The organism is Amycolatopsis sp. NPDC004169 (genome assembly GCF_040610315.1).
Taxonomy (GTDB): Bacteria; Actinomycetota; Actinomycetes; order Mycobacteriales; family Pseudonocardiaceae; genus Amycolatopsis.
Genome location: NZ_JBEXMD010000038.1, coordinates 55,640 through 100,930, shown reverse-complemented (window position 1 = coordinate 100,930; position 45,291 = coordinate 55,640). Strand labels below are relative to the sequence as shown.

Below are 45,291 nucleotides of genomic sequence, written 5' to 3'. Positions count from 1 at the left end.
ACGGCGGACGCACCATCGAGGGTGTCGGCGTCCGCGTCGCCCAACGCCTCCTCGCGTTGACCGCCGCCATCTGGCACAACCGCGCCACCGGCCAAGCCATCACCCGATCCCTGACCGCCTACGACCACTGACCGAGTTACGCATTACTCGTCTAGCCGTCAGGCGGGCGCGGCGACCGTGGCGTCCTGCTTCGCGCGGCGCAGGGCCTCGGCGACGAAGCCCGTGGCCTTCAGCTCTTCGACCAGGTCGTGCAGGAACGCGACCGTCTCCGGCCGGCGGTCGGGGGTGGTGCACACGGCCTGGCGGATCTCCATGAACCGCCCCGGGAGCACCCGGGTGCCGGGGTGAGCGGTGACGTAGGCGGTCAGCGGCTGGCGGATCCCGGCGGCGACCTCCAGGCCGCCGTCCTCGAACGCGGTGAGGCCGTCCTCGCCGCGCACGATCGTCGCGTGCTGCAAGGTCCTGGTCAGGTACAGGTCGTACGCGGACCCCTGCTTGACGCCGATCCGGACGTCCGGCCGGTCGACGTCGTCCGGCGAAGCGAACGGCGAGCCGTCGGGGACGACGTACACGCCTTCGATGAGGACGTACGGTGCCGTGAACGTCACCTGGGCCGCGCGGGCGGGTTCGATCGCCAGGAAACCCAGGTCGGCCGCGCCGGAGGTCAGCGCCTCGAACGACTTGCGGGCCGCGTCGAAGCAGGCGAACGCCACCGGCACGGCCAGCCGGGCAGCCACCTCGCGCGCGAGGTCGACCGTGATCCCGCCCGGCTCCGCCGGCGTGCCGTGCGCGAGCACGGGGTTGCCGAGGTTGATCGAGGCGCGCAGCGTGCCGGTGGGCGCGAGGTCCGCGGCGACGGCGGAAAGATCTCCCATGACCGGCGAGGCTAGCGGCGGGACTCCGCGTGCGCCCCGCGATTGTCGTTCACGCCACCGGCGGCTCGTCCGCGGTGGTCAGGGCGAACACCGTCTCCTGGTGGTAGACCTCGCCCGGGCGCAGCACCGTGCTGGGGAAGTCCGGCCGGTTGGGGGAGTCCGGGAAGTGCTGCGCCTCCAGCGCGAAGCCCGCGCCGCGGTGGTAGGGCCGGCCGCTCGTGCCGGTCAGGTCCGCGGTGAGGTAGTTGCCCGAGTAGAACTGCAGGCCCGGCTCGGTCGTCCACATGGTGAGCAGCCGCCCGGACGCCGGATCCCACGCGCGGGCGGCGAACGGGGCGCCGTCGTCGAGCACCCAGTTGTGGTCGTAGCCCCGGCCGATCACCAGCTGGGGGTCCGGCTCGCCGACCCGGGCGCCGATCGGCGCCCACGCGCGGAAGTCGAACGGCGTCCCGGCGACCGGGACCGGGTCGCCCGCCGGGATCAGGTCCTCGCCGGTCGGGCAGTACCGGCTCGCGGCGAGCTGCAGCCGGTGCTCGTGGACGTCGCCCGTCCCTTCGCCGGCCAGGTTCCAGTAGGTGTGGTTGGTCAGGTTGACCACGGTCGGCGCGTCGGTGGTCGCGCGGTAGGTGATGCGCAGCCGGCCGCGCGCGTCGAGGCGGTAGGTGACCTCGGTGGTGAGCCGGCCGGGGTAGCCCTGGTCGCCGTCCGGGCTGATCAGCGTGAGCCGCACGGCGACGCCGTCGTCGTCCCGGACCTCGGCCGCCGACCAGACCCGCGTGTCGAATCCGGCGGGGCCGCCGTGGAGGCTGTTCTTGCCGTTGTTGAGGGGCACCCGGTACTGGACGCCGTCGAGGGTGAACGTGCCGCCGGCGATCCGGTTGGCGAACCGGCCGATCACCGCGCCGAGGAACACCCGGTCCGCCTCGGGGCCGTTGTTGGCGACGTAGGAGTCCAGGTCCGCGAAGCCGAGGACGACGTTGGCGAGGCGGCCGTCGCGGTCCGGCGCCTCCAGTGACTGCAGCACGCCGCCGTAGTCGAGCACGCGCACGACCGGCCCGCCGGGGTGCCGGAGCGTGTACCGGTGGACGTCGGTGCCGCCGGCCTTGCCGAACAGCTCCCGGGTGAGTTCGGGTGCGGTCATCGTCGATCCTCCCGGACTGTTAGCGCTAACAGCCTGGATCGACCTTAGATTCGCGGCTGCACGCGGTCAAGGACACTCGCCGGAACAGCCGCCCGAGGCCCCGCCAGAGCCGTGGCGGGGGCCTCAGCGGTCGCCGGCCGGCGGACGGGTGCCCAGCAGCCGGTGGGCGCTCAGGGCCATCTGGATCTCCAGGCGCTTCGCCGGATCCGCCAGCCGGTCGCCGAACAGCTCGGCCAGCTGGCTCACGCGGTAGCGGACCGTCTGCGGGTGGATCCGCAGGGCCCGGGCGATGTCCGGGGTGTTGCCGCTGTGCTCCAGCCAGCTCAGCAGCGTCTCGGCCAGCCGCGTCTGCTGCTTGGGCGTCAGGCCCGCGAACGGGGCGAGCGCCTTCGCCGACAGCTCGTCCAGCAGGAAGCGGTCGAGCAGCAGCCAGTGCGTGGCCAGGTGGTCGGCCGTGTGCGTCACCGAAGCGTCGCCGGCCAGGCCGCCCCGGAGCAGGTCGAGGGTGCGGCGGGCCCACTGCAGTGACGTCGCCGCGTCGGCCGGGCGGACCCGGGGGCCGACCGCCGCGCGCCAGCCCGGCAACCGGCCCTCCAGGCCCCGCAGGTCGCGGTCCGGCCTCGGGGTGAGCAGGCACGGCTCGGGGCCTTCGAGGTCCAGCAGCACGTCGCCGGCCAGCTGCGGGGTCGGCGGCGGGTGCGGGCCGGTCCGGGGGTCGAGCGCGACCACCGTGACCCACTCCGGGATCACCCACTGCGCGGCCTTGGCCATCGTCGCCAGCGTGGCCGGGGACGTCGGCGGGGTGGCCAGCAGCAGTTCGAGGAGCCGGCGCCGCCGTCGTTCGAGCGTGCCGGTCGCCATCGCCTGGGCGAGGGTGTAGCCCTCGACCGAGTAGGAGGAAATCTCTTCCACGTAGGCGAAGATGGCCTCGGCGCCGACGCACAGCACGGCCGCGGAGAACCGGTGGGCCTGCCCCAGCTCGGCGACGTAGCGCCACGCCGCCCGCCCGCCGGCGCGGTAGGCGGCCTGCAGCGAGTTGAGGCTGCCGCCGTCGTGGTGGACGCGCCTGCCGACCTCCACGAACAACTCGGCCCATTCGTCCGTTGTGGACGGTAGCTCCTCGATGCTGTCGATGCAGCTGAGCACCGCCTGCTCGATGGCGAGCACGATCATCTTGCCGAATTCGCCTTCGAGGGGCTTGGCGTACTCCGGGACGGCGGTCTGGACCTCCTCGAGGATCCGCCGCGCGAGCGGGTCGGCGTGCGGGCGGAAGCGCCCGGCGAGTTCGGTGGGCAGCGAGCACCACAGCTGCCGCGCGCGGCCGGTGCCCCGCGGCTGCGGGATCGCCGCCTGCGTGATCGTCCCGGTCATGCTTCACACCCCTCGCCGCGCCGCGTGCAGTGTTCGCGCCGTCGTCGGCGCGGACGTCATGTACTCACACGGGATCGGAGTTGGCAACCGGCATCCCTGCGTCCGAGACGGGTTCTGTCACGCCGGGACCAACGCCCGCACCGGAGTTTGTCACCTGCCCGACAAACCCGGATCACTAACCGCGGCAAAGGTTTCCGGGATTCGATTTGTGAACCGGGACGGTATCTTCGCGCCCCGCATGGTTGTTAGCGTGATCAACCGGGCCGCGGGAGGAGGAGAACCGATGACGGCGCTCGTTTCCTGGTGTTTCCGCCGGGCCGGCGTCGTGCTCGTGCTGTGGCTGGCGGCTCTCGGCGGGCTGCTTCCCGCCGCGCTGCACACCGGCGCGGCCTTCCGCGACACGGTGGTGCTCCCCGCCGCCGACAGCACGCTGGCGGCGAACCTGCTGCGCAGCACCGGTTCCGGCGGCGCCGGCGAACGCGTGGTCGCTTCCTCCCCGGACGGCCCGATCGACCGTGGTCCGGGCCGGTTGCGGCTCGACGCGCTGGCCGCTCGCCTCGCGGCGTTGCCGCACGTGGTGTCCGTCGACCCGGCGCCGGGACAGGTGTCCGCCGACCGGCGGACGGCGGTGCTCACCGTGCGCTTCGACGCGCCGGCCGCCGACCTCGGCCAGGGGACGGCCGACGCGCTGGCCGCCACCGTCCGGAACGCCGACGGCCTGACCGCCGGGGCGTCCGGCGAGCTCGCCGCGACGACGGCCGCCGCGCCCGACCTGGGCAACGCCGGGATCGGCCTGCTCGCCGCGGCCGTGGTGCTGCTGGTGGCCTTCGGCTCGGTGACCTGCGTGCTGCTCCCGGTCCTGACCGCGGCGGTCTCGGTGGGCTGCGCGCTGGCCGCCGCGACGCTGTTGTCGCACGTCATGACCATGCCGAAGATCAGCACCGAGATCGCCGCCCTGCTGGGGCTCGGCATCGGCGTCGACTACGCGCTGTTCGTGCTCACCCGCTACCGCCAGGGCCGCCGGGACGGCGCCGAACCGGCGGCGGCGCTGGCGGTGGCGGCCGCGACCTCGGGCCGCAGCGTGGTCTTCGCCGGGGTCACCGTGTGCGTCTCGCTGGCCGGGATGCTCACCGTCGGCCTGCCGTTCCTGACCGGGATCGCGGTCGCCGCCGCGGTCTCGGTGCTGCTGGCCGCCCTGGCCGCGCTGACCCTGCTGCCCGCGTTGCTGCGTCCGGTCGCCCGGCGGATGAAGGTGCGCCCGGACGCGCGGGCCGTCGGGTGGGCCCGGCTCGCCCGGTCGGTGACCGCGCGCCCCGGCCCGTACACGCTGGCCGCCCTGCTGGTCGTGGCCGTGCTCGCACTCCCGGTGGCCGGGCTGCGGCTCGGCGTGCCGGACGCCGCGCTCGACCCGCCCGGCAGCATCACGCGGACGGCCGCCGAACTGCTGCAGGAGGGTTTCGGGCCGGGTGCGGACGCACCCCTGCTGGTGGTCGGCACCGGCGGCGATTCGGTGGGCGAACTGCGGGAAGCGCTGCGGGCCGGCGCCGACGTCGGCCCGCCTGCCGCGCTGCCCGGCGGGGTCTGGCTGCTCACGGTGGTCCCGCGGACCGCACCCGGTGATCCGGCGACCGGCGAGCTGCTCGCCTCCACGCGGGTGCTGGCCAGGATCCTCGGCAGCCCGGACGCGAGCGTCGGCGGGGTGGTCGCGGCCCGGGCCGACTTCGCCGAAGCGATCACCGCCCGGCTGCCGCTGTTCTTCGCCGCCGTCATCGGGATTTCGGTGCTGCTGCTGGCCTGGGTGTTCCGCAGCGTGCTGATCCCGCTCACCGCGGCGGTGATGAACCTGCTGACCGCGGCCGCGACGGCCGGCGTGGTGGTGTTCGCCTTCGGCGCCCCGACCGAGCCGTACCTGCCGGTGTTCCTGTTCGCCGGGCTGTTCGGGCTGTCGATGGACTACGAGGTCTTCCTCATCGCCCGCATCCAGGAGGCGTGGCGCCGCCACGGCGACACCCGCGCGGCCGTCGTCGACGGGGTCGCGGCGACCGGCCGGACCATCACCGCGGCCGCGCTGATCATGGCGCTGGTGTTCGTGTCGTTCGCCTTCGTCGACGCCAGGGTGGTGCGGGAGGCCGGTGCCGGCCTGACCGTCGCCGTGCTGCTGGACGCCGTCGTCGTCCGGTGCGTGCTCGTCCCCGCCGTGATGGCCCGGCTCGGCGCGGCCAACTGGTGGTTCCCGCACCGGAACGCGGTCGTCGCCGCCGAGCTGGCGGGGAGCACGCGATGACCCGGCGGACGCTGGTCGTGCTCGCGCTCGGCGCGTTCGTCACGACGCTGGACAACACGATCGTCGTCGCGGGTGCGCCGTCGATCGCCCGCGACCTCGGCCTGGACGTCCGGGCGCTGCAGTGGATCGCGCTCGGGTACATGCTGCCGTTCGCCGGGCTCCTGCCGGCCGCGGGCGCGCTCGTCGACCGCTGGGGACGGCGCCCGGCGCTGGCCGGTGCGCTGCTCGCGTTCGGTGGCGGCGCGGCGGTGGGCGGGCTGGCGGGCTCGGCGTGGCTGCTGGTCGCCGCGCGGGTGCTGCAGGGCGTGGCGGCCGCGTTCCTGGTGCCCGGCCTGCTGAGCCTGCTGCGGACCAACCTCGACGCGCGCGGCCGGACGTTCGGGGCGGCGGTGTGGACGGCCTGCCTGGCCGCGGCACTGGCCGGCGGGCCGGCGCTCGGCGGGGTCTTGAGCGAATACTGCGGCTGGGCCTGGATCTTCTTCGTCAACCTGCCGTTCGTGGCCGCGATGCTGGTGCTGCTGCCGGGGACCGTGCCGCCCGGCCGCGACGCCGGGGCCCGCACGCCACCGGCATCGGCGATGGTCCTGGTGACGGCGAGCCTGGTGCTGCTCACCACGGCGCTGGCCGAACCCGCGCTCCGGATCCCGCTGCTCGCCGCGGGGATCGCCGCCGGGGTGGTGTTCTTCGTCCGGGAGCGGCGGGCGCGGGAGCGGCTGGTCCCGCGCGCCCTGACCGGGAACCGGGTGTTCGTGGGCTCGCTCGGCCTGCAGCTGCTGTGGGGACTGGGCATTTCCGGGATCTTCTTCTTCACGCCGTTGCTGCACCAGGAGTTCCTCGGGCTCGGCCCGGCCGCCGCCGGGCTGCCCCTGGTGCTGGTCGCGGTGGCGGTGGTGGCCGCGACCCCGCTGGTGCCGGCCGCGGCCGCCCGGCACGGTCCACTGCGGACGGTGGCGGCGGGGCTGGCGGTGGTGGGCGCGGGCCTGCTGGCCGTGGCCGCGGTGAACCACCTCCCGTCGCTGTGGCCGCGTGTGCCGGGCCTGGTCCTGGTCGGTGCGGGCTCGGCGTTCACCGTCCCGATGACCTCGCACGCGCTCGACGTGGTGGCACCACACCACTCCGGCACGGCGTCGGGCTGGCTCACCGCGGCGCGGGAACTGTCGAGCGCGCTCGGGGTGGCGCTGATCGGCGCGGTGCTGACGGCGGTGCGCGCGGCGCGGCTCGAAGCGGGTGCCGCCGCCGGGCCGGCCCTGGCCGGCGGGTACACCGCGGGCCTGCTCACCGCGGCCGCGCTGACCTTCGCGGGCGCGCTGCTGGCCGTGCGCGTGCCCGGGCCCCGCCTGGCCGAGACCTCGTCGCCGCGTGACAAACGTGCTGTCCCGTAACCCGTTTCGCCATGAGTATCCGCGATCGAATCGTTGACAACCGCACCGGCGCGGTTATTCACTGCGCCGGGTAAACGCTCTCTGCGAGGATGCATGGAAACCATTTCCCGGCCGGTTCCCGGCACCGGTACGCCCGTCGCCGCCGGCGAATCCTTCGCCACCTTGCTGGGGCAGTGGGCGCACCGCCTCGGCGACCGGATCGCCGTGACCCACCTCGACCACCACCACGGCGAACGGGCGGTTTCGCTCACCTGGCGCGAGCTCGACGAGCGGGTCGAGGCGGTCGCGGTCCGGCTGTCCGAAGTGGCCGGTCCGGGGGAGCGGGCGGCGGTGCTGGCCGGGCAGTCCACCGGGTACGTCGTCGCGTTCCTCGGTGCGCTGCGGGCCGGGCTGGTCGCCGTGCCGCTGTTCGCGCCCGGCCTGCCCGGGCACGCGGGCCGGCTGGCCGCGGCGCTCGCCGACTGCGGCCCGCGCGTCGTGCTGACCACGGACGGCGACCGCGAGCCGGTCACCCGGTTCCTCGCCGGTGGCCCGGTCGACGCGGTGGTGGTCGACGTCGACGCCGTGCCGCCCGCCGGGCCGCGCGGGTGGCCCGAGCCCGATCCGGACGCCCCGGCGTACCTGCAGTACACGTCCGGGTCGACGCGCTCGCCGGCCGGGGTCGTGCTGACCCACCGCAACGTGCTGGCCAACGCCCGCCAGGCGTGCACCGCCTACGGCGCGGAAAGCGGGACCACGTCGACGGTCAGCTGGCTGCCGCTGTTCCACGACATGGGGCTGATCCTCGGCATCGGCGCGCCGATGACCGGCGGGCTGGAATCGGTCCTGATGGACCCCCTGGCGTTCCTCGAGCAGCCCGCGCGCTGGCTGCGCGCGCTCTCGGCGAGCCCGGGCGCGATCAGCGCGGCCCCGAACTTCGCCTACGCCTACTGCGCCTCCCGCGTCACCGAGGCCGAGAAGCTCCACCTCGAGCTGAGCCGGGTGGTCTCGCTGATCAACGGCAGCGAGCCGGTGCTGCCGGCCACGATCGCGAAGTTCCACGACGCCTTCGCCGGCTGCGGGCTGCGGCCCGAGGTGCACCGGTCCTCCTACGGCCTGGCCGAGGCCACCGTGCTGGTTTCGGTGACCGACGCCGGAAAACCGCCGCGGCAGGTCACCTTCGACCGGGCCCGGCTCGCCGCCGGCTACGCCGTGCCCGTCGTCCCGGGCACGACCGCCACCACGCTCGTCTCGTGCGGCCGCCCGGCCGGCCAGCGGGTGCGGATCGCCGACCCGGTGAACGGCCGGCCCGCCGAACCGGGCGAGGTCGGCGAAATCCGGGTCAGTGGCCCGAACGTCGGCCGCGGTTACTGGGGCCGGCCCGACGCGTCGGCGGCCGCCTTCGGCCTGCCGCCACTCGATCCGGACACCGGCGAGGGCTGGCTGGCGACCGGTGACCTCGGCGTGGTCTTCGACGGCGAGCTGTTCGTGACCGGCCGGCTGAAGGACCTGGTCGTCGTCGACGGCCGCAACCACTACCCGCAGGACATCGAGCAGACCGTGGAGGAACACCCGGCCGTCCGGCCGCACTCGGCCGCGGCCTTCGCGATCGACGGCGACGACGGCGAAGCCGCGGTCGTCGTGCTGGAACGCGCGAAGGACACCGAAGCCGACATCGCCGCGGCGACCGCCGCGGTGACGGCGGCGGTCTCGGCCGGGCACGGGCTGCGCCTGCACGACGTCGTCTTCCTGGCCCCGGGCGAAGTGCCCCGCACCTCCAGCGGCAAGATCAGCAGGGCGCGGTGCCGGGTGTCCTACCTGGACGGTGCGCTGACCGCGCGGCGGCTCGGATGAGCGCGCCGGACGCCGCGGCGATCCGCGCCTGGCTGATCGCGCGGCTCGGTGCCGTCGACCCCGGCCGGCCGTTGCACGAAACCGGACTGTCCTCACGGGACGCGACGACCCTGGCGGCCGACCTCGGCGCGTTCGCCGGCCGCCCGCTCGCCCCGACCCTGGTGTGGCAGTACCCGACGATCGACGCGCTCGCCGCCCACCTGTCCACTGTGGAGCCGGTGCCGGCGCACGTTCCCCTGCCGGAGGACGGCGAGCCGATCGCGGTCGTCGGCCTCGGCTGCCGGCTGCCCGGCGGCATCGAATCCCCGGAGGCGTTCTGGCGCTTCCTCGACGACGGCGGCGACGGCATCGGTACCGTCCCGGACGGCCGCTGGGAGACCTTCGCCCCGGCGGAGGAGCTCGCCGGCGTGCCCGCCCGCGGCGGGTTCCTCGACGACGTCGCCGGGTTCGACGCGGAGTTCTTCGGCATCACCCCGCGGGAAGCCGAGGCGATGGACCCGCAGCAGCGGATCCTGCTGGAGGTCGCCTGGGCGGCGCTGGAGCACGCGGGCATCCCGCCCGCCGGCCTGCGCGGCAGCCGGACCGGGGTGTTCGTCGGGCTGTCGGCCACCGAGTACGGCTCGCTGACGATGACCGACGTCGGCGCGGTCGACGTCTGGTCCGGCACCGGCGCGGCGGCGAGCATCGCGGCGAACCGGCTGTCGTACCTGCTCGACCTGCGCGGGCCCAGCCTCACCCTGGACACCGCGTGCTCGTCGTCGCTGGTCGCGGTGCACCAGGCGGTGCAGAGCCTGCGCCGCGGCGAGAGCGAAACCGCGCTGGCCGCCGGGGTGAACGTGCTGCTCTCGCCGGGGATCACGGCCGGCTTCCACCGGGCCGGCGTGCTGGCCGCGGACGGCCGCTGCAAACCCTTCGACGCCGGCGCCGACGGGATCGTCCGGGGCGAAGGCTGCGGCGTCGTCGTGCTCAGGACCCTGCGGGCGGCCCGGCGGGCGGGTGACCGGGTGCTGGCGCTGATCCGCGGCAGCGCGGTCAACTCCGACGGCCGCTCCAACGGGCTGACCGCACCCAACCCCGCCGCGCAGGCGGCATTGCTGCGTGACGCGTACGCCACGGCGGGTGTCGATCCGTCCTCTGTGGACTACGTGGAGGCGCACGGCACCGGGACACCGCTGGGCGACCCGCTGGAGGCGGGGGCACTGGCGGCGGTGCTCGGGCCGGGCCGCCCGGCCGCCCGTCCGCTGCTGCTGGGGTCGGTGAAGAGCAACCTGGGCCACCTCGAAGGCGCGGCCGGGATCACCGGGCTGCTGAAGGTGGTGCTGGCGATGACGCACCGGCGGCTGCCGCCCAGCCTGCACTTCCGCGAACCGAACCCGCGCATCGACTTCACCGGGCTGCGGGTGGTGGCGTCGGGAACGGACTGGCCGCGCTACCCGGGAACCGCGCGGGCCGGGGTTTCGGCGTTCGGGTTCGGCGGGACGAACGCGCACGTCGTGGTCGAGGAGTGGCCGTCCGCGGCGTTCCCGCCCCGGGCCGGTGCCGCCGGCCCGCAGGTGTTCGCCCTCTCGGCGCGGTCCGCCGAGGTGCTGCACGCGCGGGCGGAACAGCTGGCGGACTGGCTGGCGGAGAGTGACGTGCCCCTGGACGCCGTGGCGTCGACGCTCGCGCACCGGCGGGAGCACCTGCCGGTGCGCGGGGCGGTGGTCGGGGAGAGCCGCGGTGAGGTGGTCGAAGCCTTGCGCAACCTGGCCGCCGGTGACCAGGCGGCGGACACCGGTGTCGTTTTCGTCTTCTCCGGGTACGGCTCGCAGTGGTCCGGGATGGGCCGCCTGCTGCTCCGCTCGGAGCCCGCCTTCCGGGCGGAGATCGACGCGCTCGATCCCGTCTTCCGCGCCGAAGCCGGGTTTTCCCTGCGTGAGGCGCTGGAGCGGCCCGGCCTCGCCGGGACCCAGCTCGCCCTCTTCGGGATCCAGCTCGCCTTGGCCGCACTCTGGCGTTCGCACGGTGTCGTTCCCGCGGCCGTGCTCGGGCACTCGATGGGCGAGGTGGCGGCAGCCGTCGTGGCCGGGGCGCTGGAAGTCGCCGACGGCCTGCGGGTCATGGCCGCCCGGGCGCGGCTGCTCGCGGACCTCGACGAACGCGGCGACGGGGCGATGGCGGTCGTCGAGCTGACACCGGCCGAGCTCGCGCAGTTCCCGGACGTCGCCATCGCGGTCTACGCCTCGCCGACCCAGTGCACCATCAGCGGAGCCGCCGACGACGTCGACGCCGTGGTCGCGCACGCCGAAGGCCTCGGCAGGCTGGCCCGGCGGCTGCCGGTCGGCGGGGCCGGGCATTCCGCGGCCGTCGAACCGCTGCTCGGCCCGTTCCGCGCCGCGGTGGCCGGGCTGACCCCCGGTGTGCCCCCAATCCGGTGCTACAGCAGCGTCCACGACGAACCGCCGTCCTTCGACGTCGAATACTGGGCGGCGAACCTGCGCCGTCCCGTGCGGTTCAGCCAGGCACTCGCCGCGGCGGCCGCGGACGGGCACACCGTGTTCGTCGAAATCTCGCCGCACCCGGTGGCACTGGCCGCCATCGAACAGTGCGGCGTCCTCGGACTGCCCTCGGCGAGCCGCCGGATCGACGAGCGGACGGCGTTCCTCACCAGCCTCGCCCGGCTCCACGTCCGTGGCCGGCCCGGCGTGCTGGCCGCCCGGCCGCAGACGCCGCCGGTCGAGCTGCCCGGCCCGGTGTGGCGGCACACCCGCTTCTGGCCGCGCCGGACCGTCCGCACCGGCGGGGCGCACCCGCTGCTCGGCGTGCACGTCGAAGACCCCGGTGGCGGCCACCTGTGGCGCGGTGACGTCGGCACCGCGGCGTGGGCGTGGCTGGCCGACCACCCGGTCCGGGGCGTCCCGGTGTTCCCGGCCACCGGCTTCCTCGAACTGGCGCTCGCCGCGGCCGGCCCGGGCGGCCGCGTCCACGACCTCGAACTGCGGGAGGTGCTCCCGCTCGGCGAGCACACCGAGGTCACCACGACGCTGCGCGGGGCCGAGCTGAGCGTCCACACGCGGGCCGGGCAGTGGATCCGGCACGCCACCGCGCGGATCGGCACCGGCGGCACGCCGTCGGCGCCGTTCGGGGAGACCGCCGGGGAACCGGTCGACGTCTACCGCGCGCTGGCCGAGCTGGGACAGTCCTACGGGCCGGCCTTCCGCGGCCTGCGCCGGGTGACCGCGGCGCCCGGGCGCGCGTCGGCGTCGATCGCGCAGCCGGACGCCGACCACCCCGCGTACGTGCTGCACCCCGCCCTCGCCGACGCCTGCCTGCACACGCTGGCCGCGGCCGTCGGCGCGGCGGACGCTCTGTACCTGCCGCTCAGCATCGGCGAGGTGATCGTCGCGGGCGATCCCCGCCGCGGGGTGCGGGTCGACGCCGTGCTGAAGGAGTCCGGCGAGGGCGTGCTCGGCAGCGTGCAGCTGGTCGACTCCGACGACGTCGTCTTGGTCGAGTTCCGCGACGTCTACTGCCGTCCTTACCGCGACGCGGCGGTGACGCGCCTGCTGTTCGAGGCATCGTGGCAGCCGTCGCCACTGCCTGAGGCGCCGGAATTGTCGGTGCCGGTCGGTAGAGTGGAAAACGGGGGGCGCCCCCGCGGGCACCGGTGGATCGTGCTGTCGGGCGATGGCTCGACCCTGGCCGGCGAAGACGTCCGGACCGCCCGCCTCGGCGACCGGGCCGAGTTGGCGAAGCTGCTGCGTGACGGGGAGCCGGCCGCCGTCGTCGCCCTGCTCGGCGCCGCGGACGAGCCCGATCCGGCCCGGGGCGCCCGGCTGGCCGGGACCGTGGCCGGGGTCGTCGCCGAGCTCGCCGAGCTGCCGGTGGCGCCGCGGTTGTGGCTGGTGACGTCCGGGGCGCACAGCGTCGAGGCGGGGGAGCGGGGTGACCCGGGAGCCGCCGCGCTGCGCGGGCTCGTGCGCGTGCTGGCCTTCGAACACCCCGAGCTGCGCGTGACCCAGGTCGACGGCGCCGCCGACCGGCTGCCCGGCGAGATCCGCGCGGACGCCCCGGACGACGAGATCGCCTGGCGCGGCGGCGTGCGGTACACGCGGCGGCTGAGCCGTCCGTCGCCGGGGGAACCGGTGCGCGAGCCCGTCCGCGACGGCGCGTACATCATCACCGGCGGCCTCGGCGGCCTGGGCCGGGCGGCGGCGAAGTGGCTGGCCGCGCGGGGCGCGACGCGGCTGGTGCTCAACAGCAGGCACGCCGCCGACCCCGGGCCGTCCGAGATCGACGTCCGGGTGGTGCCCGGCGACATCGCCGCCCCCGGCACGGCCGAAGCCCTGGTCGCGGCAGCCGTCGAAGGGGGCGTGCCGCTGCGCGGGGTGCTGCACGCCGCCGGCGTCCTGGCCGACGGCGCCGCGATCAGCCTGGACGCCGACGCGCTCGAAGCGGTCTGGCGGCCGAAGGCGCTGGGCGCGTGGCGGCTGCACGAGGCGACGGCCGGGCACGACCTCGACTGGTGGCTGGTGTACTCGTCGGCGGCCGCGCTGTTCGGATCACCGGGCCAGGCGGCGTACGCGACGGCGAACGCGTGGACGGACGCGCTGGTGGCCTGGCGCCGCGCCCAAGGACTCCCGGCGACGACGATCGGCTGGGGCGCGTGGGGCGAGGTGGGCGCGGCGGCCGGGTCGGTCAACCCGGTGCTCGAGCCGCTCGGGACCGGGGAAGCGCTGTCGGCACTGGAATTCGTGCTGGCCCGCGACCGCACGGCGACCGGCGTGGCCCGGGTGGACTCCGGCGCGGTGCTGGAGCTGTTCCCGAGGTTGGGGGAGCGGCCGTTCTTCGCGCTCTTCGCACCGCGGACGCCATCGTCCACATGGGACGGCCTGGAGGCACTGCGCGGGGGAACGCCGGAGGCGGCCCGTGCGGCGATCGCGGCCCACCTGGCGGGGGTGATCGCGGACCTGCTGGGGCTGGCGGAGGTGGACCGGACGGTCCCGCTCACCCGGCTGGGGCTCGACTCGCTGTCGGCGATGCGGGCCCGGGGGGCGGTGGAACGGGACTTCGGGGTGCCGTTGCCGATCCCGTTGCTGCTGCGGGGGGCGAGTTTGGCGGAGCTGGCGGAGAACCTGGCGGACCAGGCGGGTTTCGGTCCGGCGGCGGAAACCGAGACGCGGGAGAGCGCAGAGTCGCAAGCCGGTCCCACCACGGCGCCGGTCGTCACCGGGCCGCGGGATCCGGCCGAACGGTGGGTGGCCCGGCACTGGCGGGCCGTCCTCGGCGGCCCCGAACCCGGCGTCCACGACCGTTTCCCCGGCGACGCCGCGCAAGCCGGGCAACTCCGCGCCCTCTTCACCGAACACCTCACCGCCGTTCCCGACGAGCTCTTCGCCACCCCCACCGTGGCCGCGATGGCCGATCTCGTGCGGGCCGAACTCGAAGGCCACGGCGGCGGCCCGGTGCGGCTGCTGCGCGACGGCGTGGCCGGCGACCCGGTCTTCCTCTTCCACCCGGCCGGCGGCACCGCGAGCGTCTACCGCGAACTCGCCCGGCTGCTCCCCGAAGGCCGTCCCGTCTACGGTTTCGAACGCCTCGACGACCGGGACACCGTCGAGGCCAAGGCCGCCCGGTACGCCGAACTCGTCCGGCAGGTCCAGCCGGCCGGTCCGTACCGGCTGGGCGGCTGGTCGTTCGGTGGCTGTCTCGCCTACGAGACGGCCCGGCAGCTGAACGGCGCCGAAGTCGTCTTCCTCATCGACACCATCCTGCCGCTGCCCGGCACGGCCAGCCCGGCGGACCTGCTCCTGGATCGCTTCGACCGGTTCGCCGCCCACATTTCGCGGACCTACGGCGTCCCGTTCGCGGTGCCCCGCGGCGAACTGGCCGAGCTGGACGAAGACGCCCAGATCCGCTGGGTCATGACCCGGCTGGCCGAGCAGGTGCCGGACCTGGGCGCCGGCGTCCTGCGTCACCAGTACGAGTCCTATGTGGACGCAAGGGTGGCCGAGCGGTACACGCCGCAACGCCATGACGGTCGCGTGGTCCTGCTTCGCGCTCAGGAGCCCCACCCGCTCACCACCGCGCTGGACCCGCGGTACCTGCGCACCGACGACGCCCTCGGCTGGGACGCCCACTGCCGCGCCCTCGAAGTCGTGCGCGTCCCGGGCGACCACGTGTCGATGATCGACCCGCCGCACGTGGCCGTGCTGGCCGACCGGATCGGGAAGGTGGTCCGCTGATGGACGAGCTCACCCCGACCACCGCGTTCCGGATCGCCGATCTCGCCGCCCGGCAGGACGAAGCCGTGCGGATCGCCGAGAAGCGGGCCGTCGACCGGCAGCACGCCAAGGGGAAGCTGACCGCGCGCGAACGGATCGACCTGCTGCTGGACCCCGGGTCCTTCGTGGAGGTGGACCAGTTCGCGCGGCACCGGTGCGCCGAGTTCGGGATGGACGCGAACCGGCCGTGGGGCGACGGCGTCGTCACCGGGCACGGCACCGTCGACGGGCGGCAGATCTGCGTGTTCTCGCAGGACTTCAGCGTCTTCGGCGGCAGCCTCGGCGAGGTCTCCGGCGAAAAGGTGCTCAAGCTGATGGACCTGGCCATGACCATCGGCTGCCCGGTCGTCGGGATCAACGACTCCGGCGGCGCGCGGATCCAGGAAGGCGTCGTGTCCCTGGCGTACTACGCCGAGCTCGGCCGCCGCACCGCGCACGCCTCCGGGGTGATCCCGCAGATCTCGCTGATCCTGGGACCGTGCGCCGGCGGGGCGGTGTACGCGCCGGCGATGACCGACTTCGTCGTGATGGTCGACGACACCTCGCACATGTTCGTCACCGGCCCGGACGTCGTGCACGCCGTCACCGGCGAGCGCGTCACCGCGCAGGAACTCGGCGGCGCGGCCGTGCAGAGCGAGGTCGCCGGCAACGCCCACCACCGGGCTGCCGACGAGCAAGACGCCCTCGACTGGGTGCAGACGCTGCTCGGCTACCTGCCCGCGAACAACCTCGACCCCGGGCCCGTCTACGCCGACGACACCGGCACCGGCCTCACCGCCGCCGACCTCGCGCTCGACCGGCTGGTGCCCGACTCGCCGCACGAGACCTACGACGTGACCGAGCTGATCGCCGCGCTGGTCGACGACGGCGAGTTCACCGAGGTGCACAGCGCCTTCGCGCCCAACATGATCTGCGCCTTCGCGCGGGTGGAGGGCCACACCGCCGGCATCGTCGCCAACCAGCCGCGGCACCAGGCCGGCGTGCTCGACATCGACGCTTCGGAAAAGGCCGCGCGGTTCGTGCGCTTCTGCGACGCGTTCTCGATCCCGCTGCTCACCCTGGCCGACGTCCCCGGCTACCTGCCGGGCACCGAGCAGGAACGCGGCGGCATCATCCGCCGCGGCGCCAAGCTGATCTACGCCTATTCCGAGGCGACCGTGCCGAAGGTGACCGTGGTGGTCCGGAAGGCCTACGGCGGTGGCTACGCGGTGATGGGCTCCAAGCACCTCGGCGCCGACGTCGTGCTGGCCTGGCCCACCGCGGAGATCGCGGTGATGGGCGCCGAAGGCGCGGTGCGGGTGCTCTACCGGCGCGAGCTGGCCGGCCTGCCCGCCGGCGAACGGGAGGCGGCGCGCCGCCGGCTCACCGACGAGTACCGCAAACGCCACGGCGGCCCCTACCTCGCCGCCGAGCGCGGGTACGTCGACCACGTCGTCCAGCCGTCGCAGACCCGCCTCCAGGTGGCGCGGGCGCTGCGGATGCTGCGCACCAAACGGCAGAGCCTGCCGGCTCGCAAACACGGAAACATCCCCCTCTGAGGAGCCCCCATGAAGCGGATCGCCCTGCTGGCGCTGTCCGTCGTCATCCTGCTCGCCGGGGCCGGCGTGGTGCCCGCGCAGGCGAGCCCGGCCGTGGCCGACGACGGCGCGAAGGTCGTCCAGGAGACGTGGCTGGACGCCCGGACCGTCGACCTGCAGATCAGCTCGCCCGCACTGGGCACCACCGGGATGGTGCGGCTGATCGTGCCGTCCGGCTGGGCCGCGCAGCCCACCCGCACCTGGCCGGTGCTGTACCTGCTGCACGGCTGCTGCGAGCCGGTCGACTACCGCTCGTGGGACCAGTTCACCGACGTCAAGGCGTTCACCGCGGCCAAGGACGCCCTGGTCGTGATGCCGACGGACGGGGCGGCGGGGATGTACACGAAGTGGTGGAACTTCGGGCTGCGGAACACCCCGGACTGGGACACCTTCCACACCGCCGAAGTGCGCCAGATCGTCGAGCGCGGCTACCGCGGCGGCACCCGCCGCGCCGTCGCCGGGCTCTCGATCGGCGGGTACGGCGCGATGGCGTACGCCTTCAAGCACCCGGGGATGTTCGGCGCGGCCGCGTCCTACAGCGGGGTGCCGAACACGCTCTACCCTGGCCTGCCGGTCTGGATCATCGGCATCCTGGCCCGCGGCGGGTTCTACAACTACCTCGACCTCTGGGGCGACGCGTTCGGCTTGAAGACGCTGTGGACGGCCAACAACCCCTACGACCACATCGACCAGCTGCGCGGCACCGCGCTCTACGTCTCCTGCGGCAACGGCCAGACCGGGCCGCTCGACCCGCCGAACCAGGCGGACTTCCTCGAGTCGACGGCGGAGATGTCGTCCCGCAGCTTCACCGACCGCCTGCAGACGGCCGGCATCCCGGTGACCGTCGACTACTACGGGGCCGGCACCCACAGCTGGCCGTACTGGCAGCGGGCCCTGCACCAGTCCTGGCCGGTCCTGGCCGGCGCGCTGGGCCTCCCGGCCTGAGCGCGGTCCCTTTCCCCGATGGAGGTTGTGGTGAAGCGTGCCCGACGTCGCGCCGTGCTTTCGGCGCTCCTGACCTGCTGCCTGGTCGCGCTGGGCGTGGCGGCCGCGAACCCGCCCGCCGGTGCGGCCCCGCTGCTGCCCGGCCCGTTCGACGACTCCTTCTACACCCCGCCCTCCCCGCTGCCGGCGGGCAAGCCGGGTGACGTCATCCGCTGGCGGCCTTCGGTGCCGCTGCTGAACACGCTCAACGCCGACGCCTGGCAGGTCATGTACCTCTCGACCAACGCGCTCGGGAACCGGAACGCGGTGACCGGCACGATCCTCGTGCCGAAGGGGGTGAACCCGGCCACGGCACCGATCATCGGCTACGCCGTCGGCACGCAGGGCCCGGCGTTCAAGTGTACGGCGTCCAAGGCGATGGAACGGGGCACGCTCTACGACCAGCCTGCCATCAACGACTCGCTCTCCAGCGGCTACGCGGTCGCGGTGACCGACTACGAGGGCTACTCGCCGGCGACCGTGCCCACCTACATCACCGGGCAGTCGATGGGGCCCGCCGTGATCGACTCGGTGCGGGCGGCGCAGGACCTGCCGTCCGCGCGGCTGTCGAAGAGCGCCAAGGTGATCTTCCAGGGTTACTCGCAGGGCGGCGGTGGATCGATGTGGGCCGGCGAAAAGCAGCCCGCGTACGCGCCGGAGCTGAACGTCGTCGGCGTCGTCGCGGGCGGGGTGCCCGCCGACCTGACCGAAGTCGCCAAGGGCCTCGACGGGTTCATCGGGTTCGGGTTCCTGGCCTTCGCCGCCGTCGGGCTCGACGCCGCCTACCCGGATCTGCGGCTCGATTCGTTCCTCAACGACACCGGCCGCCGGCAGCTGGCCGACGCGAAGAAGAACGCCTGCACCGCGGAACTGCTGCTGAACTACTCCTTCAAGAAGATCGGCGACTTCACCACGTCCAACCCGCTGGGGACGCCGCAGTGGCAGGCGCGGCTGGCGCAGAACAAGCTCGGTGCGCACCCGCCGCGGGTGCCGGTGTTCCAGTACCACGCGAGCACGGACGAAATCGTCAACACCCCGCAGGCGGAAACCCTGCACCGCGCGTACTGCGCGGCCGGCGTGCGCGAGCAGTGGACGACGTACCCGGCCGAACACGCGAGCGGCATCCTCGCCGGCAACGCCGACGCGCACCAGTGGATCGTCAAGCGGTTCAACGGCGAAACGGCACCTTCGAACTGCTGAAGAAAGCCCGTGAATGCCCCGTCGAGCAATTCGACGGGGCATTCACGGGTTCTGGGTACGGCTCAGACCTTGCTCGCGGCGAAGGCGGCCGCGTCGCCGGCGTTGCTCCCGTAGCTCAGGTGGGCCAGGATGTTGAACCCGCCCGCCTGGCAGATCGGGTCGCCCGCGGCGCAGTAGTCCTTCGTGCGGCCGGCGTAGGTGCCGGTGACCGAGCGGCCGATCGCGCGGATCGGGTTGCCGAACAACAGGATCGCGGCGATCCGCGGGGCCAGATCCGCCGGGATGGTCGCGACGATCGGGCCGCCGACGATGGCGCCGTCGCTGCTGATGCCGATCGAGTTGTCGACGACGTTGGCGCCCTGGGAGTAGCCGACCAGGACGAACCGCTGGGCCGGGCAGGCCGCGGCCTGCGTCCGCACGTGGGCGACCAGGTCGGTGTTGCCCTTCTGCACCGACGCCGGCTCGCCGAGGTCGGCGGGGTAGTCGACGCGGTAGCTGCTCACCGACCGCGGGCGCAGCCGGTTCTGCACGGCCGAGAAGACCGGGTCGCCGACGATGAAGCCCAGCGTGCCGGGTTCACCGGTGCCGCGGGCCACCGGGACGTCGATGTCGGTGCAGGGCGCGGCCGAGGCGGCAGGCGCGGCGGCCACGGTGAGCCCGGCGACGGCGAAGCCGACGGCGGCCACGGCGGAAAACACGTTCTTCTTGGGGGCGCGAAGCATGGCTGATCTCACCTCGTTGTGGGAAACAGGGGTCGGCAAGCGCTTTCCGCGGGAGACGGAAATGGCTGCGGCGCTTGCGGTTATCGCAGCGTCGCAGTGGTTGCCGAACCCGGCAAGAGGTGATTCCGGCGGACCGCCGGAAATTGTTCAGCCGGTGACAAACGGTCCGAGGTGAACGCTCAGGTAGCGGACTGTGCGGCCGGCTGCGGGTCGTCGAGGCGCTCCAGCAGCGTGGGATCCAGCCCGCGCAGCGCGGCCATGACGAACCCGGTGGCCAGTTCCCCGGCGGCGATCGGGTCGAGGCCGGGGGAGTGCGAGACGTGCATCGCGGCCCGCCCGACCAGGCCGACCATCATCTCGCCGAGCAGGTCCGCGCCGGGGCCGACCGGGCGGCCGTGGGCGAGCAGGTGCTCCCGGACCTGGCCGATCACGTGGGTGGCGATGGAATCGGCCAGCGCGCGGCGCTCGTTCGACATCTCGTCGACGGCCGAGTCGAACAGCAGCCGGAAGCTCTCCGGGTGGGCGCCGGCGTAGCCGAACATGGCCATCACCGAGATCCGGACGCGTTCCTCCAGCGGGCACGCGTTCGCCGTCGCGTGCGCGCTGATCACCCAGGCGCGCAACGCGGCGACCTCCCGGCGGACGGTGGTGCGGAACAGGGCGGCCTTGTCCCCGAAGTGCGCGTAGAGCGTGGGCTTGGTGGAGTCGGCGCGGTCGGCGATCAGGCCCATGGTGGCCTGCGCGTACCCCCGCTCGGCGAACACCGCGCGGGCGGCGTCGAGCAGCTCGTCGTCGGTCGGCCGGGCCGCCGGGCTGCGGCGGGCGCTGGATCGATCAGGAGGACTCTGCCTGCTCATGGAGGTGTACTGTACGGACTCCTTGCTTTACTTTCCGGTAAAGCAAGGACTGTGACATCCGGGGCCGCGCCCCGGGCCGGGGGCTCGGCCACCCGGACCCCCGAAAGAGCGTCGATCGCCTGCCGGTGGAGGAATCCTGGTGTCCCGCGACAGTGCTCGGCAACCGGTTCCGGCGCCCCAGGACGCCGGCGAGGAAGTCATCCGGCGCAGAGAGCTCGCCGCGCTCATGCGTCCGGCGCTGCCGGCCCTGGCGGACTGGATCGTCCGGGAGGTCCGGCGGGCGGTGCCCGTCTACGCCCGGCCGGGCGACGGGTCCTACGGGCGGGTGACCCGCCACGCCGTCGAGTGCGCGGTCGAGCTCTTCGTGGACCTCGTCGAGGATCCGCTGGCTTCCCGCGAACGGCTGTACGAGACGTGCCGCCGGCTCGGCGTCGGCGAAGCCCGGGAGGGCCGGACGCTCGACGACCTGCAGGCGGCCTACCGCGTCGGCACCCGGGTCGGCTGGCGCTGGATCATGCGGCTGGGCCGGCGCCACCGGCTGTCGTCGGCGGCCATGGCGCAGCTGGCCGAGATGCTGTTCGGGTACGCGGACGAACTCGCCCGGATGTCGAGCCGCGGTCACCGGGAAACGTGGGCGGAGATCGAGGGCACCCGGGTGGGCCTGCGACGGCGGCTGCTGCGGTTGCTGACCGGCCCCGGCACGGTTCCGGACGCGGTCCTCGCCGAGCTGGCGGCCGCGGCGGGCTGGCCGGTGCCGCGGGAGGTGGCCGCGGTCGCCGCGGAAGCGACCGTGAGCACGGCGTGGGGGCCCGACGTCCTCGCCGACCTCGACCCGCCGCAGCCGTACCTGCTGCTCCCGGCCCCGGTGGACGCGCGGGCACTGACGCGGCTCGGCACCCGCATCGCGGTCGGGCCGCCGACCGACCTCGGCGGTGCCGCTCATTCCCTGCGCTGGGCGCGCGCCGCGCTGCGGCTGGTGGCCGAGGGCGCGCTCCCGGACGCTCCCGTGACGTGGTGCTCCGACCACCTGACGGAGCTGTGGCTGTTGTCCGACTCGCCGCTGGCCGACCAGGTCGCCCGGCGGCAGCTCGCTCCGCTCGAGAAGTTCCCCGAGCGGACGCGCCACCGGCTCGGCGAGACCCTGCTGTCCTGGCTGCAGAACGGCGGCAACTCCGAAAAGATCGCGGTCGACCTCGCGGTGCACCCGCAGACGGTCCGCTACCGCGTGCGCCAGCTGAAGCAGGCCTTCGGTGCTCGCCTCGACGATCCCGACGCCCGCTTCGCCATGCAGGCCGCGCTGCGCGCCTCGGGGTTGCGGATCGCCCGGAACGAGTTCTCCCCTCCGGAGCCGTAGGAGGCTTCCCGGCTCGGCTCCCGACCTTGTCCCCAGCGAGAACATGTTCTAGTTTTGGGGACGGAAGGTGGTGTGCCGGTGAAGACGGAGCTGGGCCTGGCCGGGACGGTGGTGCTGGTCACCGGCGGCGTCCGCGGGGTGGGCCGGGGCATCGCCGAGGTGTTCCGCGCCCACGGCGCCCACGTCGTGGTGTGCGCGCGGCGCGCGGCGCCCACCGAGGCGGAGTTCGTCGCCTGCGACGTCCGCGAAGAGGCGCAGGTCGCCGCGCTGGTCGAGGGGATCGTCTCCCGGCACGGGCGCCTCGACGTCGTGGTGAACAACGCCGGCGGGGCGCCGTACGTGTCGGCGGCCGAGGCGTCACCGCGGTTGCACGAGAAGGTCGTGCAGCTCAACCTGCTGGCGCCGCTGCTGGTCGCCCAGCACGCCAACGCGGTGATGCAGCGGCAGGATTCCGGCGGGTCGATCGTGATGATCTCCAGCGTCAGCGGCACCCGCCCCTCGCCGGGAACGGCGGCCTACGGCGCGGCGAAGGCCGGGCTGGACAACCTGACCGCGAGCCTGGCGGTGGAGTGGGCGCCGAAGGTGCGGGTCAACGCCCTCGACGTCGGGATGGTGCGGACCGAGCAGGCGCACCTGCACTACGGCAGCGAGGCCGCCGTCGAGGCGGTCGGGAAGACCGTGCCGCTGGGCCGGCTGGCCGAGCCTGCGGAAGTCGGGCACTGCGCCGCCTTCCTCGCCTCCGGCCTGGCCTCCTACGTTTCCGGCGCGACCCTGCGGGTGCACGGCGGAGGTGAGGTCCCGGCGTTCCTCGCCGCGGCCGACGTCAACCATCGGGAGGATTCGTGAGCGGGTTGTGCCAGGGCCGGGTGGCCGTGGTGACCGGTGCCGGGCGGGGGATCGGGCGGGCGCACGCCCTGGCCTTCGCCGCCGAAGGGGCGTCGGTGGTGGTGAACGACGTGGACGCCGACGCGGCCGCGGAGGTGGTCGAGGCCGTCGGTGAGCGGGCCGTGGCGAACTCTTCGGACGTGGCCGCTTGGGCCGGTGCCAAGGAGCTGATCGGGACCGCGATCGAGCGGTTCGGGCGCCTGGACGTGCTGGTCAACAACGCGGGGTTCCTCCGGGACCGGATGCTGGTCAACCTCGGCGAGGACGAGTGGGACGCGGTGGTGCGGGTGCACCTCAAGGGGCATTTCGCGCCGTTGCGGCACGCGGCGGAGTACTGGCGGTCCGAGGCGAAGGCCGGGCGCACCCCGCAGGCCCGGGTGATCAACACCAGTTCGGGTGCCGGGCTGCTGGGCAGCGTCGGGCAGGGCAACTACTCGGCGGCGAAGGCGGGGATCGCCGGGCTGACGGTGGTGGCGGCCGCGGAACTCGCCCGCTACGGCGTCACCGTGAACGCGATCGCGCCGGCCGCCCGCACCCGGATGACCGAGGGGGTGTTCGCGTCGATGGCGCGGCCGGACACCGGTTTCGACGCGATGGCGCCGGAGAACGTCTCGCCGCTGGTCGTCTGGCTGGGCAGCGAGGAGTCGGCGCACGTCACCGGCCGCGTCTTCGAGGTCGAGGGCGGCAAGGTCTCGCTCGCGCAGGGCTGGCGGCACGGTCCGGTCGTGGACAAGGGCGAGCGGTGGGAGCCGGCGGAACTCGGGCCGGTGGTCAAGGAACTGCTCGAGCGCGCGCCCGAGCCCGAACCGGTCTACGGAGCGAGCTGATGGCGATCCTCACGAAACGCGACGGGCACGTCGAGGTGGTCACGGTCGACTTCCCGCCGGTGAACGCGCTGCCGGTGCAGGGCTGGTTCGACCTGGCCGACGCGATCACCCAGGCCGGGCGTGACCCCGAAGTGCACGTGGTGATCCTGCGCGCCGAGGGCCGTGGGTTCAACGCCGGGGTCGACATCAAGGAGATCCAGCGCAGTGCCGGGTATGACGCCCTGGTGGGTGCGAACCGCGGCTGTCATGCGGCCTTCGGTGCGGTCTACGACTGCGAGGTGCCGGTGGTCGCCGCGGTGCACGGCTTCTGCCTGGGCGGCGGGATCGGCCTGGTCGGCAACGCCGACGTGATCATCGCCTCGGAAGACGCGACCTTCGGCGTACCGGAAGTCGAGCGGGGAGCCCTGGGCGCGGCGACCCACCTGGCCCGGTTGGTGCCGCAGCACCTGATGCGCACGCTGTACTTCACCGCCCGCAGGATCACCGCCGCCGAGCTGCACGCCCACGGCTCGGTCTACCAGGTGGTGCCGCGCGCGGATCTCGACGAGGCGGCTCTCGTGGTCGCGCGGGACATCGCGGCCAAGGACCCGCGGGTGATCCGGGCGGCGAAGGAGGCGTTGAACGGCATCGACACCCAGCAGGTGCACCGCAGCTACCGCTTCGAGCAGGGCTTCACCTTCGAGCTCAACCTGCTCGGCGCGTCCGACGAAGCCCGCGAGGAGTTCTTGAATGGCCGATAAGCGCACGACCGCCGACGAGGTGGCGGCCGAGCTGAAGGACGGCATGACCGTCGGGATCGGCGGCTGGGGCTCCCGGCGCAAGCCGATGGCCCTGGTCCGCGCGATCCTCCGCACCCCGGTCAAGGACCTCACCGTCGTCTCCTACGGCGGCCCGGACGTCGGGCTGCTTTGCGCCGCGGGCAAGGTCAAGCGGGTCGTGTTCGGGTTCGTCACGCTGGATTCGATCCCGTACGACCCGTGGTTCGGCCGCGCCCGCGAGACCGGGGCGATCGAGGTGACCGAATACGACGAGGGCATGTTCGGCACGGCCCTGTCGGCGGCGATGCAGCGGCTGCCGTTCCTCCCCACGCGGGCCGGGCTCGGCTCCGAAGTCATGCGCGCCAACCCGCACCTGCGTACCGTCCGCTCGCCGTACGACGACGGCGAGGAACTCGTCGCGGTCCCGGCGCAGCACCTGGACGTGGCGCTGGTGCACCTCAACCGCGCCGACGCCCGCGGCAACGCCCAGTACCTGGGGCCGGACCCGTACTTCGACGAGCTGTTCGGCCTGGCCGCCGAGAGGTGTTTCGTGTCGGTGGAAAAGCTCGTCGACACGGACGAGCTGCTGGCCGGCGGCCCGGTGCAGTCGCTGCTGCTCAACCGGGGCAGTGTCGACGGCGTCGTCGAATCCCCGCGGGGGGCGCACTTCACCACGGCGGTGCCGGACTACGGCCGGGACGAACGCTTCCAGCGGCACTACGCGGCCTGCGCGAAGGACCTCGACGCGTGGCCCGGCTTCGTCGACCGGTTCCTGTCCGGTGACGAGCGGCGGTATCTGTCCGAAGTGGACAAGTTCGAGGCGGAGGCGGCATGAGCGCGACCCGGGCCGAGATCGCCGTGGTGGCGGTGGCCGAGCTGTTCCGCGGCGACGGCGAGATCCTGGCCAGCCCCATGGGTTTCATCCCGCAGCTGGGCGCGAAACTCGCGCGGCTGACGTTCGAGCCGGACCTGCTGCTGTCCGACGGCGAGGCCCACCTGCTGACCGCCGACGGGGTGGTCGAGGGCTGGCAGCCGTTCCGCAAGATGCTCGACACGATCGTCCCGCACGGACGACGGCACGTGCTCATGGGCGCCAACCAGATCGACCGCTACGGCAACCAGAACATCTCCGCCATCGGCGACCACGCCCGCCCCAGGAAGCAGCTGCTCGGCGTGCGCGGCGCACCGGGCAACACGATCAACCACCGCACGAGCTACTGGGTGCCCCGGCACAGCACCCGGGTCTTCGTCGAGACCGTGGACGTCGTGTCGGGCGTCGGGTACGACAACGCCGCGAAGGCGGGGTTGTCGGCGCAGAAGTACCACGACGTGCACCGGGTCGTCTCGAACCTCGGCGTCTTCGACTTCGGCGGCCCGGACCACGCCATGCGCGCGGTGTCGCTGCACCCGGGCGTCACCCGCGACGACGTCGTGGCGGCGACGGCGTTCGACATCGACTTCACCGGCACCGGGACCAGCCGCGAACCGACCGACGAAGAGCTGCGGCTCATCCGCGAGGTCCTCGACCCGAAGGACCTGCGTGACAAGGAAGTCCCGGCGTGAAGACGGCCCTGACCCGGCTGGTCGGCGTCGAGCACCCCGTCGTGCAGACCGGGATGGGCTGGGTCGCCGGGCCGCGGCTGGTCTCGGCGACCGCGGAAGCCGGGGCGCTCGGCATCCTGGCGTCCGCCACCATGACGTTCGGCGAGCTGGAAGCGGCGATCACCGAGGTCAGGAAGCGGACGGAGAAGCCGTTCGGGGTGAACCTCCGCGCCGACGCGGCCGACGCCGGCGAGCGCGTCGACCTGCTGATCCGGGAAGGCGTCAAGGTCGCCTCCTTCGCGCTCGCCCCGCGGAAGGAGATGATCGCCAAGCTGCGGGACCACGGCGTCGTCGTGATCCCGTCGGTCGGGGCCGCCCGGCACGCCGAGAAGGTCGCGGCCTGGGGCGCGGACGCCGTCATCGTCCAGGGCGGCGAAGGCGGCGGGCACACCGGCGGGGTCGCCACCACGCTGCTGCTGCCGTCGGTGCTGGACACCGTCGACATCCCGGTGGTCGCCGCGGGCGGCTTCTTCGACGGCCGCGGGCTCGCCGCCGCACTGGCCTACGGCGCGGCCGGGATCGCGATGGGCACCCGGTTCCTGCTGAGCAAGGAAAGCACTGTCCCCGACGAGGTCAAGCGCCGCTACCTCGAGCAGGGTCTCACCGGGACGGTCGTCACCCGGCGCGTCGACGGCCTCCCGCACCGCGTGCTGCGCACCGAGCTGGTCGAGAAGCTCGAACGCACCGGCAGGCTCCGCGGTCTGGCCCAGGCCGCGAGCAACGCCCTGCGCTTCCGGAATATCACCGGACTGTCCCCGGTTGCGATGCTGCGAGAAGGCTTCGCGATGAAGCACGGCAACGATCTGACGTGGAGCCAGCTGGTCATGGCGGCCAACACCCCGATGCTGCTGCGGGCGGGACTGGTCGAAGGCCGGACGGACGCGGGAGTGCTAGCGTCGGGACAGGTGGTGGGCATGATCCACGACCTGCCCACGGTGGCGCAGATCGTCGAGGGCGCAGTCGCCGAGGCAGGTGAGATCCTGCGGCGGCTCGGCCGGGAAACGGGAGGATGAGCGGTGGCTTTGAAGGTCGGGTACAAGGCGTCCGCGGAGCAGTTCGGGCCGCGGGACCTGGTCGAGTACGCCGTGCGCGCCGAAGAGGTGGGGGTGGACTCGGTGTGGGTGTCCGACCACTTCCTGCCGTGGCGGCACGAGGGCGGGCACGCGCCGTGGGCGCTGGCCTGGATGCCGGCGGTGGCGGAGCGCACGAAGCGGGTGCAGATCGGGACGAGCGTGCTGACCCCGACGTTCCGGTACAACCCGGCGGTGATCGCGCAGGCGTTCGCGACGATGTCGCTGCTGTCGAACGGCCGGGTGATCCTCGGCGTCGGCACCGGTGAGGCGCTGAACGAGATCGCCGTCTCGGGCCGCGAGTGGCCCGAGTTCAAGGAGCGCTTCGCGCGGCTGCGGGAGTCGATCAAGCTGATCCGCGAGCTGTGGACCAGCGACAACGTGAACTTCAAGGGCGACTACTACGAGCTGGTCAACGCGCACATCTACGACCGGCCGGAGCAGCCGGTGCCGGTGTACATCGCCGCCGGTGGCCCGGTGGTGGCCAAGTACGCGGGCCGCTCGGGGGACGGGTTCATCTGCACTTCCGGCAAGGGCATGGACCTCTACACCGAGAAGCTGATGCCGGCGGTGAAGGAAGGCGCCGAAGCGGCCGAAAAGACCGTCGACGACGTCGACCGGACGATCGAGATCAAGATGTCGTACGACCGCGATCACGAGAAGGCGCTGGAGAACACCCGGTTCTGGGCGCCGCTGTCGCTGACGGCGGAGCAGAAGCACACGGTGTCGAGCGCCGAGGAGATGGAGCGGCTGGCCGACGAGCTGCCGATCGACCAGGTCGCCAAGCGCTGGATCGTCGCCTCCGACCCGGACGAGGCCGTCGCCCAGATCAAGCCGTACCTGGACGCGGGCCTCAATCACCTCGTCTTCCACGGCCCGGGCCACGACCAGGAGCGGTTCCTGACCCAGTTCTCCGAGGACGTCCTGCCGAAGCTGCGCGCCCTCGGCTGACCGGCGTTGTCCGAGGTCACAGCCGTTCGATGATGGTGACGTTGGCGGTGCCGCCGCCTTCGCACATCGTCTGCAGGCCGTAGCGGCCGCCGCGGCGCTCCAGTTCGTGCAGGAGCGTGGCGAGGAGCTTGGTGCCGGTGGCCCCGATCGGGTGGCCGAGGGCGATCCCGCCCCCGTTCACGTTGACCCGGTCGGGGTCCGCGCCGGTTTCGTCGAGCCAGGCCAGTACCACGCTGGCGAAGGCCTCGTTGACCTCGAACAGGTCGACGTCCCCGATGCCGAGCCCGCTCCTGCGCAGGGCGTGCGCGGTGGCCGGGATCGGGCCGGTCAGCATCCACACCGGGTCCGCCGCGCGCACCGACAGGTGGTGGACGCGTGCCCGCGGCGTCAGGCCGTGCTCCCGCACGAACGCCTCCGAGGCCAGCAGGGCGGCGCTCGCGCCATCGGAGATCTGGCTGGCCACCGCCGCCGTCAGCCGGGAACCTTCGCTCAGCGGCTTCAAGCCGCGCATGCGCTCCAGGCTGGTGTCGCGGCGCGGGCCTTCGTCGTGGCGGAACTCTTCCACCGGCACGGTTTCCGCGTCGAACCGGCCTTCGTCGATCGCGGCCAGCGCGCGCCGGTGACTGCGCAGCGCGTACTCCTCCATCGCCTCCCGGCTGATGTCCCAGTGCTCGGCGATCATGTCGGCGCTGCGGAACTGCGACACCTCGGCGCTGCCGTAGCGCTCCTGCCAGCCCTTCGAACCGGAGAACGGGTCGTCGAAGCCGTACTCGCGCCCGGCCAGCATGGCCGCGCTGATCGGGATGCGGCTCATGTTCTGCACGCCGCCGGCCAGCACCAGGTCCTGCGTCCCCGACATGACGGCCTGGGCGGCGAAGTGCACGGCCTGCTGGCTCGACCCGCACTGCCGGTCGACGGTCACGCCGGGCACGTGGTCGGGGAAGCCCGCGGCCAGCCACGCGGTGCGGGCGATGTTGCCCGCCTGCGGGCCGAGCGTGTCGGTGCAGCCGAGGATGACGTCGTCGACCAGGTCCGGGTCGACGCCGGCGCGTCCGACGACGGCCTTGATGACGTGGGCCGCGAGGTCCGCCGAGTGCCAGCCGGACAGTGCGCCGCCGCGCCGGCCGACGGGGGTGCGGACCGCGTCGAGGAGGAAGGCTTCGGGCACGGGGACTCCCTAGGGGTGCTGGCTGCTGACGGAGACGACTTCGCCGGTCAGGTAGGAGGCGTAGTCGCTGGCGAGGAAGACCATCACGTTGGCGACTTCCCAGGGCTCGGCGGCGCGGCCGAAGGCCTCCCGCTTGGTGAGGTCTTCCAGGAGGTCGTCGCTGGTCACCTTGGCCAGGAACGGGTGCATGGCGAGGCTGGGGGCGACGGCGTTGATCCGGACCCCGTGCTCGGCCGCGTCCAGCGCGGAACAGCGGGTCAGCGCCATGACGCCCGCCTTGGCGGCGGCGTAGTGGGCCTGGCCGGCCTGGGCGCGCCAGCCGATCACGGACGCGTTGTTGACGATCGCGCCGCCCCCACCTTGGGCGACGAACTGCTTGAGGGCGGCGCGGGTGCAGCGGAAGGTGCCGTTGAGGGTGATGTCGAGGACGCGGGACCACTCGTCGTCGGTCATCTCCAGTACTGACTTCGTACCGCCGAGCCCGGCGTTGTTGATCATCACGTCGATCCGGCCGAAGTGGTCCACCGCGCCGTCGACGAGGGCTTGGACCTGGTCTTCCTGGGTGACGTCACAGGCAATCGCGTGGACGTCGCCGAGTTCGGCGGCCTTCTCCTTCAGGCGGCGCTCGTGCCAGTCACTGATCACCACGTGCGCGCCTTCTTCGAGACAGCGTTTCGCGACGGCCGACCCGATGCCGGTGCCCGCGGCGGCGGTGATCACCACGACCTTCCCCTGGAGGAGGTCGTGGCCGGGTGGGTAGGACGGGATCACGGGCGAGCCTCCCGGGGCAGGCCGAGGACGCGCTCGGCGATGATGGTGCGTTCGATTTCGTCGGAACCGCCGTAGATGGTGTCGGCGCGGGTGAACAGGAACAGCCGCTGCCACTCGTCCAGCTCGTCGCCGTCGGAAGTGAGGGACCGAGCACCGCGGGCGCGCATGGCCAGTTCACCGAGGCCGCGGTGCCATTGCGCCCACAGCAGCTTGCCGACGGCGACTTCGGGTCCGGCGGCCTGGCCGAGCGTCCGCAGGGCGTGGGCCCGCAGCACGCGCAGGCCGATCCGGGCGCGGGCGAGGTCGGCGCGCAGCAGCGGGTCGTCGTAGGTGCCGAGCCGTTTCGCCTCGGCGGTGATGTCGTCGAGTTCGCGGCGGAAGCCGATCTGCTGGCCGAGGGTGGAGACGCCGCGTTCGAAGCCGAGGGTGGCCATGGCGATCTTCCAGCCCTCGCCGGGCGCGCCGACGACGTGGTCGGCGGGCGTGCGGGCGTCGTCGAAGAAGACTTCGTTGAACTCCGACGTGCCGGTGAGCTGCTGGATCGGCCGGATGGTGACGCCTTCTTGCCGCAGCGGGACCAGCAGGTAGGAGAGGCCGTGGTGGCGCCGGGAGCCGGGTTCGGTGCGGGCGACGGCGAAGCACCAGCCGGCCACGTGCGCCAGTGAGGTCCAGATCTTCTGGCCGTTGATGACCCACTCGCCGTCCCGCAGCACCGCGGACGTCGAGACCGCGGCCAGGTCGGAGCCGGCGCCGGGTTCGGAATAGCCCTGGCACCAGAGCTCTTCGACCGCGACGATCTTCGGCAGGAAGCGGGCCTGCTGCTCGGGCGTGCCGAACGCGATGAGCGTCGGACCGAGCAGCTGTTCGCCGATGTGGTTGACCCGGGCGGGCGCGCCCGAGGCGGCGTACTCCTCGTGGAAGGCGACCTGCTCCTCCAGCGAGAGACCCCGGCCGCCGTGCTCGACGGGCCACCCGACGCAGGTCCACCCGGCCGCGGCCAGGTGGCGTTCCCAGGCCAGGCGCAGGTCGAACTCCTCGTGCTCCCGCCCGGGTCCGCCGAGCCCGCGCAGCCGGGCGAACTCGCCGGTCAGGTTGCCGGCCAGCCAGTCCGCGACCTCACGGCGGAATCGCGACGGTTCCACGCACGCCTCCTTGCTGCCGGGCGGGTCCGGCACCTAGGGTAATGAGAACACGTTCTACTTTGTCGGTCCAGAGGAGGCAGTGGTGGGACAGACCACGATCCCGGCCGTCGTCCGTGATGCCGCCGCGAAGTTCGGGTCCGCGGAGGCGCTGGTCGACGGCTCGGTCCGGCTGGGATTCGACCAGCTTCTGGAACGTGTTCAGACCGTCGCGCGGGCCTTCGCCGCGTGCGGTGTCCGCGCGGGCGACCGGGTCGCGATCGCCCTGCCCAACACCCACCACTGGGTCCTGTCGGCGCTGGGCGCGCTCTACGCGGGCGCGACCCTGATCCCGGTCAACACCCGCTTCACCGCGATCGAAACGGTGGACCTGCTCGTCCGCGGCCGCGCCACCGCGCTCGTCGTGGCCGCCGACTTCCTCGGCACCGACCGCCACGCCGCCATCCGCGAGACGGGTGCCGAACTGCCGGACCTCGCCACCGTCGTCCGGGTGCCGCTGCAGGAGCCGCACCGGCCGGTCGAGGGCACGCTGGGCTGGGACGAGTTCCTGGCCCGCGCCGAGGGAGTCCCGCCGTCCGAAGCCGAGGCGCGGGCGGACGCCGTCGCGCCGGACGACGTCAGCGACATCCTCTTCACCTCCGGCACCAGCGGCCGCTCCAAGGGGGTGCTCTCCGCCCACCGGCAGACGGCCGACGTCGCCGCCGCGTGGGCGGAGTGCGGCCAGGTCACCGCGGACGACCGGTACCTGGTGATCAACCCGTTCTTCCACAGCTTCGGCTACAAGGCGGGCATCGTCGTGTGCCTGCTGACCGGGGCGACGATCGTCCCGCAGGCGGTGTTCGACGTCCGCGAGGCGCTGCGGGTGATCGAGCGGGAGCGGATCTCCGTGCTGCCGGGCGCGCCGACGGTCTTCCAGTCCCTGCTGCACGAACCGCGCAAGGGCGATCTGTCGTCGCTGCGGCTCGCGGTCACCGGGGCCGCCACCGTGCCGGCCTCGCTGGTCCGGCGGATGGGAGCGGAGCTGGGGTTCGAGACGGTCCTGACCGCCTACGGCCTCACCGAGGCCGTGATGGTGACGATGTGCCGGCCGGGGGATCCCGCGGAACTCGTCGCGAGCACGTCCGGCCGGGCGACCGCGGGCTTCGAAGTGGCGATCCAGGGTTCGCCGGGCGAGATCGTCCTGCGCGGCCCCAACGTGATGCTCGGGTACCTCGACGACCCCGAAGCCACCGCGAAGGCGATCGACGAGCAGGGCTGGCTGCACACCGGCGACGTCGGCGAGCTCGACGCCGACGGCAACCTCACCATCACCGGCCGGCTCAAGGACATGTACATCAGCGGCGGCTTCAACATCTACCCGGCCGAGGTCGAGAACGCCCTCACCGAGCTGGCCGGGGTCCGCGACGTCGCCGTGGTCGGCGTCCCGGACGAGCGGCTCGGCGAGGTCGGCAAGGCCTACGTCGTCGGGACCGGGCTGACCGAGGAGGCTGTCCTCGCCTTCTGCCGCGAACGGCTGGCCAACTACAAGAACCCGAAGTACGTCGAGTTCGTGGACGCCCTGCCCCGCAACGCTTCCGGCAAGGTGCTGAAGCGGCTGCTGACCGAGGAGAACGCATGAGTGAAACGGTGGTCCGGTCGCAGCGGCGGGGGCCGGTCGCGGTGGTGACGATGAACCGGCCGGAGTACCGCAACGCCCAGAACTCGGCGATGACCTACGCCCTCGACGACGCTTTCACCGACGCGGTGAACGATCCCGACGTCAAGGTGATCGTGCTGGCGGGGGAGGGCAAGCACTTCTCGGCGGGCCACGACATCGGCACGCCCGGCCGTGATGTGGATGTGCCGTTCGACCGGCGGGCGGTGCTGTGGTGGGACCACACCGACCGGGTCGGCGGTGATCAGCGGTTCGCTCGCGAATCGGAGGTGTACCTGGGGATGTGCCGCCGGTGGCGGGAGATCCCGAAGCCGATGATCGCGAGCATCCAGGGCGCCTGCATTGCGGGCGGGTTGATGCTGGCCTGGGTGTGCGACCTGATCGTCGCGGCCGACGACGCCTTCTTCGCCGATCCCGTGGTGCGGATGGGCATCCCGGGCGTGGAGTACTTCGCGCACCCGTGGGTGCTGGGTCCGCGAGCGGCGAAGGAAGTGCTGTTCACCGGCGAGCGGTTCACGGTGCAGCAGGCCAAGGAGTGGGGGATGGTCACCCGGATCGTCCCGCGGGCCGAGCTGGAGGAGCGCACTCTCGAACTCGCGGACAAGATCGCCGGGATGCCGCAGTTCGGGCTGGCCCTGGCCAAGAAAGCCGTCAACCAGGCCGAAGACCTGATGGGTCTGCGGTCCGGGATGGACTCGGTGTTCGGGCTGCACCACTTGGCGCACGCGCACAATGCCGAAACGTCCGAGGACTCGCTCGGCGGGCAGTCGGCGCGGTCGATGCGTGACGCGAACAAGGAGGCGTGATGGACCTCGACATCGACGAGGCCTCGGCCGCCTTCCGTGACGAAGCTCGGGCGTGGCTCGCGTCGCATGTGCGTTCGCTGCCGTCGATGGACACCGCCGAGGGCTTCGCAGCCCACCGCGAGTGGGAAGCCGAGCTCGCCGAGGCGCGGTGGTCGGTGGTGTCGTGGCCGCGGGAGTACCACGGCCGGGACGCGTCGATGCTGCAGTGGCTGCTGTTCGAGGAGGAGTACTACGCCTCGGGTGCGCCGGGCCGGGTGTCGCAGAACGGGATCTTCATGCTGGGGCCGACGTTGTTCGCGCACGGCACGCAGGAGCAGCGCGACCGGATCCTCCCCGCCATGGCGACGGGGGAGCAGGTGTGGGCGCAGGCGTGGTCGGAGCCCGAGGCGGGCAGCGACATCGCCGCGTTGCGCAGCACGGCGGTGCGCGCCGACGGCGGCTGGTTGCTCTCCGGGCAGAAGACGTGGAGCTCCCGGGCGTCCTTCGCCGACCGCGCGTTCGGGTTGTTCCGCACGGATCCGGAAGCCCAGCGCCACCACGGCCTGACGTACTTCATGGCCGATCTGAAGGCCGAAGGCGTGACGGTCCGGCCGATCCCGCAGCTGGACGGCGAACCCGGGTTCGCCGAAATCTTCTTCGACGACGTGTTCGTGCCGGACGAGGACGTGATCGGCGAGGTCGGCCAGGGCTGGCGCGTCGCGATGACGACGGCCAACAACGAACGCGGGCTGTCGCTGCGCAGCCCGGGCCGGTTCCTCGCCGCCGCCGATCGCCTGGTGGACCTCTGGCGGTCGAGCGGCGCCGGGGAGTCCACCCGGGACCGGGTAGCGGATGCGTGGATCGGCGCGCGCGCCTACCAGCTCTACACGTTCGGGACGGTCAGCAGGCTGGCCGAGGGCGGCGAGCTGGGCCCCGAGTCGAGCGTGAACAAGCTGTTCTGGTCGCACCTGGACGTCGAGCTCCACGAGACGGCCCTGGACGTGCTCGGCCCGGCCGCGGAGACCGACCAGGCCTGGGTGAACGGCTACCTGTTCTCCCTCGCCGGGCCGATCTACGGCGGCACCGACCAGATCCAGCGCAACACCATCGCCGAACGGCTGCTGAAGCTCCCGAGGGAGGCCCGCCGATGAGGTTCCTGCTCTCGCCGGAGCAACGGCAGTTCGCCGCGACCCTGCACGAGCTGCTCGGCGGGGCCGACACCGCGGCCGCCGCCCGCGCCTGGGCGGCGGGGGAGCACGAACGCGGCCTCAAGCTCTGGCGCGCGCTCGCCGACGTCGGCGTCTTCGCGCTGCTGGTCGGCGAGGAACACGGCGGCCTCGGCGCCGGGCCGGTGGACCTCGTGGTCGCCTGCGAGGCGCTCGGCTACCACGCCGTCCCCGGCCCGGTCGCCGAGTCGGCCGCGGTCGCACCGGCCCTGCTCACCGGCGACCGGCTCACCGCGCTGGCCGAAGGCGACCTCGTGGCCACCGTCGTCGCGCCGCCGGAGGTACCGCTGGCCCTCGACGCCGACGTCGCGGGCGTGGTCCTCGACCTCACCGGCGCGGAACTCGCCGCCGAACCCGGGCCGGTGCGCTCGATCGACCCGCCGCGGCGGCTGTTCCGGGTCACGGCCGCGGCCGGGCGGGCGGGCGGGCCCGCGTTCGACCGCGGTGTGCTGGCCGTGGCCGCCCAGCTGCTGGGCGCGGGGCAGTGGCTGCTCGACACGTCGGTGGCGTACGCGAAGCAGCGCAAGCAGTACGGCCGGGCCATCGGGGAGTACCAGGCGATCAAGCACCTGCTCGCCGACGTCGCCACCCGGCTCGAACTGGCCCGGCCACTGCTGCACGGCGCGGCCGTCGCCGGGGACACCTTCACCCGCGACGTCTCGGCGGCGAAGGTCATGGCCGGCGAAGCGGCGAACCTCGCCGCCCGGACCGCCCTGCAGGTGCACGGCGCCATCGGCTACACGGCCGAGCACGACCTCGGCCTCCGGCTGACGAAGGTGCGCGCGCTGGCCGGGGCGTGGGGGACCGGGTCTTTCCACCGGGCGCGGGTCCTGCGATGACGGATCCGCTGGAGACCGAGGAAGCGCGGGCGCTGCGGGACGCCGTCCGAGCGCTGCTGGCGCGCCGGTCGGGGCCCGAGGCGGTGCGGGCGGCGATGGCGTCGCCGCTGGGCTACGACGACAAGCTGTGGTCGACGCTCTGCGAGCAGATCGGCGTCGCCGCACTGGCGATCCCGGAGCACTACGGCGGCGCGGGTGCCGGGCTCGCCGAAGCGTGCGTCGTGCTGGCGGAACTCGGCCGGACGCTCACCCCCGCACCGATGCTGGGTTCGGCCGTGCTGTGCGGGGAGGCGTTGCTGCGCACCGGGAACGACGAAGCCTGCGAGCGGCTGCTGCCGGGCGTCGCCGCGGGCACGACCCTGGCCGCGCTGGCCTGGTCCGATGTGGACGGATGGGGCACGCCGGCCCTGCGCGCGTCGGAGACCGGGCTCGACGGCCGCGCGCACTACGTCCTGGACGGCGACCTCGCCGACGTCCTGCTCGCGGTGGCCCGCACCGACGACGGCGCCGGCCTGTTCGAGGTGCCGGTCGAAGGGGTGCGCCGTTCGCGCGTGACCAGCATGGACCCGGGACGGCGGCTCGCGGTCGTGGAATGCACCGCGACCCCGGCCCGCCGCCTCGACGCGGGCGGCTTCGCCGAGGCGCTGCGGAAGCTGCGCGACGTGGCGACGATCGCCGTCGCGGCGGAGCAGACCGGGGCGGCCGCGCGGGCGCTGGAGCTGACGGTCGAGTACACGAAGCAGCGTCGGCAGTTCGGCCGCCCGATCGGGTCGTTCCAGGCGCTGAAGCACCGGATGGCCGACGTGCACGTCCACGTGGAGGCGGCTCGCTCGGCGCTGTACGCGGCATTGGTGGACGGTGACCCCGAGGCCGTGGCGACCGCGAACCTGGTGTGCACCGAGGCGTTCACCCACGCGGCGGCGGAGATGATCCAGCTGCACGGCGGTATCGCGATCACCTGGGAGCACGAAGCCCACCTGTACTTCAAGCGAGCCCACGGCACAGCCCGGCTCTTCGGCGACGCGGGCGCTGTGCTCGGCTCGTGAGCGGGACTGCGGCCGGTGTCCGGCGAGCCGGTCGCTCGGCCGCTGCGTGGAGTGCTCCTCGGCGCCCCGACCTCCGGATCAGCCGGTGAGCCGGGCCGCCGAGCCGGGTAGCTCGCGGTTCGCCTCCACCAGGCCGCGGGTGACCAGCCGGCAGGACGGGCAGCCGGCCACGTGCTCGGCCACGATCGCCGCCCGGCGCGGTGACAGGGCGCCGCGGATCCAGGCGCCCATGCGGCGGCGGGGTTCGCGGCAGCCCGGGTCCTCCGCCTCCGGCACCTGGACCTGCAGGTAGGCCTGCCGCAGCCCTTCACGGGCCCGCATCGCCAGCGCCGAGACGCTGTTCGGCGAGAGCCCGAGCGACGGTGCCACCTCCGTCGGCGTGCCGCCCTCGGCCTCCGTGCGCCAGAGCACCGTCCGCCAGCGGCCGGGCAGCGTGCAGTAGGCCGACCACACCAGCCGCGCGTTGGAGCGGTGCAGCGCGAGTTCGTCGGCGCCACCGGCGGCCGCTTCGGGGACGGTGGCCCACAGCTCCACCCGGCTGCGCTGGCGGCTCCACCGCGCCACCAGGTTGCGCAGCGTCACGACGAGGTAGGGCCGCAGCTCGTCCTGCGGCCCGCCACCGGCCCGCACGATCGTGAACACCCTGGCGAACGTCTCGGCCACCAGGTCGTCCCGCTCGGCGGGCTGCCGCGCCCAGGCCCCGGCCGTCCGCCGCAGCGGCTCGAGGTGCCGCCGGAAGAGCCGCCCGGCCGCGTCGAGGTCACCGGCCCGCAGGGCGGCGAGCAGCGCCGCGTCCGGCTCGTCGTCGGCTGGTTCCATCAGTTCTCCCGTGATCAGGCACGCTCCGCGCCTCCCGGGTACCCAAAGTGAGTGGGGGTGTGGTGTCCGTGACCGCCGGTCGGCCCGATCGGGTGGTCGGTCAGGCCGCGAACACCTGGGAATCGTCGGCGAAGGCCTTGAACTCCAGGGCGTTGCCCGCCGGGTCGAGCAGGAACATCGTCCACTGCTCGCCGGTCTGGCCGGCGAAGCGGACGTACGGCTCGATCACGAACTCCGCCTCCGCGGCCCGCAGGCGCTCGGCCAGCGCCTGGAACTGCGGGATCGTGAGGATCAGGCCGAAGTGCGGCACCGGCACGTCGTGGCCGTCGACCGGGTTGTGCACCCGCTGCGGCCCGGCCGGCGCGAGGTGCGTGACGAACTGGTGGCCGTGCAGGTTCCAGTCGACCCAGGTGTCCGCGCTGCGGCCCTGCTCGAGGCCGAGGACTTCGCCGTAGAACCGCCGGGCCGCGGCCAGGTCGTCGACCGGCATCGCCAGGTGGAACCGGGGGAGGGAGGGAGTCATGTCCTAATGTTAACATTGCGACATGAGTGGTTCGCTGGTTCCCGCCCGCCGCCGCGGGCTGGCCGACGAGGTCGCGGACCGGATCCGGGAGGCGATCTTCGACGGTGTCTACGCCCCCGGCAGCCAGCTGCGCGAAGTCGAGCTGGCGGAAGCGCTGGGCGTCAGCCGCGGCCCGGTGCGGGAGGCGCTGCTGAGGCTGGAGCGCGAAGGTCTCGTCCGCGGCGAGTGGCACCGAGGCACCACCGTCACCTCCCTGTCCGAGGAGGACGTCGCCGAGCTGGACAGCCTGCGGGCCGCCCTCGAGCACCTCGCCGTCGAGCGGGTCGTCGAGCACGCGGGCGAAGAAGCACTGGCCGCGCTCGACGCGGTGGTCAGGCGGATGGACCGCGCGCTCGACGAGCACGAAATGGTCCGGTGCGACCTCGAGTTCCACGACGCGGTGTACGCCGCCGCCGGGCACCGCCGGCTGCTCGAGGCCTGGCAGGCGATCCGCTCGCAGGTGCACCTGTTCCTGCTCACCCGGATCGGCCTGGCCACCGACGGCTACCTGGCGGGCATCCCCGCGGAGCACCGCGAACTCGTCGCGGCCCTGCGCACCGGAGAGCGCGAGACGGCGCTCGCGCTCTTCGCCGAGCACCGCCGCCACGCGTTCGAAATCCTCAGTGGACGGACGAGCTAGAGCACCAGGTCCGCCGCCGTGCGGATCTCCTGGGCCTGGCTCGTGGACTCCAGGCCGGCCAGCGGGTCGGCGGCTTCGAGCTCACCGAACGACAGGCCGGTCAACTCGGCGATCCGGCGGACCGGCACCTGGTACGTGCGGTAGGCGCCGTAGTCGAACTCGGTCGCCGCTTCCAGGCCGTGGATGAGCTCTTCCTGGCTCAGCAGGTACGCCGTCGCCGAGAGGGTGCCGTCCGTCTTCACCATCGCGACCACCTTCCAGAACTGGCGGGGCAGCTGGACACCGCGGTAGTGGTCGTCGTCCGCGGCCAGCACCGGGCCGGTCACCACACTCACCTTGAGGCCGAAGTTGGCCGCGTTGTTCAGCACGTAGTCCTCGAGCCCGGCCCACGTGGTCTTGTTCTGGTTGAAGTCCTTGTGCTGCGGCGAGCAGTTCGTGAAGTGGAACGTGTCGTCGTTGCCGAGCTGCGCGACCGCCTCGGTCGCGCCCCACGCCGGGTCGAGCCGGCGGACCAGGTGCCCGCGGTCCAGCGGGTTGTCGCGGTAGATCTCCTCGCCGATCTGCTCGGTCACGGCCACGCGCGGGTCGAGGGACCAGTGGTCGGCTTCGCGCCGCAGCGCCCGGCTGGTGCGCCCGTCGATGTTGACCACGGTGAACATCGCCAGCCGCCGCTCCCGGTGCATGACGACGCTGAAGTGGTGGTACGGCAGGACGTACCGCGGCTCGCCGGTGGCCTGGCGGTTGACCGCCGCCAGGGGGAGCAGCGTCTCCGACAGGCCGGGCAGCGGGACGGTGTGCCCGGGCAGGAAGGCCGGGTCGTACCCTTCGCGGTTCGAGTAGTCCGGGTCGATCCGCCCGCTCAGCGGTTCGGCGCGCAGCCGGATGTCGAACGGCATCGACAGCGTCAGCACCGGCGCAGAACCGTTGGCCGCGGCCGGCAGCGCGCGTTCCGGGCGGGTGGCCAGCCCGTCGAGCAGTGCCTGCTGCGCCGGCGGGAACGACTGCCCCCGCAGGAACTTCAGCAGCTTGCTGACCCGGATGCCTTCGTTGAGGAACCCGCCGTACTCCGCGTGGCCCGCCGCCGGGACGCTGGCGTGGTGCAGCGCCACGACCTCCCACTGGTCGTTGAACACCGGCGACCCGGACGACCCGGGTTCGGTGTCGGTTTCGTAGTGCAGGAAGTCGTCGAGGACGTCGACGACCCGGTTTTCCCGCAGCGCGACCTGCTTCTTGCCGCCGCCGGGGTGCTGCACGATGGTGACGAAGTCGCCGACGATCGCCTTGCCCTCGCTGCCGATCAGCCGGTTGAAGCCGAAGGGGCGCAGTTCGCCATCGGCCGCTTTCACCGCGACGAGCGCAAAATCGAGCCCTTGGTCGGCGGCGAAGAAGCGGTCCGGGTCGAGCGGGAACGCCCGCACCGGCCGGGGCAGGCCGTCCACGCCGTCCTGGTAGTCGAACTCGACGACGCTGAACCCGGCGGTCTCCGCGTCCGGCAGCACGTGGTGGTTGGTGAGCAGCAGTTCCGGTGACACCAGCGATCCCGTGCCGTAGCCGATCAGCCTGCCCTGGGCGTTGCGGATGTTCACCCGGCCGACGGCGCCCGAAGCCGTGACGCCGCCTTCGAGGTAGCCGACCCCGAGCAGGTCGTCGGTGAGGACGATGCGTTCGAGGATCGCGCCCGCGGCCGTCATCGCCGCCGGGTCGCCCGCCGCGATCGCCGCCGGGCTCACCGGCCGGATGTCGGGGTAGTAGCGGCCGAGCCGGTCGATCCGGGTCGCCACCCGGCTCGGCTCGTCGGCCTCGGCGATGCCGCCGGGCTTGCGCAGCAACGCGATCTTGGCCTGCCGCTCGCCGGTGCGGTCCGCGGCCCGCGCGGCCGCGGCCTGCTCCTGTTCGGACTGCCGGTCCGTGTTGACGTCCACGATGCCTCCCCGCGAGCGAGCCGGAAACATCGCGTTAGTCGCGCACCCGGGAGGCGCGTTACACGATTCTCGGCGCGTCGCCGGGAATTCTTTTTCAATCCACTTCGCCGTGTTTTCGCGGTATGGCCGTCATTTCCGTGAATCACGCACGGGAAGCACGATCGCCGACGCGTGCGCGGGGTCGTGGTGCACCTCCTGGTCCGCCGCGCGCAGCGTGACGGCGGTGGCGTGGGGTTCCCCGGTGCCGGGATTGCGGGCGTAGCGCGGGAAAGCGCCGCTGGAAACCTGCACCCGGATGCGGTGCCCGCGCCGGAACGGGTGCGCCGTCGGCCACAGCCGGACCGTGACGGCGGCGAGTTCGTCCGCGGTCCGCAGGCTGGTGAGGCCGTCGCAGACGTTGACCGAACGGCCGTCCGGGCCGACGTCGCAGAGCCGGACGAACACGTCGGCGAAGGGCAGGCTGGAGCGGAACCAGATCTCCGCGTGGACGTCCCCGATCACTTCGACGTCTTCGGCCAGCACGGCCGTGGTGTAGGTGAGGACGTCGGCGCGCGCTTCGAGCGCGGCGTTGTCCACCCGGCCCGCGTCGGGGGCCATGCGCACGCCGCCGGCCGCGGGGGTCGGGTCCGCCGGGTCGTAGCGGTAGCGGTCCGGCTCGGACCCGCCGGGTTCCCCCGGCGCCAGCACCCCGCCCGCCTGCAGGTGGAACCGTTGCGGTGCATAGCCTTCCGGCGGCCAGGACGCGAAGTCCCGCCAGGCTTCCGCACCCATGACGAACAGCCGGACCGGCGCACGCTCCGGGGGTTCCTCGCCGCGGGCGTGCGCGAGCCCGAACCCGAGCGTTTCCCGGAGCGTCTCGCCCGTGCTGGCGAACAGGTTGCCGGTGTGGGTCCACGGCCCGACCGTCAGGCGCGGCCGCCTGCCCAGCTCCTGCAGCGTGCGGAAGTCGCGCAGCTGCCCGGGCAGGAAGATGTCGTACCAGCCGGCGACCGAGCTGACCGGCACCGTGACGTCCGCGACCCGGCGCCGGTGGTCGACCTCCGCCCAGCGCGGGTGGTGCCCGTTGCGGGTGAGGATGTCCTGGATGTAGTCGGAGCGGTGGCCGATCGCGACGACGTCGGCCTGAGCGAGTGGCAGCGTGTGCAGCGCTCGCTCGAGCCTCTTCGCCTGGCTGCGCTGCCGGAGCAGCGAGAACCGGCGTTCCTGGACCGCGACCTGGACGCCCCACCCGAACGGCGTTTCGAGCGAAAGGCCGTCCTCGCGCAGGAACTCCAGCGTCAGCCCGGACTCGGTGACCTGCGGGACTATCGCCTTCACCTGCGGCGGCAGGCGATCGGCGACCGCCCACTGCACGTACCCGAGGTAGCTGGGGCCGACGAGCACGATCGCGTCGCCGGACCACGGCTGCTCCACCACCCAGTCCAGGGTCGCGAGGCCGTCTTCGCGTTCCTGCCGCAGCGGGTCGAAGACGCCGCCGGAGCCGAAGCCGCCCCGGGTGCTCTGGATCAGCACCTGGAACCCGCGTTCGGCCAGCGGGCGCGCCAGGAGGGCCCCGAACACACCCCGGCGGCCGTAGGGCGTGCGCACCAGCGCGAGCGGCAGCCCGTCCCCGCCGGTGCGGGGTGCCCACCGGTCGGCGAGCAGCGCGACGCCGTCGGGCATCGGGACGCGCAGGTCCCGCTGGACGGCGAGGCGCCGGGTGACTGGCGCGGGCAGCTTCAGCAGGCGTTCGACGAGACGGCTGATCACCGGACGTCCTCCTTCATGATCATCGCGGTGACGACCGAGTGCATCCGCAGCAGCCGTCCGGCGAACTCTTCCGGGTCGAGCGGGTCCGGACCGTCGACGACCCACGCGTTGACGACCGCCCCGGCCCCGCCGGTCAGGAAGGTGGCCAGGTCCGCCACCGCATCGGCGTCGGGGCGGCCGCCGAGCGCGCGGCTGAGGTTCTCGCGGTTGAACGGGAGGAACAGGCCGGTCAGCGCCTTGTTGAGGGCGTACGCGGACGCGCCGGTCAGCAGCGCGCGGTAGAAGCGCCGGTACCGGGCGAAGTGCCGGCCCAGCGCCAGCACCGAGCCGTGCTCGTCGGACGCGGCGGCGAGGCCGCCCTGCTCGCCGAGCAGTTCCCGGCGGACGAGGTCGAGCGCGGCCTCCAGCAGCAGCGCGTCCCGGTCGCCGAACTGCTGGTACAGCACCTGGCGGCTGACGTCCGCGGCCTCCGCGATCTCGGACACGGTGACGGCGGTGGAGTCGCGTTCGGACACGAGCTCGACGGCGGCCCGCATCAGCGCCGCGCGCGACCGGCGCACCCGCCGGTCCTTGGCGGGCGCTTCGGTGGTCCAGTCGGTCACGCGGTCGATTCTGGACATCTGTCAAGAAAATAGCAAGTGTTCGCGAACGGGCCGCGTGCGAGGATGCGGCCATGGCGTCGACGATGCGGGCTTTCGTGCTCACCGGTCCGCGGGAGTACTCGGTGCAGGAGGTCCCCGCGCCGCGGGCGGTGGCGGGCGAAGTCGTCGTCGACGTGGAACGGGCCGGGGTCTGCGGCACCGACGTCGAGTTCTTCACCGGCGCGATGGCCTACCTGCACCAGGGGCACTCCGCGTACCCGATGCGGCTGGGCCACGAGTGGGCGGGCACCGTCACCGCGGTGGGGGAGGGCGTGGACCCGGCCTGGCTGGGTCGCCGGGTCATGGGCGACACCATGCTCGGCGACCGGACGTGCCGCCGCTGCCGCCGGGGCCACCAGCACACCTGCGAACGCCGCCAGGAGGTCGGCATCCGCGGCGGCCGGGCCGGCGCGCTGGCCGAAAAGCTCGCCGTACCCGCGTGGTCGCTGCACGCCCTGCCCGACGCGGTGGACGCCGTGCTCGGCGCCTTGGTCGAACCGGGCGGCAACGCCCTGCGCGCGGCCCGCGCGGCCGGGGTCGGCGGGGGCGATCGGGCCCTTGTGCTCGGTCCGGGGACGATCGGGCTGCTCACGGCGATGTTCCTGCGCGCGGCGGGCGCCGAAGTGCACCTGCTGGGGGTCGGCTCCCTGGAGTTCGCCCGCGGCTTGGGTTTCCCGCACGCGTGGACCCGGGAGACCCTGCCGGACCTGCCGTTCGACGCGGTCGTCGACGCGACCGGCGCGGCCGGCTCACCCGCGCTGGCCGTGGAGCTGGTGGAGCCCGCGGGCCGGGTCGTCTACATCGGACTGTCCGGGGAACCCAGCCGGCTCGACACGCGCGCGCTGGTGCTGAAGGACGTCACCGCGGTCGGGGTGCTGTCCGCGTCACCCGGCTTGGCGGAGACGATCGCCGCGTACGCGAGCGGTGCCGTCGATCCGCGGCCGCTCGTCGCGGCGACCGTCGGCCTCGGTGACGTCGGTGCCGTGCTCGCCGGGGAGCGGACCGGCGGCGCGGGCCCGAAGGTCCACATCGACCCGCGGCGCTGATCGCTCAGCTCGACCGCGGCGAGGCGAGCGTCGTCGGCCGGCTGCGGCCGCGCAGGGTGACGTCTTCGGTCGCCGTCCAGCGCGCGGCTTCGTCCGCGGCCGCGGCCTCGACGGCCGTCCACGAGGCGAGCAGGCGGCCGGGCGCGTTCTTGGCCAGCTCGGTCAGCCGCGCGGCTTCGTTGACCGGGTCGCCGATCACCGTGTACTCGAAGCGGCGCGGGTCGCCGACGTTCCCCGCCACGGCGTCGCCGGTGGCCACGCCGATGCCGGCCGGGCCGTCCGGCACCTCGGCGGCCAGCCGGCGGGCGATCGCGCGGCCGGCGGCCAGCGCGCAGGTGGCGTGGTCGCCCAGCGGCGCGGGAGCGCCGAACACGGCCAGCGCGGCGTCGCCGACGAACTTGTTGACCAGCCCGTGGTGCCGGTCGACCTCGTCGACCACCACCGCGAAGAACCGGTTGAGCAGGCCGACGACCTCCTCCGGCGGCCGGCTGGCGGCCAGTGCCGTCGACCCGACCAGGTCCACGAACAGCACCGACACCGTCCGGACCGTGCCGCCCAGCCCGGACGGGGTGCGCATGGCCTCGACCGCGACCTCGTGCCCGACGTGCCTGCCGAACAGGTCGCGCAGCTGTTCGCGTTCGGCCAGCCCGGCGGTCATGTCGTTGAAGCCGGCCTGCAGCAGGCCCAGCTCGGTGCCGTCGTAGACCGGGATCCGGGCGGTGAAGTCCCCGGCCCGCACCCGGCCGAGGGCGTCGCGCACCGACGAGATCGGGCCCACCACCGAGCGGGCGGTGAACACGGTGACCAGCAGCCCGAAGCACAGCACGACCAGCCCGAGCGCGATCACCGACACGGCCAGCTTCGTGGTGGAGACGTCGCCGCGCACCCAGGCCAGCACCGCGGTGACGACCAGCCCGGCCACCGGCACCCCGGTACCCAGGCACCAGAACAGCAGCATCCGCCGGTTGACGCCGCCGTTGACCGGACGCGGCGGTGTGGTGCCCGCCAGCGCCAGCGCCGCGTACGGCCGCAGCGCGAACTCGCCGAAGAGGTAGGCGATCGCGCAGACGACGACCGCGGCGAAGGCGACCACGAGGAACTCGGTGAGCACGACCTCCGGCTGCACGAGGGCCGCGAGCCCGCCGAAGAGCAGCGTCGCGATGCCCCACAGCACGGCCTGCACGGCCGTCAGCCGCAACGGGACGCGCAGGCTCGCGGCGCGTTCGGCGTCGGTCGGCTGCCTTCCTTCGGCCGCCCAGTGCAGCGTGCGGAGGGCGCCGCGCGTGCCCCACAGCGTGCCGGCGACGACCGCCGAAACGACGTACAGGGGTACTGCGATCGCGGTGAC

General features: G+C 73.4%; 36 protein-coding genes and 1 pseudogene (1 of these 37 running past the window's edge). 23 read left to right on the top strand and 14 right to left on the bottom strand.

Features of this window, described 5'->3' with window-relative positions; translation table 11 throughout:
- Positions 1-131, top strand: a pseudogene (locus tag ABZX11_RS37110) (IS982 family transposase); the annotation flags it as partial.
- A 27-nt stretch (positions 132-158) separates the two neighbouring features.
- Here the strand turns inward: ABZX11_RS37110 and ABZX11_RS37105 are convergent.
- The 3 genes from ABZX11_RS37105 to ABZX11_RS37095 form a co-directional block, all read right to left on the bottom strand.
- On the bottom strand, positions 159-875 hold the full coding sequence (locus tag ABZX11_RS37105; RefSeq protein WP_354922277.1) for a transporter substrate-binding domain-containing protein: 717 nt from the start codon (positions 873-875) through the stop codon (positions 159-161).
- A 49-nt stretch (positions 876-924) separates the two neighbouring features.
- Entirely contained in the window at positions 925-2,016 is a 1,092-nt protein-coding gene (locus ABZX11_RS37100; RefSeq protein WP_354922274.1) for an aldose epimerase family protein, read from the bottom strand.
- 123 nt (positions 2,017-2,139) lie between these two features.
- A complete protein-coding gene (locus ABZX11_RS37095; RefSeq protein ID WP_354922271.1) occupies positions 2,140-3,387 on the bottom strand; it encodes a helix-turn-helix domain-containing protein in 1,248 nt (415 codons plus the stop codon).
- A 283-nt stretch (positions 3,388-3,670) separates the two neighbouring features.
- Here ABZX11_RS37095 and ABZX11_RS37090 point away from each other — a divergent pair, with 283 nt between their 5' ends.
- From ABZX11_RS37090 to ABZX11_RS37060, 7 genes are all read left to right on the top strand, one after another.
- On the top strand, positions 3,671-5,671 hold the full coding sequence (locus ABZX11_RS37090) for an MMPL family transporter (protein ID WP_354922268.1): 2,001 nt from the start codon (positions 3,671-3,673) through the stop codon (positions 5,669-5,671).
- The gene (locus tag ABZX11_RS37085; RefSeq protein ID WP_354922265.1) at positions 5,668-7,053 is read left to right on the top strand and encodes an MFS transporter; all 1,386 of its coding nucleotides are present in this window, start codon (positions 5,668-5,670) and stop codon (positions 7,051-7,053) included. Before ABZX11_RS37090 ends, ABZX11_RS37085 begins: the two co-directional genes overlap by 4 nt.
- 93 nt (positions 7,054-7,146) lie before the next feature.
- Entirely contained in the window at positions 7,147-8,886 is a 1,740-nt protein-coding gene (locus ABZX11_RS37080; protein WP_354922262.1) for a fatty acyl-AMP ligase, read from the top strand.
- A complete protein-coding gene (locus tag ABZX11_RS37075; RefSeq protein WP_354922259.1) occupies positions 8,883-15,110 on the top strand; it encodes an SDR family NAD(P)-dependent oxidoreductase in 6,228 nt (2,075 codons plus the stop codon). Before ABZX11_RS37080 ends, ABZX11_RS37075 begins: the two co-directional genes overlap by 4 nt.
- The gene (locus ABZX11_RS37070; protein WP_354922256.1) at positions 15,110-16,687 is read left to right on the top strand and encodes an acyl-CoA carboxylase subunit beta; all 1,578 of its coding nucleotides are present in this window, start codon (positions 15,110-15,112) and stop codon (positions 16,685-16,687) included. Before ABZX11_RS37075 ends, ABZX11_RS37070 begins: the two co-directional genes overlap by 1 nt.
- 9 nt (positions 16,688-16,696) lie before the next feature.
- Entirely contained in the window at positions 16,697-17,671 is a 975-nt protein-coding gene (locus ABZX11_RS37065; protein ID WP_354922253.1) for an alpha/beta hydrolase family protein, read from the top strand.
- 30 nt (positions 17,672-17,701) lie between these two features.
- On the top strand, positions 17,702-18,910 hold the full coding sequence (locus ABZX11_RS37060) for a lipase family protein (RefSeq protein ID WP_354922250.1): 1,209 nt from the start codon (positions 17,702-17,704) through the stop codon (positions 18,908-18,910).
- A gap of 62 nt (positions 18,911-18,972) precedes the next feature.
- Here the strand turns inward: ABZX11_RS37060 and ABZX11_RS37055 are convergent, their stop codons facing one another.
- Both ABZX11_RS37055 and ABZX11_RS37050 read right to left on the bottom strand, forming a co-directional pair.
- The gene (locus ABZX11_RS37055; protein ID WP_354922247.1) at positions 18,973-19,632 is read right to left on the bottom strand and encodes a cutinase family protein; all 660 of its coding nucleotides are present in this window, start codon (positions 19,630-19,632) and stop codon (positions 18,973-18,975) included.
- A gap of 179 nt (positions 19,633-19,811) precedes the next feature.
- Entirely contained in the window at positions 19,812-20,489 is a 678-nt protein-coding gene (locus tag ABZX11_RS37050; RefSeq protein WP_176170140.1) for a TetR/AcrR family transcriptional regulator, read from the bottom strand.
- Between the two features lie 139 nt (positions 20,490-20,628).
- On the opposite strand from ABZX11_RS37050, the gene ABZX11_RS37045 reads away from it, so the two are divergent.
- The 8 genes from ABZX11_RS37045 to fgd all read left to right on the top strand — a co-directional run bounded on the left by ABZX11_RS37045 (position 20,629) and on the right by fgd (position 27,936).
- Positions 20,629-21,843, top strand: a complete 1,215-nt coding sequence (locus ABZX11_RS37045) for a helix-turn-helix domain-containing protein (protein ID WP_354922243.1) — start codon at positions 20,629-20,631, stop codon at positions 21,841-21,843.
- A gap of 78 nt (positions 21,844-21,921) precedes the next feature.
- Positions 21,922-22,689: an SDR family oxidoreductase gene (locus ABZX11_RS37040; protein ID WP_176170139.1), complete on the top strand. Its 768-nt coding sequence runs from the start codon at positions 21,922-21,924 to the stop codon at positions 22,687-22,689.
- Positions 22,686-23,555, top strand: coding sequence for an SDR family oxidoreductase (locus tag ABZX11_RS37035; RefSeq protein ID WP_354922239.1), 870 nt, complete (start codon positions 22,686-22,688; stop codon positions 23,553-23,555). Before ABZX11_RS37040 ends, ABZX11_RS37035 begins: the two co-directional genes overlap by 4 nt.
- Complete coding sequence (locus tag ABZX11_RS37030; RefSeq protein WP_354922236.1) at positions 23,555-24,295, top strand: enoyl-CoA hydratase family protein; 741 nt, start codon at positions 23,555-23,557, stop codon at positions 24,293-24,295. Before ABZX11_RS37035 ends, ABZX11_RS37030 begins: the two co-directional genes overlap by 1 nt.
- Positions 24,285-25,148 (top strand): CoA-transferase, encoded by an 864-nt coding sequence (locus tag ABZX11_RS37025; protein WP_354922234.1) that lies wholly within the window; start codon positions 24,285-24,287, stop codon positions 25,146-25,148. The genes ABZX11_RS37030 and ABZX11_RS37025 overlap by 11 nt, the downstream gene beginning before the upstream one ends.
- Positions 25,145-25,876 (top strand): CoA-transferase, encoded by a 732-nt coding sequence (locus ABZX11_RS37020; protein ID WP_176170135.1) that lies wholly within the window; start codon positions 25,145-25,147, stop codon positions 25,874-25,876. The genes ABZX11_RS37025 and ABZX11_RS37020 overlap by 4 nt, the downstream gene beginning before the upstream one ends.
- Positions 25,873-26,928: a nitronate monooxygenase gene (locus ABZX11_RS37015; protein ID WP_176170134.1), complete on the top strand. Its 1,056-nt coding sequence runs from the start codon at positions 25,873-25,875 to the stop codon at positions 26,926-26,928. Before ABZX11_RS37020 ends, ABZX11_RS37015 begins: the two co-directional genes overlap by 4 nt.
- 3 nt (positions 26,929-26,931) lie before the next feature.
- Positions 26,932-27,936 (top strand): glucose-6-phosphate dehydrogenase (coenzyme-F420), encoded by a 1,005-nt coding sequence (gene fgd / locus ABZX11_RS37010; RefSeq protein ID WP_354922230.1) that lies wholly within the window; start codon positions 26,932-26,934, stop codon positions 27,934-27,936.
- A 16-nt stretch (positions 27,937-27,952) separates the two neighbouring features.
- On the opposite strand, the gene ABZX11_RS37005 is transcribed toward fgd, so the two are convergent.
- Genes ABZX11_RS37005 through ABZX11_RS36995 form a run of 3 tightly spaced genes read right to left on the bottom strand, consistent with a single transcriptional unit; the run spans position 27,953 to position 31,017 of the window.
- Positions 27,953-29,104: an acetyl-CoA C-acetyltransferase gene (locus ABZX11_RS37005; RefSeq protein WP_176170132.1), complete on the bottom strand. Its 1,152-nt coding sequence runs from the start codon at positions 29,102-29,104 to the stop codon at positions 27,953-27,955.
- 9 nt (positions 29,105-29,113) lie between these two features.
- Positions 29,114-29,875, bottom strand: coding sequence for an SDR family oxidoreductase (locus tag ABZX11_RS37000; protein WP_354922226.1), 762 nt, complete (start codon positions 29,873-29,875; stop codon positions 29,114-29,116).
- Positions 29,872-31,017 carry an acyl-CoA dehydrogenase family protein gene (locus ABZX11_RS36995; RefSeq protein ID WP_354922223.1) on the bottom strand — a complete coding sequence of 382 codons (1,146 nt, stop codon included), beginning with the start codon at positions 31,015-31,017 and terminating at the stop codon, positions 29,872-29,874. Before ABZX11_RS36995 ends, ABZX11_RS37000 begins: the two co-directional genes overlap by 4 nt.
- 82 nt (positions 31,018-31,099) lie before the next feature.
- Between ABZX11_RS36995 and ABZX11_RS36990 the strand changes: the two genes are divergently transcribed.
- Genes ABZX11_RS36990 through ABZX11_RS36970 form a run of 5 tightly spaced genes read left to right on the top strand, consistent with a single transcriptional unit; the run spans position 31,100 to position 36,564 of the window.
- Positions 31,100-32,632 carry a FadD3 family acyl-CoA ligase gene (locus ABZX11_RS36990; RefSeq protein WP_354922219.1) on the top strand — a complete coding sequence of 511 codons (1,533 nt, stop codon included), beginning with the start codon at positions 31,100-31,102 and terminating at the stop codon, positions 32,630-32,632.
- On the top strand, positions 32,629-33,474 hold the full coding sequence (locus ABZX11_RS36985; RefSeq protein WP_354922216.1) for an enoyl-CoA hydratase: 846 nt from the start codon (positions 32,629-32,631) through the stop codon (positions 33,472-33,474). The genes ABZX11_RS36990 and ABZX11_RS36985 overlap by 4 nt, the downstream gene beginning before the upstream one ends.
- Entirely contained in the window at positions 33,474-34,604 is a 1,131-nt protein-coding gene (locus tag ABZX11_RS36980; RefSeq protein ID WP_354922213.1) for an acyl-CoA dehydrogenase family protein, read from the top strand. Before ABZX11_RS36985 ends, ABZX11_RS36980 begins: the two co-directional genes overlap by 1 nt.
- Positions 34,601-35,518, top strand: coding sequence for an acyl-CoA dehydrogenase family protein (locus ABZX11_RS36975; RefSeq protein WP_354922210.1), 918 nt, complete (start codon positions 34,601-34,603; stop codon positions 35,516-35,518). The genes ABZX11_RS36980 and ABZX11_RS36975 overlap by 4 nt, the downstream gene beginning before the upstream one ends.
- Positions 35,515-36,564, top strand: coding sequence for an acyl-CoA dehydrogenase family protein (locus tag ABZX11_RS36970; RefSeq protein WP_354922207.1), 1,050 nt, complete (start codon positions 35,515-35,517; stop codon positions 36,562-36,564). Before ABZX11_RS36975 ends, ABZX11_RS36970 begins: the two co-directional genes overlap by 4 nt.
- Positions 36,565-36,642: 78 nt before the next feature.
- Here ABZX11_RS36970 and ABZX11_RS36965 read toward each other — a convergent pair whose 3' ends face one another.
- The gene (locus ABZX11_RS36965) at positions 36,643-37,383 is read right to left on the bottom strand and encodes a sigma-70 family RNA polymerase sigma factor (protein ID WP_354922204.1); all 741 of its coding nucleotides are present in this window, start codon (positions 37,381-37,383) and stop codon (positions 36,643-36,645) included.
- Between the two features lie 100 nt (positions 37,384-37,483).
- Positions 37,484-37,906, bottom strand: coding sequence for a VOC family protein (locus ABZX11_RS36960; protein WP_176170124.1), 423 nt, complete (start codon positions 37,904-37,906; stop codon positions 37,484-37,486).
- Between the two features lie 22 nt (positions 37,907-37,928).
- Between ABZX11_RS36960 and ABZX11_RS36955 the strand changes: the two genes are divergently transcribed.
- Positions 37,929-38,585 (top strand): GntR family transcriptional regulator, encoded by a 657-nt coding sequence (locus ABZX11_RS36955; RefSeq protein WP_354922201.1) that lies wholly within the window; start codon positions 37,929-37,931, stop codon positions 38,583-38,585.
- Here ABZX11_RS36955 and ABZX11_RS36950 read toward each other — a convergent pair.
- The 3 genes from ABZX11_RS36950 to ABZX11_RS36940 all read right to left on the bottom strand — a co-directional run bounded on the left by ABZX11_RS36950 (position 38,582) and on the right by ABZX11_RS36940 (position 42,792).
- Positions 38,582-40,507 (bottom strand): DNA/RNA non-specific endonuclease, encoded by a 1,926-nt coding sequence (locus tag ABZX11_RS36950; RefSeq protein ID WP_354922198.1) that lies wholly within the window; start codon positions 40,505-40,507, stop codon positions 38,582-38,584. The genes ABZX11_RS36955 and ABZX11_RS36950 overlap by 4 nt on opposite strands.
- A 129-nt stretch (positions 40,508-40,636) precedes the next feature.
- Positions 40,637-42,256, bottom strand: a complete 1,620-nt coding sequence (locus ABZX11_RS36945) for a CocE/NonD family hydrolase (protein WP_354922195.1) — start codon at positions 42,254-42,256, stop codon at positions 40,637-40,639.
- The gene (locus ABZX11_RS36940; protein ID WP_354922288.1) at positions 42,253-42,792 is read right to left on the bottom strand and encodes a TetR/AcrR family transcriptional regulator; all 540 of its coding nucleotides are present in this window, start codon (positions 42,790-42,792) and stop codon (positions 42,253-42,255) included. Before ABZX11_RS36940 ends, ABZX11_RS36945 begins: the two co-directional genes overlap by 4 nt.
- A gap of 137 nt (positions 42,793-42,929) precedes the next feature.
- On the opposite strand from ABZX11_RS36940, the gene ABZX11_RS36935 reads away from it, so the two are divergent.
- Entirely contained in the window at positions 42,930-43,943 is a 1,014-nt protein-coding gene (locus ABZX11_RS36935) for an alcohol dehydrogenase catalytic domain-containing protein (RefSeq protein WP_354922192.1), read from the top strand.
- Positions 43,944-43,947: 4 nt separating this feature from the next.
- Here ABZX11_RS36935 and ABZX11_RS36930 read toward each other — a convergent pair whose 3' ends face one another.
- Positions 43,948-45,291, bottom strand: partial view of an adenylate/guanylate cyclase domain-containing protein gene (locus tag ABZX11_RS36930; RefSeq protein WP_354922189.1) — the 3' portion only. Its footprint extends 204 nt past the window's final position; 1,344 of the gene's 1,548 nt are visible here — the last part of the coding sequence; its start codon lies beyond the right edge, outside the window; its stop codon occupies positions 43,948-43,950.

Excerpts from the sequence above, each read along its gene's own strand:
- ABZX11_RS37105 (WP_354922277.1), bottom strand. The coding sequence starts at position 875 with ATGGGAGATCTTTCCGCCGTCGCCGCGGACCTCGCGCCCACCGGCACG.
- ABZX11_RS37100 (WP_354922274.1), bottom strand. The coding sequence starts at position 2,016 with ATGACCGCACCCGAACTCACCCGGGAGCTGTTCGGCAAGGCCGGCGGC.
- ABZX11_RS37095 (WP_354922271.1), bottom strand. The coding sequence starts at position 3,387 with ATGACCGGGACGATCACGCAGGCGGCGATCCCGCAGCCGCGGGGCACC.
- ABZX11_RS37090 (WP_354922268.1), top strand. The coding sequence starts at position 3,671 with ATGACGGCGCTCGTTTCCTGGTGTTTCCGCCGGGCCGGCGTCGTGCTC.
- ABZX11_RS37085 (WP_354922265.1), top strand. The coding sequence starts at position 5,668 with ATGACCCGGCGGACGCTGGTCGTGCTCGCGCTCGGCGCGTTCGTCACG.
- ABZX11_RS37080 (WP_354922262.1), top strand. The coding sequence starts at position 7,147 with ATGGAAACCATTTCCCGGCCGGTTCCCGGCACCGGTACGCCCGTCGCC.
- ABZX11_RS37075 (WP_354922259.1), top strand. The coding sequence starts at position 8,883 with ATGAGCGCGCCGGACGCCGCGGCGATCCGCGCCTGGCTGATCGCGCGG.
- ABZX11_RS37070 (WP_354922256.1), top strand. The coding sequence starts at position 15,110 with ATGGACGAGCTCACCCCGACCACCGCGTTCCGGATCGCCGATCTCGCC.
- ABZX11_RS37065 (WP_354922253.1), top strand. The coding sequence starts at position 16,697 with ATGAAGCGGATCGCCCTGCTGGCGCTGTCCGTCGTCATCCTGCTCGCC.
- ABZX11_RS37055 (WP_354922247.1), bottom strand. The coding sequence starts at position 19,632 with ATGCTTCGCGCCCCCAAGAAGAACGTGTTTTCCGCCGTGGCCGCCGTC.
- ABZX11_RS37050 (WP_176170140.1), bottom strand. The coding sequence starts at position 20,489 with ATGAGCAGGCAGAGTCCTCCTGATCGATCCAGCGCCCGCCGCAGCCCG.
- ABZX11_RS37030 (WP_354922236.1), top strand. The coding sequence starts at position 23,555 with ATGGCGATCCTCACGAAACGCGACGGGCACGTCGAGGTGGTCACGGTC.
- ABZX11_RS37025 (WP_354922234.1), top strand. The coding sequence starts at position 24,285 with ATGGCCGATAAGCGCACGACCGCCGACGAGGTGGCGGCCGAGCTGAAG.
- ABZX11_RS37020 (WP_176170135.1), top strand. The coding sequence starts at position 25,145 with ATGAGCGCGACCCGGGCCGAGATCGCCGTGGTGGCGGTGGCCGAGCTG.
- ABZX11_RS36985 (WP_354922216.1), top strand. The coding sequence starts at position 32,629 with ATGAGTGAAACGGTGGTCCGGTCGCAGCGGCGGGGGCCGGTCGCGGTG.
- ABZX11_RS36980 (WP_354922213.1), top strand. The coding sequence starts at position 33,474 with ATGGACCTCGACATCGACGAGGCCTCGGCCGCCTTCCGTGACGAAGCT.
- ABZX11_RS36975 (WP_354922210.1), top strand. The coding sequence starts at position 34,601 with ATGAGGTTCCTGCTCTCGCCGGAGCAACGGCAGTTCGCCGCGACCCTG.
- ABZX11_RS36970 (WP_354922207.1), top strand. The coding sequence starts at position 35,515 with ATGACGGATCCGCTGGAGACCGAGGAAGCGCGGGCGCTGCGGGACGCC.
- ABZX11_RS36965 (WP_354922204.1), bottom strand. The coding sequence starts at position 37,383 with ATGGAACCAGCCGACGACGAGCCGGACGCGGCGCTGCTCGCCGCCCTG.
- ABZX11_RS36960 (WP_176170124.1), bottom strand. The coding sequence starts at position 37,906 with ATGACTCCCTCCCTCCCCCGGTTCCACCTGGCGATGCCGGTCGACGAC.
- ABZX11_RS36955 (WP_354922201.1), top strand. The coding sequence starts at position 37,929 with ATGAGTGGTTCGCTGGTTCCCGCCCGCCGCCGCGGGCTGGCCGACGAG.
- ABZX11_RS36940 (WP_354922288.1), bottom strand. The coding sequence starts at position 42,792 with ATGCGGGCCGCCGTCGAGCTCGTGTCCGAACGCGACTCCACCGCCGTC.
- ABZX11_RS36935 (WP_354922192.1), top strand. The coding sequence starts at position 42,930 with ATGGCGTCGACGATGCGGGCTTTCGTGCTCACCGGTCCGCGGGAGTAC.